At 69.6% G+C, this 46,892-nt stretch carries 37 protein-coding genes; 22 read left to right on the forward strand and 15 right to left on the reverse strand.

Features of this window, described 5'->3' with window-relative positions; genetic code table 11:
* Positions 1 to 120 precede the first annotated feature (120 nt).
* The gene (locus tag OXN85_10310; GenBank protein ID MCY3600346.1) at positions 121 to 330 is read left to right on the forward strand and encodes a hypothetical protein; all 210 of its coding nucleotides are present in this window, start codon (positions 121 to 123) and stop codon (positions 328 to 330) included.
* Positions 327 to 1,547, forward strand: coding sequence for a hypothetical protein (locus tag OXN85_10315; protein ID MCY3600347.1), 1,221 nt, complete (start codon positions 327 to 329; stop codon positions 1,545 to 1,547). The genes OXN85_10310 and OXN85_10315 overlap by 4 nt, the downstream gene beginning before the upstream one ends.
* 28 nt (positions 1,548 to 1,575) lie before the next feature.
* Here the strand turns inward: OXN85_10315 and OXN85_10320 are convergent, their stop codons facing one another.
* Positions 1,576 to 2,034, reverse strand: a complete 459-nt coding sequence (locus OXN85_10320; GenBank protein ID MCY3600348.1) for a DUF2569 family protein — start codon at positions 2,032 to 2,034, stop codon at positions 1,576 to 1,578.
* Entirely contained in the window at positions 2,034 to 3,347 is a 1,314-nt protein-coding gene (locus tag OXN85_10325) for an FAD-dependent oxidoreductase (protein ID MCY3600349.1), read from the reverse strand. The genes OXN85_10320 and OXN85_10325 overlap by 1 nt, the downstream gene beginning before the upstream one ends.
* A gap of 76 nt (positions 3,348 to 3,423) precedes the next feature.
* Here OXN85_10325 and OXN85_10330 point away from each other — a divergent pair, with 76 nt between their 5' ends.
* Complete coding sequence (locus OXN85_10330; GenBank protein MCY3600350.1) at positions 3,424 to 3,894, forward strand: DinB family protein; 471 nt, start codon at positions 3,424 to 3,426, stop codon at positions 3,892 to 3,894.
* 56 nt (positions 3,895 to 3,950) lie between these two features.
* Here OXN85_10330 and OXN85_10335 read toward each other — a convergent pair whose 3' ends face one another.
* The gene (locus tag OXN85_10335) at positions 3,951 to 4,169 is read right to left on the reverse strand and encodes a FeoA family protein (GenBank protein ID MCY3600351.1); all 219 of its coding nucleotides are present in this window, start codon (positions 4,167 to 4,169) and stop codon (positions 3,951 to 3,953) included.
* A 150-nt stretch (positions 4,170 to 4,319) separates the two neighbouring features.
* Here OXN85_10335 and OXN85_10340 point away from each other — a divergent pair, with 150 nt between their 5' ends.
* Positions 4,320 to 6,248 carry a ferrous iron transporter B gene (locus OXN85_10340; GenBank protein ID MCY3600352.1) on the forward strand — a complete coding sequence of 643 codons (1,929 nt, stop codon included), beginning with the start codon at positions 4,320 to 4,322 and terminating at the stop codon, positions 6,246 to 6,248.
* Between the two features lie 34 nt (positions 6,249 to 6,282).
* On the opposite strand, the gene OXN85_10345 is transcribed toward OXN85_10340, so the two are convergent.
* On the reverse strand, positions 6,283 to 6,726 hold the full coding sequence (locus OXN85_10345) for a hypothetical protein (protein ID MCY3600353.1): 444 nt from the start codon (positions 6,724 to 6,726) through the stop codon (positions 6,283 to 6,285).
* Positions 6,727 to 6,863: 137 nt separating this feature from the next.
* On the opposite strand from OXN85_10345, the gene surE reads away from it, so the two are divergent.
* The gene (gene surE / locus OXN85_10350; GenBank protein ID MCY3600354.1) at positions 6,864 to 7,799 is read left to right on the forward strand and encodes a 5'/3'-nucleotidase SurE; all 936 of its coding nucleotides are present in this window, start codon (positions 6,864 to 6,866) and stop codon (positions 7,797 to 7,799) included.
* Positions 7,800 to 7,829: 30 nt separating this feature from the next.
* Here the strand turns inward: surE and OXN85_10355 are convergent, their stop codons facing one another.
* Complete coding sequence (locus OXN85_10355; GenBank protein ID MCY3600355.1) at positions 7,830 to 8,873, reverse strand: deoxyhypusine synthase family protein; 1,044 nt, start codon at positions 8,871 to 8,873, stop codon at positions 7,830 to 7,832.
* 64 nt (positions 8,874 to 8,937) lie between these two features.
* On the reverse strand, positions 8,938 to 10,614 hold the full coding sequence (locus OXN85_10360; protein ID MCY3600356.1) for an amidase: 1,677 nt from the start codon (positions 10,612 to 10,614) through the stop codon (positions 8,938 to 8,940).
* A 194-nt stretch (positions 10,615 to 10,808) separates the two neighbouring features.
* Between OXN85_10360 and OXN85_10365 the strand changes: the two genes are divergently transcribed.
* From OXN85_10365 to OXN85_10375, 3 genes are read left to right on the forward strand one after another with little or no spacing between them, the layout of a single operon-like run.
* Positions 10,809 to 12,365: a serine hydrolase gene (locus OXN85_10365; protein MCY3600357.1), complete on the forward strand. Its 1,557-nt coding sequence runs from the start codon at positions 10,809 to 10,811 to the stop codon at positions 12,363 to 12,365.
* Positions 12,366 to 12,419: 54 nt separating this feature from the next.
* On the forward strand, positions 12,420 to 14,414 hold the full coding sequence (locus OXN85_10370) for a CocE/NonD family hydrolase (GenBank protein ID MCY3600358.1): 1,995 nt from the start codon (positions 12,420 to 12,422) through the stop codon (positions 14,412 to 14,414).
* A gap of 47 nt (positions 14,415 to 14,461) precedes the next feature.
* A complete protein-coding gene (locus OXN85_10375; protein MCY3600359.1) occupies positions 14,462 to 15,487 on the forward strand; it encodes a hypothetical protein in 1,026 nt (341 codons plus the stop codon).
* A 33-nt stretch (positions 15,488 to 15,520) separates the two neighbouring features.
* On the opposite strand, the gene dapB is transcribed toward OXN85_10375, so the two are convergent.
* The 3 genes from dapB to OXN85_10390 form a co-directional block, all read right to left on the reverse strand.
* The gene (gene dapB, locus OXN85_10380) at positions 15,521 to 16,297 is read right to left on the reverse strand and encodes a 4-hydroxy-tetrahydrodipicolinate reductase (protein MCY3600360.1); all 777 of its coding nucleotides are present in this window, start codon (positions 16,295 to 16,297) and stop codon (positions 15,521 to 15,523) included.
* Between the two features lie 64 nt (positions 16,298 to 16,361).
* Positions 16,362 to 16,772 carry a PIN domain-containing protein gene (locus OXN85_10385; protein ID MCY3600361.1) on the reverse strand — a complete coding sequence of 137 codons (411 nt, stop codon included), beginning with the start codon at positions 16,770 to 16,772 and terminating at the stop codon, positions 16,362 to 16,364.
* A 3-nt stretch (positions 16,773 to 16,775) separates the two neighbouring features.
* Positions 16,776 to 17,006: a ribbon-helix-helix domain-containing protein gene (locus OXN85_10390; protein ID MCY3600362.1), complete on the reverse strand. Its 231-nt coding sequence runs from the start codon at positions 17,004 to 17,006 to the stop codon at positions 16,776 to 16,778.
* Between the two features lie 150 nt (positions 17,007 to 17,156).
* On the opposite strand from OXN85_10390, the gene OXN85_10395 reads away from it, so the two are divergent.
* Positions 17,157 to 18,302, forward strand: coding sequence for an isoaspartyl peptidase/L-asparaginase (locus OXN85_10395; protein ID MCY3600363.1), 1,146 nt, complete (start codon positions 17,157 to 17,159; stop codon positions 18,300 to 18,302).
* Between the two features lie 38 nt (positions 18,303 to 18,340).
* Here OXN85_10395 and OXN85_10400 read toward each other — a convergent pair whose 3' ends face one another.
* Positions 18,341 to 19,309: an aldo/keto reductase gene (locus tag OXN85_10400; protein ID MCY3600364.1), complete on the reverse strand. Its 969-nt coding sequence runs from the start codon at positions 19,307 to 19,309 to the stop codon at positions 18,341 to 18,343.
* 108 nt (positions 19,310 to 19,417) lie between these two features.
* Between OXN85_10400 and OXN85_10405 the strand changes: the two genes are divergently transcribed.
* From OXN85_10405 to OXN85_10415, 3 genes are all read left to right on the forward strand, one after another.
* Positions 19,418 to 20,743, forward strand: a complete 1,326-nt coding sequence (locus OXN85_10405) for an aminotransferase class III-fold pyridoxal phosphate-dependent enzyme (GenBank protein MCY3600365.1) — start codon at positions 19,418 to 19,420, stop codon at positions 20,741 to 20,743.
* A 76-nt stretch (positions 20,744 to 20,819) separates the two neighbouring features.
* Complete coding sequence (locus tag OXN85_10410; protein MCY3600366.1) at positions 20,820 to 21,815, forward strand: carboxypeptidase regulatory-like domain-containing protein; 996 nt, start codon at positions 20,820 to 20,822, stop codon at positions 21,813 to 21,815.
* A 23-nt stretch (positions 21,816 to 21,838) separates the two neighbouring features.
* Positions 21,839 to 22,909: a carboxypeptidase-like regulatory domain-containing protein gene (locus OXN85_10415; protein ID MCY3600367.1), complete on the forward strand. Its 1,071-nt coding sequence runs from the start codon at positions 21,839 to 21,841 to the stop codon at positions 22,907 to 22,909.
* A gap of 36 nt (positions 22,910 to 22,945) precedes the next feature.
* Here OXN85_10415 and OXN85_10420 read toward each other — a convergent pair whose 3' ends face one another.
* From OXN85_10420 to OXN85_10430, 3 genes are read right to left on the reverse strand one after another with little or no spacing between them, the layout of a single operon-like run.
* Complete coding sequence (locus tag OXN85_10420; protein ID MCY3600368.1) at positions 22,946 to 24,007, reverse strand: peptidyl-alpha-hydroxyglycine alpha-amidating lyase family protein; 1,062 nt, start codon at positions 24,005 to 24,007, stop codon at positions 22,946 to 22,948.
* Positions 24,004 to 24,969 (reverse strand): acyl-CoA thioesterase II, encoded by a 966-nt coding sequence (tesB, locus tag OXN85_10425; GenBank protein MCY3600369.1) that lies wholly within the window; start codon positions 24,967 to 24,969, stop codon positions 24,004 to 24,006. The genes OXN85_10420 and tesB overlap by 4 nt, the downstream gene beginning before the upstream one ends.
* Entirely contained in the window at positions 24,966 to 26,717 is a 1,752-nt protein-coding gene (locus OXN85_10430; GenBank protein MCY3600370.1) for an amidase family protein, read from the reverse strand. The genes tesB and OXN85_10430 overlap by 4 nt, the downstream gene beginning before the upstream one ends.
* 111 nt (positions 26,718 to 26,828) lie before the next feature.
* On the opposite strand from OXN85_10430, the gene OXN85_10435 reads away from it, so the two are divergent.
* Positions 26,829 to 27,722: a creatininase family protein gene (locus OXN85_10435; protein ID MCY3600371.1), complete on the forward strand. Its 894-nt coding sequence runs from the start codon at positions 26,829 to 26,831 to the stop codon at positions 27,720 to 27,722.
* On the opposite strand, the gene OXN85_10440 is transcribed toward OXN85_10435, so the two are convergent.
* The gene (locus OXN85_10440) at positions 27,627 to 31,112 is read right to left on the reverse strand and encodes an amidohydrolase family protein (protein MCY3600372.1); all 3,486 of its coding nucleotides are present in this window, start codon (positions 31,110 to 31,112) and stop codon (positions 27,627 to 27,629) included. The genes OXN85_10435 and OXN85_10440 overlap by 96 nt on opposite strands.
* A gap of 26 nt (positions 31,113 to 31,138) precedes the next feature.
* The gene (locus OXN85_10445) at positions 31,139 to 31,975 is read right to left on the reverse strand and encodes a kinase/pyrophosphorylase (GenBank protein MCY3600373.1); all 837 of its coding nucleotides are present in this window, start codon (positions 31,973 to 31,975) and stop codon (positions 31,139 to 31,141) included.
* A gap of 77 nt (positions 31,976 to 32,052) precedes the next feature.
* Between OXN85_10445 and ppsA the strand changes: the two genes are divergently transcribed.
* The 9 genes from ppsA to OXN85_10490 form a co-directional block, all read left to right on the forward strand.
* Positions 32,053 to 34,455 (forward strand): phosphoenolpyruvate synthase, encoded by a 2,403-nt coding sequence (ppsA, locus tag OXN85_10450; GenBank protein ID MCY3600374.1) that lies wholly within the window; start codon positions 32,053 to 32,055, stop codon positions 34,453 to 34,455.
* Positions 34,452 to 35,975, forward strand: a complete 1,524-nt coding sequence (locus OXN85_10455) for an APC family permease (protein MCY3600375.1) — start codon at positions 34,452 to 34,454, stop codon at positions 35,973 to 35,975. The genes ppsA and OXN85_10455 overlap by 4 nt, the downstream gene beginning before the upstream one ends.
* A 43-nt stretch (positions 35,976 to 36,018) precedes the next feature.
* Positions 36,019 to 37,431, forward strand: a complete 1,413-nt coding sequence (locus OXN85_10460; GenBank protein MCY3600376.1) for an aldo/keto reductase — start codon at positions 36,019 to 36,021, stop codon at positions 37,429 to 37,431.
* A 218-nt stretch (positions 37,432 to 37,649) separates the two neighbouring features.
* A complete protein-coding gene (locus OXN85_10465) occupies positions 37,650 to 38,873 on the forward strand; it encodes an alpha-hydroxy acid oxidase (protein MCY3600377.1) in 1,224 nt (407 codons plus the stop codon).
* A 128-nt stretch (positions 38,874 to 39,001) separates the two neighbouring features.
* Positions 39,002 to 41,515 carry a DUF1592 domain-containing protein gene (locus OXN85_10470; protein MCY3600378.1) on the forward strand — a complete coding sequence of 838 codons (2,514 nt, stop codon included), beginning with the start codon at positions 39,002 to 39,004 and terminating at the stop codon, positions 41,513 to 41,515.
* A 47-nt stretch (positions 41,516 to 41,562) separates the two neighbouring features.
* On the forward strand, positions 41,563 to 42,999 hold the full coding sequence (locus OXN85_10475) for a DUF1552 domain-containing protein (GenBank protein ID MCY3600379.1): 1,437 nt from the start codon (positions 41,563 to 41,565) through the stop codon (positions 42,997 to 42,999).
* A 2-nt stretch (positions 43,000 to 43,001) separates the two neighbouring features.
* Complete coding sequence (locus OXN85_10480; GenBank protein MCY3600380.1) at positions 43,002 to 45,008, forward strand: ankyrin repeat domain-containing protein; 2,007 nt, start codon at positions 43,002 to 43,004, stop codon at positions 45,006 to 45,008.
* Positions 45,009 to 45,055: 47 nt separating this feature from the next.
* On the forward strand, positions 45,056 to 45,376 hold the full coding sequence (locus tag OXN85_10485) for a GYD domain-containing protein (protein ID MCY3600381.1): 321 nt from the start codon (positions 45,056 to 45,058) through the stop codon (positions 45,374 to 45,376).
* A 553-nt stretch (positions 45,377 to 45,929) separates the two neighbouring features.
* Positions 45,930 to 46,892, forward strand: a 963-nt coding sequence (locus tag OXN85_10490; protein MCY3600382.1) for an Ig-like domain-containing protein, incomplete at its 3' end; no start/stop codon positions are given.

Here is a 46,892-nt window from a genome sequence, read left to right on the forward strand (position 1 = left end):
GGACAGCTTCGGAAGGCGCTGGAAGCCCGCAGAAGGTCTCGCGGCTAGATCCGCAATCGGCGGGAGTCAAACGGCTGGAATCCGGCCGTCCAATCTCGTAAGTTCAACTTCCATGGGAAGATGCGAATTTACTTCCGTCCGCCGGACGGGCGCTACCTCGGCACGCTCGAGACCGGAACCGCCGCGCTCCCCGACATGCCGGACGCCTTCGGCCCGGACGGCCTCGTCGCCTTCGTCGACACGGACGAGTTCGACGTCCCCGTCATCACGGTGTGGCGGCTCCCACCCGCGATCCGCCTCGAGTCGGCGCGACCTCCCCCGGCTCCATGAAGGGAACCTTGGTGCTCGCGGCTGCGCTGGGCGCGGGCGGCCTATCGGCGCAGGAAGTCGTCGACTTGCCGGCGGAGGACATTCCGCTCTCAGCGGACCTCGAGTTGGAGTACCGGATCGGATCGGCCACCGCGACGGCCGAGTGGGAGCAGTTCGCAGCCATCCGAAACGTAGCTTTTGACGGCGCGGGCAACCTCTACGTGCTGGACGGGGCAGGGGTGGCGGGCGCTACGCATGTGGTTGTGGTGGATGCTGTCGGTCGATACGTGCGCGATTTTGGTCGCGGGGGCGGGGGTCCCGGCGAGTTCCGTGCCCCGACACAACTCGTCGTCTGGGAGGACGGGCGCGCGGTCGTCGAGGACATGATGCGCAGGGGATACCACATCTTCAGTCCCGACGGCGAGTTCGAAGACACGGTGCGGGAACCCGGCTCAGGGTTCGGCATCGCGAGTCGCCCGGGGCTTCGACCGGCACGAACGGATCTTCGATCGCTGATCGGCCGCAGCGAGCGTTCGATCGTGCGGATCGACATGTCGTCGGATGAACTGACGGAGCAGACGCTGGTGGAGGCCTGGGCCCCGCGTCAACGGGAGGAAAGTCGCGACCGTGAAGACAGGGCGATCGCGGACGTGATCGGCGAAGTGTGGGGGTTTGAGCCGGAGGTGCTGTTCGACGTGCTGCCCTCGGGCGCGATCGCGCTTTCCGACTCGTCGGGCTACGCCCTCAAACTCACCGATCCTTCCGGCACCGTATCGCGGATCCTGCGCCGACCCCTTCAGCCGCAGCCGGTGACGGACGAGATGAAACGGTCTGAGCGCGAGCACCTGCTCGAGATACGACGAAGCCGGAGGGACACATGGTTCGGGACGCCGACGCCGGAGATGATCGCGCTCGTGAACGAAGTTAAGACGGCTTGGCTGGCGGCCGCGGAGAACATGCGGTTCTTTCCGGAAGTGCCGCTTATCACGGCCGTGCGCGCGACCTGGGACGGTACGCTGTGGGTCCAGCGGAGCACGGAGTCGGGCTCGGACGAGCCGGGCTCGATCGACGTGATCGCGCCGAACGGGCGCTACGTGGGCACGCTCGCGCCGGGTACCGCGACGCTGCCCGACATGCCGGCCGCGTTCGGTCCGGACGGCCTCGTCGCTTTCATCGATACGGACGCGCTCGACGTCCCGGTCATCACCGTGAGACGGCTGCCGCCCGGGATCCGCTGAGAATCTCTCCCACCCCGGCGCGCGCTCCTCACCGCGAACCGAAGGTGTTCCGCACGCGGAGCGATCGCCGGAAGTAGGCCGTCCAGACTGTCGCCCACGCCAGCGACCCCACCACGATGGCCGCGAGGATCGCGATTGCGGCCACCCATTCCTCGGGGTTTCTCCTCTGCGCCGCCCCGTCGGTCTCGAGATTGAAGGGGACGGCGGCCGCGCGCAGCGTGATCACGAGGGCGACGACCCACAGCGCGACGACGTTCCACCTCGGGGCTCGCGGCGACTTCAGGAGGATGAGGGCGAGCGGGGACGCGAGGAGAAGGAAGATCGCGCCCAGCAGCCAGAGGGCATAGTCAAGAAACCATCCCGACAGGCCCGCCGAATGGACGAGCAGGAACGGGATGGAACCCAACAAGTAAACCAGGAGCCAACCTCCCACGCCGACCGGCGTGGTTCCGTCGATCGGGGTCTCCGTGTTTGGAGCTGGTCCCATCAGGGCGCCAGCCATTCCGGTGCACGAAGGGCGCCCGCGACGCGGTGCGACATCCGCCGCCGCGAGATCGCCACGGTCGTGCGGGCACGTTCCCCCGTCACGGTCGCGTCGATCTCCGAAGCCGCTCGGAGGCCCGACTGGAGGGCTCCCTGCATCCACCCCCGCTCCCCCGAAGCGTGCTCGCCAGCGAAGTGAATGGGGCCCTCGGGCGATGCCAGTTCCGGGTGCTCGGCGAACGGGGGATCGTTCCGGGTGTATGCGGCCCCGATCCAGGGCTGGTGCTCCCACGCGAAGTGGGTTCCGCGCTCCGCGACCTCGCGGGAGCCGGGGAACAGGCCATCAAAGCGATCGATGAAATCGGGTACGATGGCGCCGGGCTCCATCGCCGCGACCGCGCGCGCCATGTCTCCGTACATGTACGACATCAGGATTCCCCGAGGTCCCGGCTGATCCCAGGTCGGATGCCACATTTCGGAGAATCCCCCCAGGAACGACAACCCCCAGCCGTTCAAGCCGTCCCCCTCCCAATTCCGTTCCGCGTACTGGACGTAGACCCGAGTGACGTCCTGGTAGGAAGTGGCTTCGAAGGCCGCTCGCTTCGCCGCCGAGAGGATGGGGTCGAACACGATCCTGTCGATGACGGGGAGGGGGACGGTGCAGATAAGGTGGCCGCCCCTCAGTTCCCCCGCCGCGTCGCCGGTTCCGTACGAGGCCACGACCCCGGCCTCGTCCCGGACCACCCTCGTCACCGGCGAGCCGTACCGCACCCGGTCTCCGAGCGCTTCGGCAAAAGCCATCGGCAAGGCGTCGGTCCCCGGCGGAATCTTGAGCCACGTGTCCCACCCCCCACCGAGGAACACGCCCGGCGACTCCCGGTAGCGGTCTCCCCGCTCGGGAACGATGAGGTACTCACCGTCCTGCGGATAGAAGGGCGAGGTCTCGATCCCGAAGTGATCGAGGTAGCCGAGCGTTCGATCGTGGTCGGGCGGGATGCGGGCCGGGCCGGATTCGGCGATGAGTCCGTCGTCGAAGGGCTCGCGAAGTGTCTGTACCCGACCCCCCGCCGCGTTTCCTGCTTCCAGAACCCGGACATCGTGCCCCGCCCGGACCAACTCGTACGCGGCGACCAGCCCGGAGAGACCGGCGCCCACCACGATCACGTCGACCCGATCTTCGGGTGAGGGCGATGGCGGCACACCGACGACCGGACCCATGCCGTCGCCCGAGCAGCCGGTGCCCAGGGCGAGGGAGACCAGGGCGCCACTGCCGCGGGCGAGAAAGTCCCGGCGGCTGAGTGTTGTATGGTTGTTCACGCTTGACAACGCTCCGGCCGGGGCGCATGATCCGCAATCCGAATAAAAACCGAACATCAAGCCCCACGGAGCATCCATGTCCTACGCCGAAGGTCTGGCCGCACAGCTTTCCATGTCCAGGAGCCTGTTCAAGAAGACGCTGGAGACGTTCACGGAGGAGGATTCGGGTTTCGGGCCCAACCCTGACGTATTCACCGTGGCCGGCCACGTGGCGCACGCCGCCGGTACGGTCGACTGGTTCGTCGACGGCGCGTTCGGAGACGGCTGGAACATGGACTTCCAGGGACATCTCGAGGAGACGCGGGCCGTCACTTCACTGGCCGAGGCGGTCGCGTGGGTCGACCGGGCCTACGGCCGGGCGATCGAGGTCATCGGGTCCGCGTCGGACGACGATCTCCGCGCGCCCATCGAAGATCCGCAGATCATGGAGGGGCAGCCGCGAGGGGCGATCGTGAACGGCATCGTCGATCACACGGCGCACCACCGGGGCGCGCTCACGGTCTACGCGCGCCTGCTCGGCAAGGTGCCCGTGATGCCGTACGCGTAGCAGCCCGTTGCCCGCGTCAGCGCGGCGGGCGGGGCCTGTGAGGCCCTTTATACCTCTTATACCTCTACCTCGCGCACGAAGAGCTGCGCGGCGGATTCGCGGCGCAGGGCGAGGAGGGTGCCCTCGACGGAGATGATCGGGTCTCCCGCGGGGGAATTGCGAACGCGGCGCAGTCGGCAGCCCGGCAGGATGCCGCGCTCCAGGAGCGGCCCGACTTCGTCGCTCGGTGCGTCGATGCGCTCGAGTTCCACCGCCGTACGCAGCGGCACGTCCATCAGCGACGTCCGGGAACCGCGCGATCTTCCGTTCTTCACGCCGGGATTGCCCCTCACGTTGGTTTGACCCTCGGAGCGCAGCATACTAGCGTCTTCGTCAGTTGAGAACCAGTCTCAACTAACAATAATCGTTATCGGTAGTTTCCCATCATGCCCCCAGTCGCGACCCCGACGCGCGCGGACCGCGGAGCCGGTACGGACGCGCCCGTTTCCGGGCCGCCCGTCGTGGCCCTGATCGGTCCGCCCAACTCGGGCAAGACGACGCTCTTCAACCGACTGACCGGACTGCGGCAAAGGGTTGCGAACTATCCGGGCGTCACGGTCGAGAAACACGTTGGCCGGGCGCGCTTCGCCTCGGGGCTCGACCTGGACATCGTCGACCTGCCGGGGGTGAGCGGTTTCTCGGCCCGTTCCCCCGATGAGCGCGTCACGCGCGACGTGCTGGAAGGGCGGATCGGAGGGCTGCGCGAGCCCGAGGCCATCGTCCTCATCGTCGACGCGGTCCGGCTCGAGACGCAGCTCATGCTCGTGGGCCCGGTGCTCGAACGCGAACGCCCCACGCTCCTCGTCCTCAACATGGCGGATGAACTCGAGGCGGGGGACGGCACGCTGGACGACGAGGCGCTCGCCACCGCGTTCGGCGTGGAAGTAGTCCGGACCGACGCGCGCACGGGGCGGGGCGTCGAAGCGGTCGCCGACTTCCTGGACCGGGTGGCCCTGCGCTCGGCGACACCCACGGCCAGCGCGAAGTCGGGGTCGGGTTCCCCGGCCGGGCGAGCCGGGCTGCCGACGATGGACGCGCTCTCCCGCCGCCGCGAAGTGGTCCAGAACGCGCTCGCCGCCGCGAAGTATCGGTCGGCCGGCCCGCCGAAGCTGACGCAGCGTCTGGACGCCCTCTTCCTGCACCGGATCGCGGGCCCGGCCGTGTTCCTCGTCCTCGCCGCGCTCGTGTTCCAGGCCATCTTCACGTGGGCCACGCCGATCATGGACGGGGTCGAACTCGGCATCGCCTCCTCCGGCGAGTGGCTGGCGGCACGGCTTCCGGCGAGCTGGTTCCGGGACCTTCTCATCGACGGCGTGTGGGCGGGGGTCGGCTCCGTGCTCGTCTTTCTCCCCCAGATCCTCATCCTCTTCCTCTTCCTGGGACTCCTGGAGGACTCCGGTTACATGGCGCGTGCCGCGGTGATCGCCGACCGCACGATGCTGAGGGTCGGACTGCAGGGACGGGCGTTCCTGCCGCTGCTTTCGGCCTACGCGTGCGCGGTGCCGGCGATCCTCTCCTCGCGTACCGTGGAGGATGAGCGCGACCGGATGGCGACGATGTTCATCGCCCCGTTCATGACCTGCTCGGCGCGGCTGCCGGTCTATGCCCTCCTGATCGCGGCGTTCATCCCGGAACGTCCGCTCCTGGGGCCGTTCGTCGGGACGCGGGCGGCGACGATGCTCGGCCTCTACGCGCTGGGCCTCGTCGCGGCCATCGGCACCGCTTTCCTGCTCCGGCGCACGTTCCTGCGGGGGAAGCCCTCCGGCTTCGTGATGGAACTGCCTCCGTACCGGATTCCGGCGCTGCGGACGGTTGCCCTCCGCCTCCTCGACCGCAGCAAGATCTTCCTTCGGCGGGTGGGGAAGATCATCCTCGCCGTGACCGTCGTCCTCTGGGTCCTGGCACAGTTCCCCCGGGTCGACGGCGCCCCGCCACCGGTCGATGAGAGCGCGCTCGGACAGATGGGACAGGTGATCGAACCGGCCATCGAACCGCTCGGTTTCGACTGGAGGATCGGGGTCGGCCTCGTCTCCTCGCTCGCCGCGCGCGAGGTGATCGTCGGCACGCTCGGCACGATCTACGGCATCGAGGACGGCGACGAGACATCGCTCGAGCTGAGGGCGGCGCTGCAGCGGGACCTGGACTTCGGGGGGGCCATCGCCCTGCTCGTCTTCTTCGTGTTCGCGCTTCAGTGCATGTCGACGGTCGCCATGATGCGGAGGGAGACGGCGGGCTGGAAATGGCCGCTGGCCCAGTTCGGCTACATGCTCGCCCTGGCCTACGCCGGAGCCCTGGCCGCGAACCAGCTACTCTGAGGCCGCCGATCCGTCGGGTCGTCAGGCCGGGCCGCTAGGCCGGGTCGCCGAAGAACCGGGGATAGAGGAGGGCGTTGGCGAGCGCAACGACGGTGAAGACGATGAGCGCGTCGACCATGCTCCAGTAGTAGAAGGGCCGGATCCCCGCTACGTAGTGGTTCATGTAGACGGCGGCCAGCGCGCAGAAGAAGGCGGCCATCAGTAGATAGCTCTTCAGGCTGCGGACCCAGATCGAGCCCCGGAGCACCGGGTTCAGGAGGTGGAAGACGACCGCCGCCACGAACCACATCGCGTAGTTGTACCCCAGCGAGATCATGAAGTCGGTGGACGTGAAGTCCTGGTCGAACGCCTCGGGGAAGAGCGGCAGGGGCCGGTGCATGGGTTCCATGATCGTGAACCCCTCGATGAACCCGCCCACCGTGTAGCGGACGACGTTCAGCAGGACGACGAGCGCCGCCAGCTTCAGGACCGTCTTCATGTTGCTACTCTCCCGGCTCGCGCTCCGACCCGTCGGGCCGGCAGGCTGTGGGTTTCCCCGTATCCCATCGTGCGAGACTATCCATCCCGCAGTATCGGAACAACGGAACCGGGAACAGAAACAGAGAGGGATGGCCGATGTTCGCCAGAAACGCCGTAGTACCGCCTGGACCGGCCCGGGTCATCGTCGGCGCCGTCGCCGCGGTTGCCTGGTGCGGTACGCTCGCGTGCGGTGCGGAACCCGCCGGAGAAGCACCGGAAGCGCCGGGCGACACGTCTCCCTACCACATTCTCGTGACCAACGACGACGGGATCGACTCGCCCGGCATTCAGGCGCTCGCGGCGGCCCTGGGGGAGGTCGGAGAAGTGACGGTCGTGGCGCCCTGCAGCCAGCAGAGCGGGACGAGCATGAGCATCAGCCTTGACGAGGAGTTCCGCGTCCGGGCCACGCCGGCGGGGAACTGCGTCGACGCCACGCCGGCCAGCGCCGTCCGCCTCGCGGTCCGCGTGCTCGCGCCGGAATCCGGCTTCGATCTCGTCGTGAGCGGGATCAACATCGGCGCGAACGTCGGCGAGATCTCGCACATGTCCGGGACGGTGGGGGCCGCGATGATGGGGGCGTACCTGGGGATTCCGGCGGTGGCGGCCTCGCAGGACTCGGGCCCGGGCGAGTTCGAGCACGCCGCCGGCATCGTCGCCCGCTTCGTCGCGGAACTGCGGCGGCGGGGGCCGGAGATCGGCATCGTCTATTCGCTCAACTTCCCGGCCGCGACGGCGGCCGAGACGCGCGGCATCGCGGCCCGGCCCATGGGCGGCAGCTACTTCCGCATCGTCCACGAGGAGGTGACCGGGGATCCGGGCGAGGAGGTCGATGACGCCGAGGGAGGCCGCTGGTTCAGCGCGGTGTTCGGGCCTCCTGAGGCCATCCCGGCCGGGAGCGACACCGAGGCGTACAACGAGGGCCTCGTCACGATCACGCCGCTCCGCTTCGACTGGACCGACCACTCGACCGTCGAGGCTCTGGGAGGTTGGGACCTGGAAGCGCTCCTCGAGGACGGAGGAGACGGGACCTAGCATCCCGACAGTCGCGGGGCCGCGGCCGGTCTACCAGCCGAGGACGTAGCCGAACACGAGCGGGGCGACGATCGTCGCGTCGGACTCGATGACGAACTTCGGCGTGTCCACGTCCAGCTTGCCCCACGTGATCTTCTCGTTGGGGACGGCGCCGGAGTACGATCCATAGCTCGTCGTGGAGTCGCTGATCTGGCAGAAGTACGCCCAGTAGGGGCACCACCTGCGGAGGTCTTGGCGGATCATGGGGACGACGCAGATGGGGAAGTCGCCCGCGATCCCGCCGCCGATCTGGAACAGGCCGACGGGCTTCGCGTCGGAGTCGCCACTCGCGTCCACCCGCGCCCCCGCCGCATCCGCGTCGATTTCGGGCGCCTCCGCCAGGGTTCGGCCGGTGCTGGTGCGTACGTACCATTCGGCGAGCGCCGCCATGTACTCCGTGCCGCCGTGCACGGGCCCCGGTCGGCCCAGTCCGCCGCCGAGTTGTTCCGCGACGAGGACGTTGCCCAGCGTCGAGTCTTCCCAGCCCGGCACGAACAGGGGGAGATCGGCCTCCGCCGCCGCTACGAGCCAGGAATCGGCCGGATCGATCCGGTAGCGCTCCGCGAGGGTCCGGTCGCGGATCAGTCGGTAGAGGTACTCGTGCGGGAGCCGGCGCTCGCCCGCGGCGTCGGCCGCCCGCCACAGCTCGCGCAGCGGCGCCTCGACTGCGCGGAACGCCTCGGCCTCGGGGATGCAGGTATCGGTCACGCGATTCAGCCCGCGACGCTCGAGGTCCTTCTCCTGTTCGGCCGTGAGCGCGCGCCAGTCGGGGATGCGGACGTAACGGTCGTGCGCCACGAGGTTGAACAGGTCCTCCTCAAGGTTCGCCCCGGTGGCGCAGATCGCGTGCACCTTCCCGGCCCGGACCATCTCCGCCAGGGAGAGGCCGAGTTCGGCCGTGCTCATGGCGCCGGCCAGCGTCACCAGCATCTGTCCGCCCTCGTCGACCAGCTCGCGCCAGGCGCGGGCGGCCGCCCGCAGCGCCGCCGCGTTGAAGTGGCGGTAGTGACGTTCGATGAAGTCGGTGAGCGTCACGCGCTGCGCCCGGGGCCCGGGGTTCGGGTCGACGTCGGCCGCGTGCGGGTCGCCGCGGGGCCGCTCAGACGAGCAGCGTGGGCTGGAACGCGGGCGGCTGCCGGACATTCGTCGCCTGCTCGAAGGCGTAGGCGATCCGGATCAGCGTCGCCTCGCTCCACGCGCGGCCGCAGAGCGACATTCCGACCGGGAGCCCTCCGATGAAGCCCATGGGGACCGTCATGTTCGGGTAGGCCGCCATCGCCGGCGGCGTGGAGCAGCCCCCGCCGCCCCCGCCCGAGGCGTCGAGCGGATCCTGCACGGCGGGGATGCCCGCCGTGATTCCGACGAGCGCGTCGAGCCGATGTTCGTCCATGGCGCGGTCGATCCCCTCGTCGCGGGAGAGGCGGTGGCTCGCGGCCAGCGCGTCGAGATACCGCTGGTCGGTGAGCGGCCCGCGTTCCTGCGAGCGCACATGCAGCTCCTGCCCGTAGAGGGCGAGTTCGAGATCGTGGTTCGCCTCGTTGTACTCGATGAGTTCGGCCAGCGACTTGATCGGGGCGTCCGGGCCGAGCGAGGCGAGGTAGGCGTTGAGATCCGCCTTGAACTCGTGGTACAGCACCTCCATCTCGTACTCGTTGCCGAACCGGAGTTCCTCCGGGAGCGTGACGGGGTCGACGACGGTCGCGCCCTCCGCGCGCATGGCGTCGAGCGCCTCCTCGAACAGGCCATCGACGCGGCTGTCGAAGCCGGCGTACTCGCGCAGGACGCCGACGCGGGCGCCGTCGAGGCCGGCCGGGTCGAGCGCGCCCGTGTAGTCGGTCAAGAAGTTGCCCGCGCTCGCGGCGGTCAGCGGGTCGCGGGGGTCGACGCCGACCATGGTTCCGAGCATGATCGCGGCGTCGCGCACGGTGCGGGCCATGGGGCCGGTGCTGTCCTGGCTGTGGGCGATGGGGATGACCCCGCCCCGGCTGTGGAGGCCGATCGTGGGCTTGATGCCGACGAGGCAGTTGCGCGACGAAGGGCCGACGATCGAGCCGTCGGTCTCGGAGCCGATCGTCGCGACCGCAAGGTTGGCCGCGGCCGCCGACCCGGACCCGGAACTCGACCCGCCCGGCGTGCGGTCGAGCGCGTACGGGTTCTTGCAGAAGCCGCCCCGGCCGCCGTCCCACCCGCGGCCGCTCCAGCCCGAGGCCCCGAACTCGAACGACTTCCAGCCCGCCCACTCGCTCATGTTCGCCTTGCCGAGCAGGAGCGCTCCGGCCGCGCGCAGCCCCGCCGCCACGAACGAATCCCGCGGCGCGATGGACCCGAGGAGCGCCGTCGATCCGGCCGTCGTCGTCATCCCGTCCGCCGTATCGACGTTGTCCTTCAGCAGGAGCGGGATCCCGTGCAGCGGTCCCCTCGGCCCCGAGGCCTGGAACTCGCGGTCGAGTTCGTCGGCGATCTCAAGCGCGTCCGGATTCGTCTCGAGCACCGCGAACAGGCGCGGCCCCTGCCGGTTCAATGCCTCGATCCGCTCGAGGTACATCTCCGTGATCGATCGGCAGGTGTACTCGCCCGAGCGCATGCCCGCGTGGACGTCGTCGATCGTGATCTCTTCGAGCGCGAAGTCCGGGATGTTGGCCGCCGAGGTCTCATCCCCCGATCCTCCGAATCCGGAGCCGGGGTCGTCGTTCCGGGGCGCGCAGCCGCCGAGGGAGAGCAGGGCGCCGGCCGCCGCGCCGGCCTGCAGGAAAGTGCGCCGATCCATCTCGGACATGGTTCGTTCCTTCCGATCTCGGGGGTCCGCCGCGCCGCGGAAACGCCCGGCCCGGCTCCGCGATGGACGCATCATGGACGCCCCTTTGTCCAACGGTCAATGAGTCCGCCGGCCGCGGCCCCGCTTCGGCCCCATTGACGCCCGCCCGCGTCCCGCTCCACCGTCCGGGGTCACACTTCCGGAAGGAGATGAGGATGAGGGCCACCGTCACACGTCGCGGCTTCCTGCGGCTCGGCGTCCCGCTCGCCGTCGTGTCCCTCGGCGCGGCCGACGTGCGCGGTCAGACCGCCCCCGACTTCGCGTCCGTCCGTGACGAGATCCGGCGCGCGCTCGTGGCCTGGGACCAGCCCTCGATGGCCGTCGCCGTCGCACGGGGCGGCGAGGTCGTGTGGGAGGAGGGCTTCGGGTGGGCGGACCGGGAGCGGCGGGTTCCGGCCACGGAGCACACGATGTACTCGCTGGCCTCGATCTCGAAGCCGATCACGGCGACGGGGCTCATGATCCTCGTGGAACGGGGATTCATCGACCTCGACGCGCCCGCGAACGACTACCTCGGCCCCGCAAAGATCGACGGGCGGACCTGGGACGCTGACGGCGCCACGGTGCGGCGCGTGGCGAGCCACACCGCGGGACTCCCCCTCCACTACCAGTTCTTCTACGAGGACGAACCGTACCGGCGGCCGCACATGGACGAGACGATCCGACGCTACGCCAACCTCGTGACGGCGCCGGACGAACGCTGGAACTACTCGAACCTCGGCTACGGCATCCTCGACTACATCATCGAGCGCGCCTCGGGGCAGTCGTACCCCGATTTCATGCGCGACGAGGTGTTCCGGCCGCTGGGCCTCACGCGGACATCGGTCGGCATCGGTTTGGGACTCGAGGACTTCACGGCGACGCGGTACGCGACGGACCAGAGTCCGATCCCGTTCTACGACTTCGACCACCCCGGCGGCTCCGCCGTGTTCAGCAGCGCGCACGACCTCGTCCGCTTCGGGATGTTCCACCTCGGCCACGATCTCGACCATCAGCGGAGGATCATCTCCGACGCGGCGATCGAGCGCATGCGGGAACCGGGCGGAAGCAGCGGTCCCGCCGCCGAATACGGCATCGGCTGGTCGCTGCGCGAACTGCCGGGCGGTCTCCGTCTCCAGCGCCACGGCGGTGGGATGGGCGGCGTCCGCACCGAACTCGCGATCGCCCCGGAAGAGAACGCGGCCGTCGTCGTTCTCTCCAATTCCGCGACGCCCCTCACCGGCTATGTCTCGAACCTCCTCTGGCACACGCTGTTCCCGGACGCCGTGTCGAAGCCGACGCGGCCGGAGGTTCCGGACCCGCACCGGCTGGAGCGCGAGGGGATTCTCGAGGAGGCGGGAGACGGCACCGCTCCGCTGATCGACTTCGCGCCCATGCCGGAGCTCGCCGGGGAGTGGGTCGGCGAGGTGGACACGCACCTCGGGCCGCACCCGCTGGCGCTCGCGGTCGACGACGGGGGACGCGTCCACGTCCAACTCGGCGACGACCTGTGGACGCTGCTCAACAGCGCCCGCTTTGACGGCGAGTACCTGAGAGGCGGCTTCAGGGGCGACATCGGCACGGAGGACGCGAACCGCACCGATTACGTGCTTTCCGTCGAACTCAGGCTGCGAGGCGCCACGCTGAACGGCTCCGTGACGGCGATCACGCTCCCGAACGTGCGCCTGGGGAACGCCCTCACGCACTGGGCGGAACTTCGCCGCCGTCGCTAAGGCCCAAGCGGGTTGGGCCGCCCGCGAAACGACCCGCGAAAGATGGAGAATGACATGACGCGACCGGACCGGCTGGACCGTCGATTCAGGAGCCCGCCCTGGGCGGTGGTGCTTTTTGCGGTCGCGCCGTTCGCAGCGGGGTGCGGGGCGCCGGAAGACGCGACGGACGCGCCGCCACCGACCTCGGCCCAGACCGCCGCCGCCCCCACCGATGCCGAAGCCGTCGCCGCTGCACACCACGAGTATCTCGCGGCGAACTACGAGAAGTCCGAGTACATGGTCGAGATGCGGGACGGGATCGCACTGTACACGCTCGTCTACGAGCCGCTCGACCGCTCGCGCGAATATCCCATCCTCCTCTTTCGAACGCCCTATTCCATCGGTCCCTACGAGCCCGGCCAGTATCGGAACCCGCTCGGGCCGTCACGGGAGTTCGACCGCTCCGCGTACATCTTCGCCTTCCAGGACGTGCGCGGGCAGTTCAGGTCGGAGGGAGAGTTCGAGGTCATCCGCGCCCCCGCGCCGGAACCCCGCGGGCCCACCGATACCGACGAGATCACGGACAACTGGGACACAATCGAGTGGCTGCTCGCGAACGTCGACAACCACAACGGGCGCGTCGGACAGTGGGGGATCTCCTACCCCGGCTGGCAGACCGTGATGGGAATGGTGGACGCCCACCCGGCACTCGTGGCGTCGTCGCCCCAGGCCTCGCCATCGGACATGTTCATCGGCGACGACTGGCACCATAACGGGGCCTTCCGGATCATGTACGCCTTCTCGTGGCTGTCGGGGAACGCCCGCCGGCGCGACGGCCCCACGGACACGCGCGGGGCCCGCTTCGACTACGGCACGACCTCCGGCTACGACTTCTTCCTCAACGCCGGATCCGCCGCCACGGTGGACGAACTCTACTTCCACGGCGACGTGCCGGCGTGGCGCGACTTCATCGAGCACCCCAACTACGACGACTTCTGGCAGCGGCAGAACGCCCTCCGCTACCTGGACGACGTCCGCCCTGCGACGCTCAACGTGGCGGGCTGGTTCGACACCGAGGACTTCTACGGCCCGATGTCCATCTACCGAACCGTCGAGTCGGAGAACCCCGGGCTCGAGAACACGCTCGTCGTCGGTCCCTGGCTGCACGGCGGCTGGGCGCGCATGGACGGCGACTTCCTCGGCTGCATCGCCTTCGACACGAAGACCTCGCACCACTTCCAGCGCGAGTTCCAGTTCCCCTTCTTCGAATATCACCTGAAGGACGAGGGGACGTGGGACGCGACGGAGGCAAACGTCTTCCTCACGGGGACGAACGAGTGGCGCGCCTACGACTCCTGGCCGCCGGCCGACGTCACGCCGGTGAGCCTGTACCTGGGGCCGGACGGGACGCTGGCCTTCGAGCCGCCGACGCGGACCGCCGACTCGGCCGCGGACTCGCCAGCCGATACCTACGTGAGCGATCCGGCGAATCCGGTGCCGTTCTCCGCCGAGGAGCGCACGACGCTCGGCCACCTGTGGAAGGTGGAGGACCAGCGGTTCGCCTCGGAGCGCCCGGACGTCCTCGTCTACCAGTCCGAACCGCTGGAGGAGGACCTCACGATCGCGGGCCCGATCGGGGCCGAGATCTTCGTCTCCACGACGGGGACGGACTCGGACTGGATCGTGAAGCTGATCGACGTCTACCCCGACGGCGCGCCGCCGAGCGGCAACTGCGACGTCCCCATGGGCGGCTACCAGATGCACCTCGCGGGCGAGATCATGCGCGGCCGATTCCGGAACGACCTCGAGAACCCCGAACCGATGGTGCCGGGAGAGATTACGCGGATCGAGATCGACCTCCGGGACCGCTTCCACACCTTCAAGGCCGGGCACCGGCTCATGGTCCACGTCCAGAGTTCGTGGTTCCCCGCGTACGACCGGAACCCGCAGACCTTCGTGGACACGTACCGCGCCACGCCGGGGGATTACCAGGCCGCGACCCAGACCGTCTACCGCTCGGCGGAGCACCCCTCGCGTGTGATCCTCGGCGTCCTGCCGGAATCCCCGTGACCGGAAGACCCCAATCCCCGTAACCGGAAGACCCCCAGGAGGAAGGCATGGCACGAATGACTCTGCGAACCGCGACGACGCTGGCGGTTGCGCTCTCGGCCGGGATCGCTTGCGCGCCGGATAGCCGGAGCGACGAGGAAGTTGGCGGCTCCGACGAGGCTCTCCTCTTCCCGTTGCAGCCGCCGGACGGGCCGATGCCGGAGATCGGGCCGGCGCCCGCGGACTACACGCCGACGGCGGCGGGCTCTCCCTCCACCGACATCTGGATGGGGACGCTCGTCCGCGAAGGCGGCGCGGTGTCGATCCCCGACCTGGGACGGGCGACGGACCGCGACGCGTACGACAACCAGCCCAGCTTCCTGCTGGACGGTTCGGCGATCCTCCACACCGTGGCGCTGGACCGCAGGCAGACCGAGATCATGCGGCTCGCGGCGGCATCCGGGACCGAGCCCGGCGCCTCCGAGCGACTGACGCACACGGAGGAGGCGAGCGAGTTCTCGGCGCTGCAGATCCCGGGGCAGGACGCCTTCTCCGCGATCCACGAGATCCGCGGAAAACAGTACCTGTGGCGCTACGAACTCTCCGGCGAATCGATCGGGCCGATCTTCGCCACCGCCGAGCCTGTGGGATACCACGCGTGGGCCAATGAGCACGTCGTCGCGATGTTCATCCTCGGCAGTCCGCCCACGCTCCAGGTCGGGGACGCGCTGACGGGCGAGATCCGGATCGTGGCGGAGCGCCCCGGCCGCTCCATCCATCGCGTTCCGGGGACGGAGGCGATCTCCTTCGTGCGCAAGGTCTCGGACGAGGAGTGGTGGATCGAGCGCCTGGATCCGGCCGCCGGGACCAGCGAGCGGATCGTGCGCACGATCCCCGGTCGCGAGGACTACGCGTGGACGCCCGAGGGCGAGATCCTGATGGGAGATGGCGGTCGGCTTTTCGCCTGGTCGGAGGGCTCCGATTGGACGGAGATCGCCGACTTTTTGGACCTCGGCGTCGAGGGCATCACCCGCCTCGCCGTGAGCCCCGACGGCTCCCGGATCGCGATCGTCGCCAACCGCCCGGCAGGCTGAACACGTTCCCGCGGGAACGTCTCCGCCCGTCCTCTACCCAAAGAGCAGGCGGTCGAGTCCCTGCGTGAGGCCCACGCGTTCCGGCGCCAGCCGCGCAGCGAGCAGGGTGCCGGCCACGTAGGGTTCGGCGCTCGACCCCGCGTCGTGCCGGATCGAGAGCCGTTCTCCGGGGAGACCGAAGATGGATTCCACGGAGATGACGTAGCTCGGAAGCCGTAGCGAGTGGACCTGCGCGCCCCCGATCGTGGCCCCGCGCGCCTCCCGTGATCCCAGGGTGTCCTCGACCGGCCGCCCGAATTCGTTCGTTGCGACCGTCCCCAGGAATTCCGCGAGTTCCTGTGCGGTGCCGCTGGGGGCGTCGGGCTTTCCGGCCGACGCCATGTCGACGATCTCCCAGTGCGGCACGTGGAGCGCCGCGATCCCGGAGAAGTGCTTCAGCAGCGCGGCCGTGATCGAGAAGTTGCCCGCGGCGATCACGCCCACGCCCGCCGCGCGCGCGGCCTCGTTGATCTGCCCGTACTCCCGGCCGGTGAGCCCCGAGGTCCCGACGACCGCGGCCACGCCCGCCTCGATCGCGCACATGACGTTCGCGTACACGGCGCTCGGGTGCGTGTAGTCGATGTAGACGTCGGCCGGCTCGCGGAGCGCTTCCGCCACGCTGGCCGTGATCTGCACGGCCCCGACCGACTGTCCCGCCGTCCGCCGCGCCACGGCCCCGGTCAGTTCGAACTCGTCCGATTCGAGGATGGCGGCCACGACACTCTCGCCCGTCCACCCCGTCGCTCCTCCCACGCAGACCCGAATGCTCATCTTCGCTCCGTCCAGTGGCGGCTCTCCCGACGTTCCCGCGGGAACGCGCGGCGCCGATTGCGGCTCACGACCGGGGGAACACCTCCGCCCCGGTGAGGCCCAGGTGATGATCCGTCGCCCAGGCAATCCCGATCTCGTGTCGCTCCATCAGGGCAAGGCTGGACGCGTCCACGTACGTCAGGCGGGCCCCCCTGAGCCGGTCGAGGATCCGGCAGGTGTCACGGTGGAGCCGGGATGTTCCCTCGAGCACTGCGAGCCCGTCGAGGTTGTCCAGGAGGCGGCGGCAGGCACGGGCCTGTTCCTCGCCGTGGCGATGCAGGAACCAGGAATAGGCCTCCGACCAGACGAGCACCGAAGTGTGCCAGCGCGGCACGGGCCCGCCGAACAGCGCACGCGCCTGCGCGTGGTACTGGTCCCGCCGGTTGAGGGCCGCGATGAGGATGCCGGTGTCGAGAAACACCTTTCGTCCCTTCAAGGCTTACGGCGTCGCCCGCCCGTAGACCACCTCATCGACCGTGGCGCTGTCGCCCGGTTCCCCGTCGACCGTCCCGAGGTAGGCCATCCACGGCTGCTCGTCGGGCAGTCTTGAGAGCGTTGCGGCCAGACTTCTCCGGCAAAGTTCCGCGATTGAAATCCCCTCCCGCCGTGCGGCTTCCCTCACGCGCTCGTAGAGTTCGCGGTCTACCGAAATCTGCGTCCGAATCATCATGCGGCATCCACTCCCCAGTCTCCTGTTATCTCCATCTCTGATCATGATAACATGGGCTCACGTCCGCGGCCATTTGGACCATCGTATGTTGAGCGTAGCGCGAGCCCTCCGACCGAGGATTGAGAAGAGGATTGAGAAGGGGATGAGACCATGAGCATGGACCGTCGAGACTTCGTTCGAACTTCCGCCGCGGGCCTGGCCGCGGCCGCCACGCCCGCCGCTCTGGCCGCCGAGCGCCGCCCTTCCCGGGCCTCCGACGGCTTCGGGGCTCCCGCCGTCCACCGTTCGCGGGCCGCCCGCCCCATCGTCGTCTCCGACCTCAGCGGGATCCGCTTCACCAACGGCGGACCCGAAAGCTCGGTGGAACGCGCCTTCCGCGGCATCGTCGAGGGCGAGGACGTGCTCGACGCCCTCATGGCGGGTGTGAACATCCCGGAGAGCGACCCGACGGAGATGGGGATCGGCTACGGCGGGCTGCCCAACGCGGACGGCGTCGTCCAGCTCGATGCCTGCTGCATGCACGGACCCCGGCGCTGGGCCGGCGGCGTCGCGGCGCTCGAGGGCGTTCGTACGCCGTCGCTCGTCGCGAAGGCCGTGGCCGAACTCACCGACCACCACCTCCTCGTCGGGGCCGGCGCCCAGGCGTTCGCGCGCCAACTCGGGTTCGAGATCGAGGACGACCTCAACACGGAGGCGTCGCGCGCCCTGTGGCTCGAATGGCGTCGGCGGATCGATCCGGGCCACTGGCTCGACCCCCGCAAGCGGCTCGAAGCCGGGCTCTCGATGGTCGACGACGGCCTGATCCCCGCCCATTCCTTCTGGGGGACGACGAACTGCAACGCGGTGAACGCGGAAGGGGACATCTGCGGCGTCACGACGACGAGCGGCCTCTCGTGGAAGATCCCCGGGCGTACCGGCGACTCCCCGATCCTCGGCGCCGGCCTGTACGTGGACAACGACGTGGGCGCCGTCGGCTCGACGGGCCGGGGCGAAGCGAACCTGTACAACCTCTCGTCCTTCCTCGCCGTCGAGTTCATGCGCCAGGGGATGAGCCCGCTCGATGCCGGCATGGCCACCCTGGAGCGGATCCGGTCGAACACGGTGGAATCCAGACTCCTCAACGCGCGCGGCCTGCCGAGCTTCGACGTCCGCTTCTTCCTGCTCAACAAGCAGGGGGAGACGGCGGGCGTCGCCCTGTACGGCTCGGCGGAGACGCACTACGCCGTCTGCAGCGAGAACGGCGCCGAGGAGCGCCCGTTCGAGGGTCTGCTGGAGGGCTCGCCCCGCGACGCGTAACGGCGTCCCGGGGTAGTTCGCGCCGCCCTCGGGCTGTGCTAGCGGTTGTAGGCGGGCGTCGGTCCGCGCAGCCGCGCCCACACGCCGTCGCAGGCGGCGAGCACCTCGGCGTCGAGCGGGGGCGCGTCGAAGGCGTCGAGGTTTTCTTCGAGGTGCTCCATGCGCGAGGCGCCGACGATGATGCAGTCCGCGCCCTCCTGCGCCCGCAGCCAGCCCAGCGCGAGTTGCACCGGCGTCAGATCCGCCTCCCCGGCGATGGCCTCGACCTCGGCCACGGCGCGGAAGTACTCGTCGTGCCAGAAGCGGTCCAGGTACATGCGGTTGCCGTCGAAGCGCGTCCCCGGCAGCGGCGTTCCCGGCCTCTGCTTTCCGGTGAGGAGCCCGCCCGCGAGCGGATTGTAGACGACGTTCGAGATCCCGTAGCGACGCGTGAAGGCGAGGTATTCCTGCTCGATCCCGCGCGCCGCGAGGTTGTACATGGGTTGCGCGATCCACGGTTTCGCCCACCTCTCGCGCTCGCAGATGGAGAACACCTCGCACATCTGCCACGCGCTGTAGTTGGACGTCGCCGGATAGCGGATGAGCCCCTCGACCCGAAGCTCTTCCAGCGCGGCGAGACTCTCCTCGATGGGCGTCTCGTAGTCCGGCAGATGCAGGTAGTAGACGTCGAGATAGTCGGTGCCGAGCCGCCGCAGGGATTCGTCGATCCCGCGGCGGATCGCGTCGCGCGAGAGGCCGGTGTAATCGACGGGGTCGCCCATCGGATTGCACACCTTGCTCGCGAGGATGATCTCCCCGCGCCGGTCCCCGAGGACCTCTCCCAGGATCTCCTCCGACCGTCCCTGGTTGTAGACGTTCGCGGTGTCGAAGAAGTCGACGCCCCGTTCGAAGCACAGCTCCACCATCGCCGCCGCGGCTTCCACATCGGTCTGCGACCCGAACGTCATCGTGCCCATGCAGGCACGCGACACTTCGAGGTCGGTATGGGCGAGTTTTCGTCTCTCCACGTTCTTTCGTATCCTTCCCTAGCAGTCCGTGGCCGGGAACGCCCGCTCACCCGGGGCACACCGGGCGGCGCCGGCAACGTAGCAGAACCTCAGCGGGGGATGGAACCGATGACGACCGGCCCGGTCCGGACGCGGACGCTGGAGGAACTCGCGGCCGACGCTGCGGCCCGCTACGCGGCCGCGAATCCCCTGAGCCAGGCGAGCTTCGAGCGCTCGACGAACTACCTGCCGGGGGCGGACACACGAACGGTCAACCACTACGACCCGTTCCCCGTCACCATCGTCCGCGGCGAAGGCTCGCGGCTCCACGATCTCGACGGGCACGTCTACGTCGATTTCCTCAACGACTACACGGCCGGGCTCTACGGCCACTCGAACCCCGCCATCCGTGACGCCATCGCGGAGGCGGCGGGGAGGGGCCTGACGCTCGGCGGGCCGAGCCCGAACCAGCAGGAATTCGCCGAACTCATCTGCCGGCGCTTCCCGTCCGTCGAGCGCGTGCGCTTCACGAACTCGGGGACCGAGGCGAACCTCATGGCGGTCAGCCTCGCGCGCGCCGTGACCTACCGGGAGGGCGTGCTCGCGTTCGACGGCGCCTACCACGGCGGACCCCTGAACTTCACCGGCCCGGACCGGCGCCTCAACGTGCCGTTCCCGTGGACGGTTGCGGACTACAACGATGCCGAATCCGCGCGATCCCTCATCGCGGAACGGGCGACCGAACTTGCCTGCGTGCTCGTCGAGCCGATGCTTGCGGGCGGCGGGTGCATCCCCGGGACCCGGGTGTTTCTGAACGCGCTGCGCGATGCGACGCGCCGGGCGGGCGTCCTGCTGATCTTCGACGAGGTCCAGACCTCGCGGCTCGCTCCGGGCGGCCTGCAGGGGGCGCTCGACATCCACGCCGACCTCACGACCTTCGGCAAGTACCTCGGGGGCGGCGCCTCCTTCGGCGCCTTCGGGGGGCGGGCGGACCTGATGGATCGCTTCGATCCGCGCCGGGAGAACCATCTGAGCCACCCCGGCACGCACAACAACAACTCGCTGACCATGGCCGCGGGCCTCACGGGGCTGCGCGACGTGTTCACTCCCGACGCAGTGCGCCGGCTGACGGTGCGGGGAGACGCCCTGCGCGCCGCCCTCAACGGGGTCGCGGCGGCGAGGGACGCGCCCGTGCAGGTGACCGGCCGCGGTTCGATCATGACGGTCCACTTCCAGCGGAGGCCGATCCGCCGCCGCGCCGATGTCGCCCATACGCCGGTGGCGGCCCGCGACCTCTTCCAGCTCGAGATGCTGCTGGCCGGGTTCTACGTCGCCCGCCGGGGGTTCGTCACGGTCTCGCTCGCGCACGACGACGACGACTGCGACGCGCTGGTCGCGGCATTCGACGCCTTCCTCGGAAGGCACGCCGCCGCCATCGACGCGGCCCTTGAATGAACCCGGATAACGACTGCGGACAGGTATGGGTTACGACCTGAATTCGGGACGCCGACGGGCGATAGCGGCGTGGCTGGTGGTTCCATTGGCGGTCGGCGCCGGCTCCGTCGAGGCGCAGCAGGGAGAGGACTGCGGGGACGGGGCTCTGCTGAGTGTGTTCGTCACCGATGAGTCGGGGACCGTGCGCGCGCCAGGAGCAACGGTGGTCCTTCGTTGGACGGTCGCCGAGCGCACGCCGGTGCGCGGTTCCGCCGGAGCGGATGGGCGCTTCCAACTGTGCGTTACCGACGACTCGCGGGAGGCGACCCTCTGGGCCGAGTTCGGCGACGGATCGAGCGAACAGGCGGTCGTCGGGTTCGAGCCTGGAGCGACGACGGATGTCGAGTTGCGGATCCTGGCCGGCCCGGCGGGGACAGGACGGATCGTCGGCCAGGTGAATGATGGCGTAACGGAGGATGCCGTGACCGCGGCGGCCGTGACCATCTCCGAGAGGACGGCGGCCGTCGAGACGAATGGCCGGGGCCGGTTCGTCCTGAGCGGTCTACCCGTCGGGGCCCACGAACTGCGGGTTCGGCGCCCGGGCTACGCGCCGCTGCGCCACCGGGTGACGGTGCACCGCGGTCTCACGACGGAAATGGAGATCGGCCTCGTCCCGACTTCTGCGGAGATGGACCCGCAGGTGGCGACGGCCACGCGGCCGCGCCAGTTGGAGGTCACGGGCTTCTACGAACGCAAGCTGCGGGGCGAAATGCTCGGCGTCGGCACGTTCCTGACCGCGGACGACATCGAGCGCTGGAGGCCGAGCACCGTCGGCCGCTTTATCGAGGACCATATTCCGGAAATCCGCCAGCGGGGCGTGAAGCTGGTGAACACAACGGGGCTCATGGGCTGGAAGGGTTGTCCGGTGGCCACATATGTTGACGGCATCCCCCTGCGCATATCCGGCATCGGCGGAGTGGTGGTGCCGACCCAGATCGCCGGACTTGAGGTCTACACGGGACTGGCGGGCGTGCCGGCCGATTTCCGGGACGAACGCAACCGATGCGGCGCTGTCGTCGCCTGGACCAGGTAGTGTTTCTTCACGGGAGTCGGGACATGACCATCCGGACCGTTCGAGGGGCGGCAACCGTGGCGCCCATGGTTCTCGCGCAGTTGGCCGCGGCGGCCGGTTCTGCCGCGGGGCAGGAGGCGGCGGAGTGCGGCGAGCGGGCGTCGCTTCACGTCCTCGTCACGGAGGAATCCGGGGCCCTCAACCTGCCCGGGGCCACGGTCGTCCTGCGCTGGACCAGCGATCAGGTGCTCAGGCCTCTGCGCGACCCCGCCGGGCCGGACGGACGCTTCTCGGTCTGCGTTCCCGCCGATGTGTCCGCGGCGACGCTATGGGCGGAGTTCGGGGATGATTCGAGCGCGGAGGCGACGGTCGTCTTCGAACCCGGCACGCCGGTCGAAGTCCACCTGCGCGTCCTGTTCGGAGACACCGAACCGGGGAGAATCGTGGGCCGCGTGCTCGATGCGTCGACGGAGGATCCGGTGGCCACGGCCACGGTGTCGCTGGTCGGACGACCGGCCGAAGTCCAGAGCGACCGCCAGGGCCGGTTCGCCCTCACCGGCGTGCCCGGCGGGGAACACCTGCTCGAGGTCGAAAGGATCGGCTACGCTTCCCTCCGCTATCCGGTGACGGTGGTCCGCGGATTGAGCACGGAACTCCAGATCGGCCTTGTGCCCGCACCGGTGGAGATGGAACCGCTCGTCGTGACCGCCACTCGACCGCGACGGCTGGAGATCAACGGGTTCTACGACCGCAAGTACTTCGGCGAACTCATCGGCGGGGGCACGTACTTCACGGTGGAGGACATCGACCGCCGGCGTCCGCTCCGCGTCTCGCACATGCTCGCCGATGCGCCCGGCATCCGCCTTCGATGCCCCGGCTCCGGGTTCCGCGACTGCTGGGTTGAGAGTTCGAGAGCGGCCGGGGGATTCACGCCCGGGGGCTGCGAACTCAGCGCCTATCTCGATGGTTCTCCGATTCCGGTTCGAGAATTGGACTCGCTCGTGTTGCCCGTGGAGGTCGGCGGCATCGAAGTATACCAGGGGGCCGGCGAGTTGCCGCCGGAGTTCGGCGGATACAATGCGCGCTGCGGCGCCGTCGTGATCTGGACGAAGTAGCCGGGCCGCGGTCCCCCGCGTCGTCGGGGCGATCCGCTACCTCACCCGCACGTGCTTCTCGAGCATGCGGCGCCGCACGACACCGCCGTAGACGTTGCCCTCCGAATCCACGCCCACGGCTTCCGCCCCGCTGTGCTCAATCGTCGTGGACTCGATGTCCTCGATGAAGTACGAGACCGACCCGTCGCGGGCGCTCCCGACCCGGATCCCCTTCTTCCAGCCAGGGTTGTTTGGCCCCCAACTCTCGGAGTCCGCGACGTAGATCGTGTCGTCCTCGTCGATGAAAATCCCGCTCGGGCGGCTGAACTGCTTCCATTCCTCCAGGAACGTCCCGTCCTCGAGGAAGATCTGGATGCGGTTGTTCGCACGGTCCCCGATGAAGATTCGTCCCTGCGAATCCCGGGCGATGGCGTGCGGCGTGCTGAACTGGCCGGGCCCCGAGCCCGGTCCTCCCCATGCGTCGAGGAAGTCCCCTTCCGGACTGAAGCGCACGACGCGATCGTTGCCTTCGCCGTGACCTTCGATGACGAGGAAGTCGCCGCCGGGAAGGACGAGGACATCCGTCGGCTGGTTGAACACGTCGGGACCGAGACCCGCGACGCCGGCTTGCCCGAGCGTGAGCAGGAGTTCCCCGTCGGAGCTGAACTTGAACACCTGGTGCCCGAGTTCTCCGTTTCCGCGGGCATCCGTCGCCCAGACGTTCCCCTCGTGGTCGATGTGGAACCCGTGCGGATAGTTGAAGAGCCCCGCCCCCCAGGAATCGAGCGCCCGCCCGGACATGTCGTACTTGACGATCGGATCTTCGGGCCGGTCCGCGCAGCTGTTCTCGAAGCAGCGGTGCATGACGTAGAGATGGCCGTCGGGTCCCTGCTCGACGCCCGTGACCTGCCCCCACTGCACCGCGCCTGGGGGTAGCTCCGCCCAGGGTTCCAGGCGCTCATAGGGGTTGGGCAGCTCGTTGACGGGCTCAAGCTCCGGCGCCGCGTCGTCCGCGTTCGCGGCGCCGCCTTCGTCGCCGGAGCCGCCGCACGCCGCGGCGACCGCGCTGACCGCGACGAGGCAGAGAAGGATGCCGAGTTGTGTGGTTCGTCGTGTCATGTGTCATCTCCCTCATCGGTTGCGGGTCCTTCCGCCGGCGCAGGCTCCTCGGCCGCAGCGGGCCCTTCCGCCGGAGCGGGCCCGTCGGCAGGAGCGGGCCGGCCGCCGGTGCGGATCACCCCCTCCTGGGCGACCGAGGCTACCAGCGCCCCTTCCCGCGTGAAAAAACTCCCGCGCGTGAAGGCCCGCGCGCCGCTCGCGACCGTGCTCTCCGTCACGTACAGGAGCCAGTCGTCGACCCGGAAGGGACGGTGGAACCAGATCGCGTGGTCCAGCGAGGCGCCCATCAGGTCGCGGTCGAAGAACGTGCGCCCGTGCGGCACGAGGGCGGCGCGCAGGAGCCCGTAGTCCGAGGCGTAGGCGAGCACGGCCTGGTGGTCGAGCGGGTCATCGCCCAGCTCTCCCACCGTCCGGATCCAGGCGCGCCGGACGGGCCGGTCGGGTTTCGGCCGGAACGGGTCGAGCGGGGCGACGGGGCGGCGGTCGAGCGGCCGGTCCTGCGTGAGCAGGGAGCGGAGCGGCTCGGGGACGCGGCCGGCCTGCCGCCGTATGATGTCGATCTCGGACTCGAGCGCCTCCGGTGGCAGCACGTCCGGCATCGTCTCCTGGTGCTCGATGCCGTCCTCCGTCTTGTGGAAGGAGGCGGACATGTTGAAGATCGCGCGGCCGTGCTGGATCGCCGTCACGCGCCGCGTGGTGAAGCTCCGTCCGTCGCGCAGGCGGTCCACGAAGTAGACGACCGGGATCTCCAGATCGCCGGCCAGGATGAAGTATCCGTGCAGCGAGTGGGCGGAGCGGTCCTCGGTGTCGACGGTCCGGCGCGCCGCCACGAGCGACTGGGCGAGCACCTGTCCTCCGAAGATCCGGCCCGAGCCGATGTCCCGGTTCTGCCCGCGATAGATGTTCCGCTCGACCGGTTCGAGGTCGAACAGATCGACCAGGTCCCGCGCGGCGTAGGTCAAGGGAAGCGCTCCGGCGGCACGCGGCGCAGCGATGCCTGCTCAAACGCGTAGGCGAGTTCGATGAGCCGCGGCTCGCTGCACGCCGCGCCTGTGAACCCGATGCCGAACGGCGCGGGCCGGGCGTCGAAGCCCTCGGGAAAGGCCGGCGTCGGCGCGTTGGGCACGAAGCCGAAGGGCACGACGATGTGCGGGTACTGCGCCCGTGCCGCGAGCGCGGCCCCCCGGCTCCCCGGCGTGAAGATCGCGTCGAGGTCGTACTCGTCGAGCACCGCGTCGATCCCGCGCGCCTGGCTCAAAAGCGAGTCCTTCGCCATGTCCGCCGCGTTCCGGGCCCGGTCCGCCTCCACGTCCATCTCGTCGGAGATGTCGTAGCGCGACTGCTCGTACTTCATCGACCCGGCCGCCCGGTTCGCGAGGTTCCACTCCCGAAGCTCGGTCAGCGTCCCGACCGGCGCCGAGGGCCCGAGCGATGCGAGCCACGCGTCGAAATCGCGCTTCATCCCGTACTTGAAGTTGACGGAACATCCCGCGTCCGAGCCCTTCGCCTGGTGCCCGCCGATGCAGAGCGGCCACGTGTTGAAGTTCGCATCGGGGTCCGGATCGACGAAGCTGGGGATCTCGGCCGGGTCCACGACCACCGCGCCCGCCGCCTCGAGGACCGCGATGGCCTCGGCCATGAGCGCCGCCGCCTCGTCGCGGAGGCCGCCGACCGTCTCGCCTCCGACCTCCACCGGCTCGTAGTAGAAGGCCCGGGGGATCCCGATCCGAGCGCCCTCCAGCCCAGCCGCGTTCAGGAACGGCGTGTAGTCGCGGCCCGCCGGCGCCTCGCACCGCGCGGTGGCCGCATCGTTCGGGTCCGGCTCCGCCCCCTCCATCACCCCGAGCATGATCGCCGCGTCGGTCACTGTGCGGGCCATCGGCCCCGCCATGTCGTGGTCCAGCGTCACCGGCGCCACGCCCCAGCGGCTGACGCGCGCGATCGTCGGCCGGATGCCGACGAGCATGTTCGCGTTCGAGGGGCTGATGATCGACCCGCCCGTGTCCGTCCCCACGTTCGCGGACCAGAAGCTCGCCGCCGTCCCGATCCCCGAGCTGGAGCCGCCCGTGGTAAGCGCCGGACGCCCGTCGTTGCGGCCTTCCCGTGGGTCGCGGCGCGGGTCGTAGGGGTTGAGGCCGTAACCCGTGAGGGCGTTGTAGTTGCCCGGCATCTGGTTCGGCGGCCCCGCCATGAAGTTCGCGAACTCCGTGAGCCCCGCCTTGGCGATGATGATCGCGCCCGCCTCGCGCAGGTTCGTCGTCAGCGTGGCTTCGTACGGCGGGAAATACCCCTCGAAGGCGAGCGATCCGCCCGTCGTCGGGATGTGCGTCGTGTGGATGTTGTCCTTGAGCGCGACCGGGATGCCGTGCAGCGGCCCGCGCACGTTGCCCGCCGCCCGCTCCGCGTCGAGCGCCTCCGCCTCCGCGAGCGCGTTCGGGTTGACCGAGACCGCCGCGTTCAGCTGCCACTCGTAGCGCGCGATCCGCGCCAGGTGCTCCATGACGATCTGCCGCGACGTGACCCGCCCGCTCTCCATCGCCGCCCGCATCTCCGGAATCGTCGCTTCCACCACGTCGAACGGCTCGGCCTCGGACGCCGGCCCGCCGCACGCCACCGCAAGGACGGCCAGCAGGACGCTCACCGGCAGGACGCGTCCCGGCCGGACTCCGGCCCCCAGGGCGCGGGTGTGGGCGCTTGGCACTGACTTCATGGGATCCTCCGATTCCCGGGACTCTCACGCGGACCTCGAATCTCGCCCCGTCGTCGCCGTATAGTAAGGGATGATCCGCCGTCCGCCGCAGCCTCGACATGGGAGACCGCCGTGGCAAGCCAAGCCCCGCCTCGCACGCCGTCCTCGCGCCGCGCCCGCCAACTCGCCGCGTGCGCGCTGTTCGCCCTCGCCGTCGGCGGCGGGACTCCGGCCGTCGGCCAGGACCTCGACGCTCCGCGCCCGATCGACCGGCTCGACACGGTGTGGATCGAGGAGATGACGTGGATGGAGGTGCGCGACGCGCTCGCGGAGGGGATGACGACGGCGATCATCGGCACCGGGGGCATCGAACAGAACGGCCCCTACCTGGCCAGTGGCAAGCACAACTTCGTGCTGCGGGCCACGGCGGAGGCGATCGCGCGCGAACTTGGGAACGCGCTCGTCGCTCCCGTCATCAAGCTCGTCCCCGAGGGGAGCATCGATCCGCCGTCCGGGCACATGCGCTACCATGCCACGATCAGCGTCCGGCAGGAGACGTTCGAGGCCATGCTCACGGATGTCCTGGGCAGCCTCGCCGCGCATGGGTTCGAGAATCTCGTCCTCATCGGGGACAGCGGAGGCAACGTGAGCGGGATGGAGAACGTGGCCGCCGCCCTCAACGCGGCCTGGGCGGACCGGCCGGCCCGCGTCCATTTCATCCCGGAATACTATACGGAAGACATCTACAGTTGCGACTATCTGAAGGAGGAACTGGGGATATTCCAGCAGCCGGACGAGTGCGTGGCGACCCGCAACGAGTACCACGACGACTATCACTATTCATCCATAATGGCCACCGTCGATCCGAACACGATCCGCGCGGATCAGCGGCGGGACGCCGGCCTCCTCTCGATCAACGGCGTCGACCTCTCACCTCTGGAACTGACGGTGGAGAACGGACGGCGTCTCGTCGATTACCGCGCCGGGATCACCGCCCGCGCCATCCGCCGCTCGATCGCCCGGTGAGTCCCCCCGCGCGCGGTCCCAGTAGTCGGTGGGGCGGTCGTCGCTCATGAGGGCATCCTCGTCCACCCAGTAGTACTCGCCGAACGGTTTCGGGTCGGGCCACACCTCGTCGAGCGTGTCCGCGTCGTACACGATCCCGTCCTTGACCACGAGCCGGATGTCCGCCGTGTTCCGGATGTCGTCGAGCGGGTTCGAGTTGAGGACGATGAAGTCCGCCAGCTTGCCCTCGGCGAGCGACCCCGTCTCGTGCTCGAGACCCAGGAAGTGGGCCCCGTGGATCGTCCCGATCTCGATCCCGGTCATCTCGTCGGTCCCCGCCGCGGCCATCCAGACCTCGTAGTGGGAGCCGAGGCCGTGCAACTGGCCGTGCGAGCCGATCGCGCCCCAGCCGCCTTCCTCGATGATGTCGCCGAGGCCGCGCGCGATGAGGGGAAAGCTGTAGTCCGTCTCCGGGCGCATCATGCGGCGCCGGGTGGAGGGGATGAGCATCCGCCACGGTAGCCAGCGGCGCAGCTTCTCGTCCTTCCACACGTCGTCGGTCTGGTAGAAGTACTCCTCGTTCCAGGCGCTCGGACCGCCGACAATGAAGGTGGGGGAGTACACGGCGTCGGACTGGCCGAAGAACTTCGCGACGTCGCCGTACAGCGGCACGTAGCTGAGCGGGTGCTCCCAGCCGGTGTGGCCGTCCATGATCATGCCCATGTTGTACTCGATGTCGCCGCCCTCGGCGGTCACGCGCAGGCCGCGCACCCGCGCCGCGTCCGTGACCCACTGCCGCTGGTCGCGGCGCGGCTGCAGGTATTCCTTGATCATCACGGCGCCCCACGACGCGAGGCGCGCGACGTTCTGGTCCGCCAACTCGTAGCTCGAAATCTCGTTCTGGCGCGCCCCGTCGCCGGAGTAGACGGGGTCCCCTGTGCTGTAGGTGCGCGGGCCGATCATGGCGCCCGCCTCGATGAGTTCGGCCGCGGGAAAGACGTTCGACGACCACTGCGAGTTGTCGAGCGTCGTCGTGACCCCGTACGCCATGTAGATCGCGGACTCCCAGTTGCGCTGCGGGATCACGCCGACGTGGTCGCGGTGATGGTGCGCGTGCATGTCGATGAGGCCGGGCATGATCGTCGTGCCGGAGGCGTCGATCATGCGGTCCGCCCCTGCGGTGTCGCAGTCGCCGATGCAGGCGAGGCGGCCGTCCCGCACGAGGATGTCGCCGTTCGCGATGACCCGGTCGTCCTCGGCCGTGATGATGCGGGCGCCCGTGAAGGCGACGCTCCCCCCGGCGATGTGACGCGGCAGCTCGAGGCCGATCGGCGTCTCGACTGTCTCGCCGCTGTTCGGGTCGTGCGTGTAGTAGCGCGGGCCGCTCACGAACTCGAGCGTGTTCGCGTCGCGCCAGCGCGGATGGATGCCGCCCTCGAAGCTGACCTGCGTCACCGGGAGCTGACCGTTGCGCTTGGCGATGCGGACGATGTTCGACCCGGTCCCGCCGTACGGGAAAGGCATCCGGTACACGTTGTCGCCCTCCTGGAAGGCGAGCCACGCACCGTCCGGCGACACCGCCGCCTCGTCCGCGTCCGGCAGCTTGAAGTGGACCCGGCGGTCGCTCCCGTCGAGGCGGATGGAGGCGATCTCCGTCCCCGCGGGCTCGCCGTCGTCGGGCCCCAGCGCCTCGGGATAGAAGAGTCGTCCCTCCGGTCCGAACGACGCCTGCGCGACGGGCCGCCGCGGCATGAGCGGACGCCCGCCCGTGTAGGGACGCGCCACCTTGGTGATCAGCGAGGCGTCGCCGCCCGCGGCCGGCACGCGCACGAAGTCGAAGAACTGGTTGCTCGCCACCGTGCGGCCGTGGGTCGTGGCTCCCGATCCCCGCGTGACGACGATGTCCCGCCCGTCCGGGCTCCACGCGGTGTTGAGGTATTCCCCCGCCCGCGTCGTGAGCCGTCCGGGCTCGCCGCCGTCCGCCGGCACCCGCCACACGTGCCCCTGGTCGGCGTCCGCCCAGCTCGTGAATGCGATCGAGCGCCCGTCCGGCGACCACGCGGGCGCCATCTCGAACGGCTCGAAGGAGTCCGGCGTGAGCCGCCGCGGCGTGCCGTCCGGCAGATCCATGATCCACACCCGCCCCACGGCCTGGAAGGCGAGTCGGCTCCCGTCCGGCGATGAGGCGGTCCAGCGCGGGAACTTCACTTTGAACGTCTCGCCGAGCGCCATCTGCGGGCGCCCCGCCATCTCGGAGATCGTGCGTTGCACGCGGGCGGTGAAGGGGATCGTCGTCACGGCGCCGTCGAGATCGACGCGGCGGATCTTTCCGCCCGCCGAGACTACGATGGACCGCGAGTCCGAGGCCCAGGTGTACCCCGGCAGGTCGCGGGACACCTTCATCCCCTCCGCCATGTCCACCTCGATCGGGTCCATGAGGACGCGCTCCGCCCCCGTTTCCAGGTCGCGCAGCCAGAGCGCGGTGCGGGGGCCGAAGCGGTGCCCCTCGTGCGAGATCGTCCCATCCGGGATGCGACGCGCGAAGGCGAGCCAGCGCCCATCGGGAGACGGCTCCGGCGCGATCGCCCCGCCGCTCGAAGTCTGCCCCTGCTGCACCGTCACGCCCGATGTGATCTCGTCCACCCGCCCCGTCTCGAGGTTGAGGCGCCGGATCTGCTTGTGCCCCTGTGTCATGTCCAGCCGGCCGGACCCCAGCCCGGGAGGCGCGGCCCGGAAATGGAAGTAGAGCGACCCTCCGTCGGGCGAGAACGAGGGCCACTGGGCGCCGGAATGGTCCGAGCCCACGAGGTGCACGCCCTCGCCCCCGTCCCGGGAGTACATCCACAGCCCCGGCGCCGGGCCGCCCCCGCCGCGCCGCGTCGAGGTGCGCCGTACGACGATGAAGCGCCCGTCCGGACTCCACGCCGGCTCCCACGCGCGCAGCCCCTGGTCCTCGAATACGGGACGCGGGTTCGAGCCGTCCGCGTCCATCAGCCACAGGTTGCTCTGCCCCCCGCGGTCGGAGATGAAGGCGATCGTCGAACCGTCCGGCGACAGGGACGGGTGATAGTTGACGGCCACGCCCGTGTTCTGTGTGAGGACCTCCGCTTCGCCCCCCTCCACGGGAAGCCGGTAGATGTGCCCGAGCAGGTCGAACACGAGCCACCGGCCGCCCGGATCCAGGTCGATCGACATCCACGTTCCTTCGTCCGTCGTGAAATCGACCTCCCGCGTCTCGCCGAGGGGCGCGGTCACATCCCACGCCTGGGCCGCGTCACCTTCCTGCGGGAGCGCGGCGTGCCCGGGCGCGGCAAGCGCGAGACCGAGCAGCGTCAAGACACCGGCACGGGCCGGTCGGGCGCCGGGAGCGGGTCGGGCGGCGAGAGCCGAACCGTTGCGGGAATCACACATGGCGGGACCTCCGGTCGGGGAGTGAATCATGATGTCGTGCGCCGCTCGAGGCGGGTTGCGTCGAGGATCCGGCTGGCCAGTTCCTCGATCGAGCAGCGGGTCGCGTCGATGAAGGGGATGTCGAGGCGCTCGAACAGCGACTGCGCCTGGCGGATCTCGAAGCTCACCTGGCGGGGCGAGGCGTAGCGCCGGCCGATGCCGCGCGCGCTCCGCAACTCCCCGAGGCGCTGGGGCTCGATCGTGAGCCCGTAGATCTTGTCGCGGTGGTCGAGGAGAGGGGGTGGAATCCGCCGCTCCTCCAGATCGCTGCCCGTGAGAGGGTAGTTGGCGGCGAACACGCCGTACTGGAGCGCGAGGTACAGGCAGGTCGGGGTCTTGCCCGATCTCGACACGCCGACCAGCACGAGGTCGGCCCGGTCGTATCCCTGCGGGTTCGAGCCGTCGTCGTGAGACAGCGCGAAGTTCATCGCCTCGATGCGGCGGTCGTATTCCCGGTAGTTCTGGATGCCGTGGGATACGCCCATGGCGTGCTGCGACTTGTGGCCGAGTTCCTTCTCGAGCGGGCCGAGAAAGGAGTCGAAGAAGTCCAGGAAGAGGGCGTCGGTCTCCTCCACGATCTCCCGCACCGTGTCGCGCACGTCCTCCTTGACGAGGGTGCTGAAGACGATCGGCGGCGACCCCTGCACGCGGGCCGTCGTGTTGATGTTCCGGGCGGCGCGTTTCGCCTTGTCGACGGTGGAGACGAATGGTACGGTGATTTTCGTGAAGTCGAGGGCGTCAAACTGCGCGATCAGGCTGTGGCCGAGGGTCTCGGCCGTGACGCCCGAGTGGTCGGAGACGAAGAACACCGTTCGCTGGGTCATCGTACACTGATTCTCCGGCCTGCATCGGCCGGAGACAACCGCTCAGGGTCGCTGGGAGGCCGGGGTTGGGAGTCGCCGTGTCCGGGTACATCGCGCCATTCGAGTCTGTCGGACTCGCCGATCTCGAATCCGTCGGGGGGAAGAACGCGTCGCTCGGCGAGATGATCTCCCATCTCTCGGCCGCCGGCGTGGACGTGCCCGGCGGCTTCGCGATCACCGCCCGGGCGTATCGCGACTTCCTCTCGGGCGAACTCGGAGAACGCATCCACGCTTCGCTTGATGCGCTGGATGTCGAGGACCTGGGGGCGCTCGCCCGGGCGGGCCGCCAGATCCGGGGCTGGGTCGCCGATACGCCGCTTCCGCCGGAACTCGCCGCCCGGATCGGCACCGCCTACCGCGAACTCGGGGCCGGCGGAGACGGATCGGCCGGCAGCGCATCCGACGACGACATTTCCGTCGCGGTGCGCTCCTCGGCCACGGCCGAGGACCTCCCCGAGGCGTCCTTCGCCGGGCAGCAGGACACACTGCTCAACGTCCGCGGAGTGGACGCGGTGCTGCGGGCCGTCCACCACGTCTACGGCTCGCTGTTCAGCGACCGGGCGATCGCCTACCGGGTGCACCAGGGGTTCGCGCACCGCGACGTGGCGCTCTCCGTCGGCGTGCAGCGCATGGCCCGCGCGGACAGGGGCTCGAGCGGCGTGATGTTCACGCTGGATACCGAGTCCGGTTTCCGGGACGTCGTGTTCATCACGAGCGCGTACGGTCTCGGCGAAACGGTCGTGCAGGGGGGCGTGAACCCCGACGAGTTCTACGTCTACAAGCCCGCCCTGCGCGCCGGCCGCCATGCGATCCTCCGCCGGAACCTCGGAGGCAAGGCGATCAAGCTCGTCTACGCCGGATCGGGAGCGCCGGCCGGGGACGAGGCCGCGTCCGTCCGGACGGTCGATGTGCCGGAGGAGGATCGGCTCCGCTTCTCGCTGACGGACGACGAGGTGCACGAACTCGCCCGCCAGGCACTCCTCATCGAGGACCACTACGGCCGCCCCATGGACATCGAGTGGGCGCGGGACGGCCTCGACGGCGCGTTGCGCATCCTGCAGGCGCGTCCGGAGACCGTGCAGAGCCGCGCGGGGGGCGTGATCTCCCGCTTCACGCTCAAGGAGCGGGGCCGCGTGCTCACCGAGGGGCGCAGCATCGGCGGCCGGATCGGCGGCGGCCCGGCGCGCGTCATCGAGTCGGCCTCCGAGATCGCGCGCTTCCGGCGCGGCGACGTGCTCGTGACGGACATGACGGACCCGGACTGGGAACCGATGATGAAGCAGTCCGCCGCCATCGTCACGAACCGCGGCGGCCGCACCTGCCACGCGGCGATCATCGCGCGGGAACTCGGCATCCCCGCGGTCGTCGGCTGCGGCGACGCGACGGCGCAACTCGCGGAGGCCGGCGACGTGACGGTGTCCTGCGCCGAAGGCGACGCGGGCTACGTCTACGAGGGGCTGCTCGACTTCGAGGAGGGCGAGATCCGGCTCGGCGCCATGCCGGAGATCCCGCTCAAGATCATGCTCAACGTGGGGAACCCGGACCGCGCGTTCGATTTCGCCTCCATCCCGAACCGGGGCGTGGGTCTCGCCCGGCTCGAGTTCATCATCAACCGCATGATCGGCGTACATCCGCAGGCCCTGCTCGACTTCGATAGCCTGCCGGACGACCTTCAGGACGAGATCCGGTTCCAGCACGCCGGCTACGCGGATCCGGTCGAGTTCTACGTCGAGAAGCTGACCGAGGGGATCGCCACCATCGCCGCGGCCTTCGCCCCGGAGCCCGTCATCGTGCGCCTGTCCGACTTCAAGTCGAACGAATACGCGGATCTCATCGGCGGCCGCCGCTACGAGCCGCGCGAGGAGAACCCGATGCTCGGCTTCCGCGGCGCGTCCCGCTACGTGTCGGAGAGCTTTCGTCCCGCCTTCGAACTCGAATGCCGAGCGCTGCGGCGGGTTCGCCGGAGGATCGGGCTCGACAACGTGTGGGTGATGGTCCCCTTCGTCCGGACGGTGGCCGAGGCGCGGGCCGTCGTCGACCTCCTGGCGGAGAACGGCCTCGCCCGCGGGGAGGACGGGCTGCAGCTCATCATGATGTGCGAGCTTCCCTCGAACGCCCTGCTCGCGGACGAGTTCCTCGAACACTTCGACGGCATGTCGATCGGGTCGAACGACATGACGCAGCTCACCCTCGGCCTCGACCGCGACTCCGGGCTCATCGCCGACATCTTCGACGAGCGCGACGCCGCGGTGAAGGCGACGCTGTCGATGGCGATCCGCGCCTGCGCGAAGGCGGGCAAGTACATCGGGATCTGCGGGCAGGGACCGTCCGACCACCCCGATCTCGCGCGCTGGCTCGTGGAGGAGGGGATCGAGAGCATGTCCCTCAACCCGGACACGGCCGTCGAGACGTGGATGTTCCTCGCGGGGGAGGAAGTCTGAAGCCGGCGAACGGAGACGCAGCGGGCACGGCGGCCCCGGGGTCCGGCGGAACGGGGCTCGCGCGCCAACTCGGACTGTGGGGTCTGGCGGCGACAGGCATCTGCTCGATGCTGGGGGCGGGGATCAACGTGGTCCCCGTCATGATCCAGCGGAACGTGCCCGGGATCGCGGAGAACGTGCTCCCGGCGTTCGCCTTCGGCGCCCTGCCGGCCGTCCTCGCGGGGCTCGCCTACGCGATCCTCGCCTCCGCCATGCCGCGCGCCGGCGGCAGCTACGTCTTCGCGAGCCGGGCGCTCGGTCCGTACTGGGGCTTCGTGGCGAGTTTCTCGCAGTGGTTCGGCCTCTCCATCGTCATCGGGGTCGTCTCCTACCTCGTCGTCCCGTTCCTGAGAGACATCGCCGGCGCCCTCGGCATGGAGGGCGTGGCCGGCGCGCTCGACACGGGTCCGGTCCGGGTGGGGCTGGCGCTCGCGATGCTGTGGACGTTCGCGTGGGTTAACCTGCGCGGGCTCAGGGCCTACGAACGGACCGTGGTGCCGCTCATGGTCGTCATGTTCGCGCTCGGCGCGATCGTCATCGTGGCCGGATTCTCGTTCGACCAGGGCGACTTCGCGGCGGCGCTGCTCGCGCGGGAAGGCGTGGAGGTGCCCGCGGCCGCGCCGCCACCGCTCGACCCCGCCCGCTTCCTCGCCGCTTCCGGCCTCCTCTTCGCCAGCTTCGTCGGCTTCGACGCGATCGCGCAGGCGGGCGGCGAGGCGCGGAATCCGAACCGCGCGCTCCCCCTCGCGATCGGCCTCGCGGTCTTCATCGTGGGCGCCTACTACCTGCTGTTCACCGCCGCCGTTTATCACACGGTCCCGTGGGAGTTCGTGTGGGCGCGCGCGCAGGAACAGGACCTCACCGCCCCCGGACTCCTTGGCTACGTGCTCCCGCCGTGGTGGACGGTGCTCATCGTGGCGGGCGCCGCGATCGCCCTCATCAACGACCTGCCGGCGATGATCCTCTCCGTGTCGCGCCTCGTCTTCGCGTGGGCCGAGGACGGGATCTTCCCGTCGGGCCTCGCCCGGGTACACCCGACGCACCGCACGCCGCACGCCGCGATCGTCCTCTCGACCGCGCTGGCCTCCGTCGCGATCGTCGGCAGCGAATTCGCGGGTGACTTCTTCCTCGGCGTCGACATCATGGTCACGTCGATGCTCGTCAACTTCCTCCTCATGTGCGTCTCCGTGCTCATCCTCCCGCGGCGGAACCCCGGGATCGCCGCGAACTTCCGCGTGCTCCGCGGCCCGGTGGCGCGAACGTGCGTGTGCGTGGCGGGGATCGTGCTCCTGGCGACGTTCCTCGTGACCCACCTGCGGAAGGACCTCACGGCCGACGTCGCGGCGTGGTATTTCCACTCCACGCCGCTCTGGATCGGCGTCATGGCGCTGGGATCGCTCATCTACATCCGCAAGATGCGAACGCTGCGGGCCTCCGGGACGGACGTCGACCGCCTCTTCCGCGAGCTGCCTCCTGAGTAGGCCGGAGCGCCGGGAACTGGCTCCCGGCCTGGAGATCTCCCGGGTGCTGACCGGACTGTGGCAGGTGGCCGACCTGGAACGCGAGGGCCCCATCGAGGTCGAGGGCGCCGCGGCCGCCATGGACGCCTACGCCGCGGCCGGCTTCACGACGTTCGACATGGCGGACCACTACGGTTCGGCCGAGGAGATCGCCGGCGCGTGCGCGTCCAGGGCCCCGCATCGCGACGGAGACATGCAACTCCTCACCAAGTGGACGCCCGCGCCCGGTCCGCACACGCCGGCGACCGTGCGCGAAGCCATGGAGCGGTCGCTGCAGCGCCTGCGGGCGGACGCGATCGACCTCCTCCAGTTCCACGCCTGGCACTACGCGGATCCGAGCTGGCTGGACTGCCTGTTCGCCCTCCAGGAGTTAAAGGACGAAGGCCTGATCCGGCACCTCGGCCTCACGAACTTCGACGCCGTCCACCTCGACATGGTGTGCCACACCGGCATCGACGTGGTCTCGAACCAGGTCTCGTACTCTCTCCTCGACGGGCGCGCCGCCGGCGCGATGACGGAGGTCTGTCTCCGGCACGGGGTCCAGCTCCTCGCCTACGGAACGCTGGCGGGCGGCCTCCTGACCGGGCGCTGGTTCGACGTGGAGGACCCGGGGCCGGAGGGCGTGAAGACGTGGTCCGAGATGAAGTACCGCCGCTTCGTCGAGGCGGCGGGCGGCTGGGGCCGCCTTCAGGTGCTGCTCGCGGCGGTCCGGGCGGTGGCGATGAAGCATGGCGTGTCGATGGCGAACGTCGCGGCGCGCGCCATCCTCGACCGGCCCGCCGTGGCGGGGGTGATCATCGGCGCGCGGCTGGGGCGCCGCGAGCACATCGCCGACAACCTGCGCCTCTCGTCGCTGCAGCTCGACGCGGCGGACCGGAAAACGCTGGCGATGGCGAGCGGGTCGCTGGACCCCCTTCCGGGAGACTGCGGAGATGAGTACCGGCGGCCCCCCTACCTGACGGCTGCGGGCGACCTCAGCGATCACCTGGACGAACTTCCGCCGCCGTATCCCGTCCGGACCGGGACCGGCGGCCGGACGCGCGTGGACTCCGGCACGGTGTGGGAGGACCTCGCGGGCTACAGTCGGGCGGTGCGGACGGGCGACCGCATCGCGGTCTCCGGGACGACGGCCACGCACGGGGACCGCCTGGTCGGCGGGGACGACCCCACCTCGCAGACGCACTTTGTCATCGACAAGATCGAAGGGGCGATCGAAGCCCTGGGCGGACGCCTCGAGGACGTGGTTCGGACCCGGGTCTTCGTGCCGGAACTGGCGGACTGGGAGCCGGTGGCCCGCGCGCACGGCCAGCGATTCGGCGGCATCCGGCCCGCCAACACGCTGGTTCAGGCGGGTCTCATCGGGTCAGGATACCGGGTCGAGATCGAAGCCGAGGCCCGCGTGGGGAGGGAGCCGTGAAGAAGAGGCGACGACACATCCGCGGGATCGTCCGCGTGGCCCTGCTGTGGGCCCTCGCCGGAGCGTTCGTCGGGGCGGTCATCGAGATCCTCGCCGACACGCTGCCGGGGGGACTTCCCATGGCGTCCCTCGTCGACATTTGGCCGCCGGTGCTCGCGATCATCGGCTTTGCCGGCGGCACGCTCTTCGCCGCGGCGTTCGGGGTTTCGGAAGTCTCGATGCTGAAGACGCTGCGCTCCGTCGTCCGCTTCAGGAGGCTCGAACTGAACCCCGTCGCGCGCCGGCTCGGCCGCTGCGCGAGCGTCGAGGACCTGCGGGAGGTCGCCCGGCGCCGGCTCCCGCGCGGCGTGTTCGGCTACATCGACGGGGCGGCGGAGGATGAGCGCACCCAGGCGCGGAACTGCAACGCCTTCCACCGGCTGGAGTTCCGGCCCCGCGTCCTGCGGGATGTGACGAACGTGGATCCCGGTGTGGAGATCCTCGGCCGCCGCCACCCGCTGCCGCTCATCCTCGCCCCCACCGGGTTCAGCCGCATCGCGGATTCGGAGGGTGAACTCGCCGTGGCCCGGGCCGCGGCGCGCGCGGGGCTCACCTACAGCCTCTCGACCCTCGGCACCCGCTCGATCGAGGAGGTGGCCGCCGTCAGTTCCGGTCCCCGGTGGTTCCAGGTCTACGTGTGGAAGGACCGCGGCCTGGTCGCGGAACTCGTCGAGCGGGCCCGCGAGTCCGGCTACGAGGCGCTCCTGCTCACGGTCGATGTCGCGGTGCTCGGGCGGCGCGAGCGCGATGTCCGGCTTGGCTTCACGCTCCCCCCGCAGCTCGGCCTCGACACCTTCGTCGACGGGATCCGCAAACCCGGCTGGACGTGGGACTTCCTCACCTCCGAGCCGATCATCTTCTCGAGCGCCGTGAGCCGGGATGCGGCGGGCGGGGCGGGGGGCGTCGACGCCATGGGTCTCGCACAGTACGTGAACCAGCAGTTCGACCCGAAGCTGGCCTGGGATGATGTGGACTGGCTGCGCTCGATCTGGGATGGTCCCATCGTCATCAAGGGTATCCAGACGGTGGAAGACGCCGTCCTGGCGGCGGAGGCCGGCGTCGAGGGGATCGTGATCTCGAACCACGGCGGACGACAACTCGACGATGCGCCGCCGACGCTGGAGTTGCTGCAGCCGGTCGCGGATTCGGTCGGGGACCGGCTCGATGTCCTCATCGACGGCGGGGTCCGCCGCGGCAGCGACATCGCGAAGGCCGTCGCGCTCGGGGCGAAGGCCTGTCTGGCGGGCCGCGCCTACTTCTACGCGCTGGGAGCCGGCGGCGAGCGGGGCGTGGACCTCGTCCTCAAGTGGTTCGACGACGGATTCCGGCGCACGATGGCGCTCCTGGGCGCCCGGACCGTGGACGAGATCACTCCCGAATCGGTGCGCTGGCGAGACTCCTGAATGGGCTCCCGCCGCTTGCCACACAGCGGGTTCCGTGCTTAGCGTGTTATGCGGATACATCTTTTAATGCGCCGAGTGCGAACCGGTTCAAAAAAGCGGTTTCAATGCCCGGACAGGAAGCGTACAGAATGATGGCGATCCGCACGGTCGGCGCGGCCCTGGTGCTGGTTCTCGCGGTCCCCGCGAGCCTCTCCGCGCAGGAAGGCCGGGTCGCGTCCGCCGCGGCCGTGGAGGGAGCCGCCGGCCAGCCCGGCGTGGGTTCGGTCGCCGAGTTCGTCCACACGCCCGCCACCGCCCCGTCTCCGGCGACCGTCGCCCCCGTCACGGCGGGGCCGAACGACATCGTCCAGGGCGTCTGCACCAACTGCCACAACAGCCGCCGGTTCGCGGGCAACCTCGACCTCGAACCGTTCGATGTGGACGCCGCGGACGAAGAGGCCGAGACCGCCGAAAAGATGATCCGCAAGCTGCGCGCCGGCATGATGCCGCCGCCCGGCGTGCGCCGTCCACCGGAGGAGGAACTCCTCGAACTCGTCGAAACGCTCGAGGACATCGTCGACGACGCCGCGGCCCGGAACCCGAACCCCGGCGGCCGCACCTTCCAGCGGCTCAACCGCCCCGAGTACGAGCGGGCGATCCGGGACCTGCTGGGGCTCGAGGTCGACGCCGGGAAGTGGCTCCCCAACGACCAGATGAGCGCCAACTTCGACAATATCGCCGACGTGCAGGCGCTCTCGCCGACGCTTCTCGACGCCTACCTGAACGGGGCGGCCGAGATCAGCCGCATGGCGGTAGGCGACCGCAACGCGCCGCCCGTCAACACGACGTACAAGAACTCGCAGTACGTCTCGCAGCACCCGTGGGACCACGTGGAGGGGGCCCCGTTCGGGACGCGCGGCGGGATGGTCGTGGACCACACCTTCCCGGCCGACGGCGAGTACACCTTTGCGCTCGTCTTCACCTCCGGCGCGAACTCCCGCATGGAGGACATCGACATTTCGGTCGGCGGCGAGCGGGTCGCGCTCCTCCACTACACGCGGCGCGGCGGCGGCGCGGATGACCGCGGTTTCACGCCCGTCGAGACGGAACCGGTCTTCGTCCGCGCCGGCCAGCACCGCGTGTCCGCAGCCTTCATCCGGCGGCAGGAGGGGCCGTACGAGGACCTGATCCGGCCGCACGTGTGGTCCAACGCCGGCGGCGGTTCGGGCGGCGGCGGGGTCACGACGCTACCGCACCTGCAGGACCTCATCATCGGCGGACCGCACAATCCGACCGGCGTGTCGGAGTCGCCGGTCCGCCAGCGCATCTTCACGTGCCGTCCCACGTCGTCCGCCGAGGAGCGGCCCTGTGCCCGCGGCATCCTGACCGACCTCGCGCGCAGCGCCTACCGCCGCCCGCTCGAACCGAGCGAGGTCGACGGCCTGATGACGTTCTACGACATGGGCGTCGAACAAGGCGGGTTCGAAGTCGGCGTGCGCATGGCCCTCGAGGCGGTCCTCGCGAGCCCGTTCTTCGTCCTCCGGCTCGAGCGCGAGCCCGAAGGCGTGCGAAGCGGAGAGGCCTACGCGCTGGAGGACATCGACCTTGCCTCGCGGCTCTCATTCTTCCTCTGGGGCCTCCCGCCCGACGAGGAACTGCGCGGCGCGGCGGTCGAGGGACGGCTGTCCGATCCCGGCGAACTGGAGCGGCAGGCGCGCCGCATGCTCGCCGATCCCCGCTCCGAGGCGCTGAGTTCGCGCTTCGTGTCCCAGTGGCTGCGGCTGCAGGACCTGTACAAGGTCCGCCCGGACCCGAACTTCTTCCCGAACTTCGACGAGAATCTCGCGGACGCCATGAAGCGGGAGACCGAACTCCTCTTCCAGAGCCTCATCCGCGAGGACCGGAGCCTGCTCGACTTCTTCCGGGCGGACTACACGTTCGTGAACGAGCGGCTGGCCCATCACTACGGGTTCGAGAGCGTGGCCGGGCGCGACTTCCAGCGCGTGAGCTATCCCGCCGACGAGCGCGTGGGGATCCTCGGCCACGGCAGCGTCCTCGTCCTCACCTCGCTCGCGAACCGCACGTCTCCCGTGCTTCGCGGCAAGTGGGTCATGGAGGTGCTGCTCGGGACGCCGCCCCCGCCGCCCCCGCCGGGGGTGCCGGATCTGGATGAGACGGAAGAATCGATGGACGGGCGCCTGCTCACGACGCGCGAGCGAATGGAGATGCACCGGGCGAGTCCGGCGTGCCGGTCCTGCCACCGGTTCATGGATCCCATCGGCCTTGCGCTGGACAACTTCGACGTGACGGGGAAGTGGCGCCTGCGCGAGAACGGGCTGCCGCTGGACACCCGCGGCGACTTCTACGACGGAACGCCGGTCCAGACGCCGCCCGAACTCATTGACGCGCTCCTCAAGCGCCCGCTGCCGCTGCTCCGGAACTTCACGGAGAACCTGGCCGCGTACGCGCTCGGCCGCCGCGTCGAGTACTACGACCAGCCCTGGATCCGGTCGATTGTGGAGGACGCGGAAGAGGACGACTACAGACTTTCGTCGCTGATCATGGGCGTCGTGAACGGCGATGCCTTCAGGATGAAGCGGGCCATGCCCGCGACCGCGGTAGAAGAAGAGGTTTCCGAGGAGGTTTCCGAAGACCGCCGCTAGACGGCCCGTGCGGCCGCGCGGCGGTCCGACGTTCCGAGAGGGAGAACATGGAATTCATCACTGGACAGCACCTGCCTCGCAGGACCTTCATTCGGGGTGTCGGGGCCACGCTCGCCCTGCCGTTCCTCGACGCGATGGTTCCGGCGGGCCGTCTGTGGGGATCGACGAGCGCGAAGAGCCTGACGGAGGGGAAGGGGACCCGTCTCATCGCGATCGAGGAGGTGCACGGCCTCGCGGGGTGCAACCGCGAGCACGGTGCGACGAAGTTCCTCTTCGCGCCGGAAAAGGCCGGACGCGAGTTCGAGATCATCGATGAGAGCGCGCTCGTCTCGCTGCGGCCGTACCGCGAGCACCTGACGATCGTCAGCAACACGGACGTGCGGAACGCCGAGGCGTTCACGCCGCCCGAGATCGGGGGGGATCACTTCCGCTCGAGCGCGGTGTTCCTCACGCAGGCCCATCCGAAGCAGACGCAGGGGTCGGACATCTTCTGCGGGACCTCGATGGACCAGATCTACGCGCAGCGCTTCGGCCAGGAAACGCCGATGCCGTCGATGCAGTTCTGTATCGAGAACCTCGATCAGGCGGGCGGCTGCACGTACAACTACTCGTGCGCGTACACCGACTCGCTGAGTTGGGCATCGCCGACCGAACCGCTGCCCATGATCCGCGATCCGCGCGTCGCCTTCGACCTTCTGTTCGGCGCCGGCGGCACCGAGGCGGAGCGGGCGGCGCGGCGGGCCACGCGGCGCAGCATCCTCGACTGGATTTCGGGCGAGATCTCCTCCGTGCAGCGTACCCTCGGCGCTGAGGACGCGCGCCGCATGGACCAGTACCTGACGAACGTGCGCGAACTGGAGCGCCGGATTCAGATGGTCGAGGGGCGGAACTCGAGCGGCGAGGAGCGTGCCCTGCCCGAGGCGCCGGCCGGCGTTCCGGACTCGTTCACCGAGCACATGCAGATGCTGTTCGACATCCAGGTGCTCGCCCTCGAGACCGACATGACGCGCGTGATCTCGTTCAAGACGGGGCGCGACGCGCAGAACAGGGTCTTCCCCGACAGCGAGTCGGATCGGCCCTTCCACCCGGCCTCCCACCACGGGAACCGGGAGGAGGCGGTGCTGGAGTTCAACAAGATCAACCAGTTCCGCGTGGGGCAGCTTCCGTACCTCATCGACAAGCTCAAGAACACCATGCACGGCGAGGAGAGCCTGCTCGACCAGAGCGTGGTCCTGTGGGGTTCGCCGATGGCCGATGCGAACCTGCACAACCACCGGCGGGCGCCGCTCTTCCTGATCGGCCACGGGAACGGGATGCTGGAGGGCAACCTGCACATCAAGGCGCCGGACGGGACGCCGATGGCGAACGCCATGCTGTCCGTCCTGCACGGGCTCGGCGTCGACGACATGCACGAGTTCGGCGACAGCACCGGCCCGATGGCGCTCAACCAGGCCGACCCCGCCATGACGGACGCGGGGACCTGATCGTGCGGGCGGGCAGGCTCCGGCGCGCTTTCGCGGTCCTCTGCGCGGCTGTCCTCGTTTCGGCGGGGACGCCCCATTCGCCGCCCGATTCGCCCGTCGCCGACGCCGCCATGCGCGGCGAAGTCGAGACGGTGCGCGAACTCCTGCGGCAGGGGCTCGACGTCAACGCGGCGCAGGGAGACGGGATGACCGCCCTGCACTGGGCCGCCGACAGGGGCGACGCGGAACTCGCCGGCATGCTCATCTACGCCGGGGCCGATGTGGCGGCGGTCACGCGGATCGGGCAGTACACGCCGCTCCACCTCGCCGCGCGACGGGGCTCGGCGGCGATCCTCGGCGACCTGATCGCCGCGGGATCGGATGTGACGGCGCTGACTGCGAACAGCGGCGCCACGCCGCTTCACCTCGCCGCGGCGGCGGGAGACCCCGATGCGGTCGCCGTTCTGCTCGACGCGGGCGCGGATCCCGATGCGGTCGAGGCGGAGTGGGGCCAGACGCCCCTCACCTTTGCCGCCGCGGGCAACCGGGCCGATGCGATCCGCGCGCTGCTGGAGGGCGGGGCGGATCCCGACGTCACGTCGCTCGTCATCGACATCATCGAGCAGGAGAAGCTTGACCGACTGGCGCGCCAGCGTGAGACGGAGGTGCTCGCGGCCTTCACCGGGGAGGGGGACGAGGCGCGCACGCCGACGCCCGGCGAACTCCAGGCCGCCGTGCGCGCAGGGCGGGAGATCTATGCGGAGGGCCTTCCCGAAGAAGAGGAGGAGGAAGAAGAGAACGACAGCGACTTCAGTCGCCTCTTCCTGCCTCCGGTCGAGAAGATCGGCGGCCTGACACCGCTCCTGCACGCGGTTCGCCAGGGGTACGTGGAGTCGACCGTCGCCCTCCTCGACGGCGGTGCGGACATCGACCTCGTGAGCGCGGCGGACGGCACAAGTCCGCTCGTGATGGCCGCGATCAACGGCCAGTTCGATCTCGTGCTCATGCTCCTCGAGCGGGGCGCGGACCCGAACATCGCGGCCGATCTCAACGGAGTTTCGCCGCTGTGGGCCGTAGTCAACGCCCGCTGGCAGCCGCGCACGCGCTTCCCGCAACCGCAGGAGCGTCCGCTCCAGAGCGCGAACTACCTGGAAGTGGCGCGTTCGCTGCTCGATGCGGGCGCGGATCCCAACCATCGGATCACGCGGCATCCGTGGTACATGGTCTATACGGGCTGCGGCAACCGGAACTGCGGTCTCGTCGACACCAACGGTGCCACCGCTTTCTGGCGCGCCGCCTACGCGACGGACGTCGAGGCGATGAAGCTTCTCGTCGAGTACGGGGCCGACCCGAACATCCCGACCAAGGCGCCCCCCCGGCGCCAGCGTCTCTCCCCGGACGAGTTCCTGCGACAGCAGGCGCTGAACGCGCTGCGCGACTCCTCCTACGTCGAACTCCCGCCGGAGGAGCGGCTGAAGCTGCTCCAGGACATTCGGGACCAGTTGCCGGAGGAGGAGCAGGCGGAGTTCCCCGACAAGGACCTCGACAATCTCAAGGCGGACGTGAGGGCCAAGCTGATCGAGGCCGCCGAAGCGGCGGACCAGGCTCGGGCGAACGCGCCGGACGCCTCGGGGCTGCCGCCCGTGCCCCCGGGCGGGCCGGGCGTGATGCCGATCCACGCGGCCTCCGGCGTCGGCTACGGCGAGGGGTTCGCGGGCAACGCGCACCGCCACACGCCCGAAGGCTGGATACCTGCCGTGAAGTACCTCGTCGAGGAACTCGGTGCGGACGTGAACGCCCGCGACCACAATGGCTACACGGCGCTGCACAACGCGGCCTCGCGCGGCGACAACGAGATGATTCACTATCTCGTGGAAGTGGGGGGTGACGTCACGGTGGTCAGCCGGCGCGGCCAGACGACGGCCGACATGGCGAACGGCCCCGTGCAGCGCGTCTCGCCCTTCCCGGAGACCGTCGCGCTCCTCGAGAGCCTGGGCTCTCACAACAACAACAACTGCCTTACCTGCTGACCGACCGAAAACCACCCCAAACCATACAAAACCGGATACGGAGAACCATGGCCAAGTACATGTTCCGCACGAGCTACACGCAGTCCGGCCTCAAGGGCCTGATCGCCGAGGGCGGCACCGGACGCCGCGACGCGCTGCGCCAGACGGTCGAAAGCGCGGGCGGTACGCTCGAGGGCTTCTACTACGCCTTCGGCGACGACGATCTCCTTCTGATCGCCGATCTTCCCGACTCGACGGCCGCCACGACGCTCTCGCTCAACATCGCTGCCGCGGGGGCCCTAACCGTCTCCGTGACGGTGCTCATCGACCCCGAGACCGTCGACGAAGCCGTCGCCCGAGGCGTCTCCTACCGCCTCCCCGGAGCCTGACCCGCCTGCCGGGAGTCTGAGCAGATCCCGAACGTTGCGGTGACCCTTTTGGTCGATTGAGTTCCGGTTCCCGGGGGCGTCACGGTGCGCCTTCGCCACCGGGAATCTACTTGCGGCGGTAGCGCTAGAAGACCGGACGCTCCGTAGCCGGCGTTCTGTGGATCGACACGGTCACCGGCGGACCGCGGGCACCGGAGTTCCAGTACACCCCCCTGCGCCCCTTCCCGCGGGAGCACCCGTCGAGTTCACCGGCGACATCCTCGTCCTCATCCCGCCGCAGAGGACTGATCACGCGCACGAGCCCCGCGGCCCGGCCCGCCAGCATTGCGCGGGGCCGTTGGCGCGGTTGTTCGCGGCCGAATACGATACGAACGATCGCGAAGTCTCTCCATATTCTTTGGGGGGCGCACGCGCGCGAAACGCGGCAGTCTCGATTCTCCCGCACCTCTTTCGGGGAGGGTAGCGAGAGGTACACGAGCGCATGAGTAGATCGAGCGAAGGGAACTTTGGTCGGCGCATATCGTCGGCGAGCCTCGCGTTATTGCTGATTTGCGTGAGCTTCGCCTGGTACTGCGGGGGGTCGCCGGCCGGCCCGGACCCGACGCCGGAACCGCCGTCCCCGCAGCCTCCCGCCGATCCGCCGTCCGCCGCGACGGTGGAGGTGGTCCCGGGCCGCGTCGTCTTCGGGGCCCTGGGCGACACCGAAACTCTTGCGGCGACGGTCCGCAGCCGGGACGGGGCGGTCCTGCCAGACGCATCGGTGACCTGGTCGAGCAGCGATCCCACGGTTGCGAGCGTCGAGGCCGGCACGGTCACGGCGCTTTCGAACGGCGAAGCGTCAGTCACCGCCACGTCCGGCGCGGCGTCCGGCTCAGCCGCGGTGCGCGTCGAACAGGTCGCGGCGCGACTGAACGCGGTGCCACAGGACGTCTCGTTCGCGGCGGTCGGGGACACGGCGCGGTTGTCCGCCACCGTATACGATGCGAACGGTCGCGAGGTCGCCGGTGCGACCGTCGAGTGGAGTTCGAGCGACTCCGGCGTCGCAACGGTCTCCGACGGCGGGCTTGTGACCGCGGCGTCGAACGGGACGGCCGAGATCGTGGCGGCCTCCGGCACGGCAACGGACACGGTCGCCGTGAACGTGGACTCGACGGACCGGGGTATCCTCGCTGCCTTCTATCATGCCGCGGGTGGACCATCATGGCGTCACAGCGACAACTGGCTGACGGACGCGCCGCTGGCGGAATGGTACGGCGTGGAGACGGGAACGGATGACCGCGTGACCCGTCTCGAACTCAGGGAAAACGGCGCCGTCGGAACCCTCGCCCCGGAGCTCGGACGCCTCCGCTATCTCGAGACGTTGGACCTATACAGGAACAAGCTGACGGGCCGACTGCCGCCGGAACTCGGGAACGCAGTCCGCCTCCAGGAGATCGATCTGGGCCACAACCAGTTCCGCGGTCCCGTTCCGCCGGAACTTGGCCGACTGAAGAGTCTGCGCGCCCTGAACCTGGAG

This window comes from Candidatus Palauibacter australiensis, from assembly GCA_026705295.1.
GTDB lineage: Bacteria > Gemmatimonadota > Gemmatimonadetes > Palauibacterales > Palauibacteraceae > Palauibacter > Palauibacter australiensis.

Bases quoted from the DNA above. Each gene is read 5' to 3' on its own strand.
- OXN85_10310 (MCY3600346.1), top strand. From the start codon at position 121: ATGCGAATTTACTTCCGTCCGCCGGACGGGCGCTACCTCGGCACGCTC.
- OXN85_10315 (MCY3600347.1), top strand. From the start codon at position 327: ATGAAGGGAACCTTGGTGCTCGCGGCTGCGCTGGGCGCGGGCGGCCTA.
- OXN85_10320 (MCY3600348.1), bottom strand. From the start codon at position 2,034: ATGGGACCAGCTCCAAACACGGAGACCCCGATCGACGGAACCACGCCG.
- OXN85_10330 (MCY3600350.1), top strand. From the start codon at position 3,424: ATGTCCTACGCCGAAGGTCTGGCCGCACAGCTTTCCATGTCCAGGAGC.
- OXN85_10335 (MCY3600351.1), bottom strand. From the start codon at position 4,169: ATGGACGTGCCGCTGCGTACGGCGGTGGAACTCGAGCGCATCGACGCA.
- OXN85_10340 (MCY3600352.1), top strand. From the start codon at position 4,320: ATGCCCCCAGTCGCGACCCCGACGCGCGCGGACCGCGGAGCCGGTACG.
- OXN85_10345 (MCY3600353.1), bottom strand. From the start codon at position 6,726: ATGAAGACGGTCCTGAAGCTGGCGGCGCTCGTCGTCCTGCTGAACGTC.
- surE (MCY3600354.1), top strand. From the start codon at position 6,864: ATGTTCGCCAGAAACGCCGTAGTACCGCCTGGACCGGCCCGGGTCATC.
- OXN85_10360 (MCY3600356.1), bottom strand. From the start codon at position 10,614: ATGTCCGAGATGGATCGGCGCACTTTCCTGCAGGCCGGCGCGGCGGCC.
- OXN85_10365 (MCY3600357.1), top strand. From the start codon at position 10,809: ATGAGGGCCACCGTCACACGTCGCGGCTTCCTGCGGCTCGGCGTCCCG.
- OXN85_10370 (MCY3600358.1), top strand. From the start codon at position 12,420: ATGACGCGACCGGACCGGCTGGACCGTCGATTCAGGAGCCCGCCCTGG.
- OXN85_10375 (MCY3600359.1), top strand. From the start codon at position 14,462: ATGGCACGAATGACTCTGCGAACCGCGACGACGCTGGCGGTTGCGCTC.
- dapB (MCY3600360.1), bottom strand. From the start codon at position 16,297: ATGAGCATTCGGGTCTGCGTGGGAGGAGCGACGGGGTGGACGGGCGAG.
- OXN85_10390 (MCY3600362.1), bottom strand. From the start codon at position 17,006: ATGATGATTCGGACGCAGATTTCGGTAGACCGCGAACTCTACGAGCGC.
- OXN85_10395 (MCY3600363.1), top strand. From the start codon at position 17,157: ATGAGCATGGACCGTCGAGACTTCGTTCGAACTTCCGCCGCGGGCCTG.
- OXN85_10405 (MCY3600365.1), top strand. From the start codon at position 19,418: ATGACGACCGGCCCGGTCCGGACGCGGACGCTGGAGGAACTCGCGGCC.
- OXN85_10415 (MCY3600367.1), top strand. From the start codon at position 21,839: ATGACCATCCGGACCGTTCGAGGGGCGGCAACCGTGGCGCCCATGGTT.
- OXN85_10420 (MCY3600368.1), bottom strand. From the start codon at position 24,007: ATGACACGACGAACCACACAACTCGGCATCCTTCTCTGCCTCGTCGCG.
- OXN85_10430 (MCY3600370.1), bottom strand. From the start codon at position 26,717: ATGAAGTCAGTGCCAAGCGCCCACACCCGCGCCCTGGGGGCCGGAGTC.
- OXN85_10440 (MCY3600372.1), bottom strand. From the start codon at position 31,112: ATGTGTGATTCCCGCAACGGTTCGGCTCTCGCCGCCCGACCCGCTCCC.
- OXN85_10445 (MCY3600373.1), bottom strand. From the start codon at position 31,975: ATGACCCAGCGAACGGTGTTCTTCGTCTCCGACCACTCGGGCGTCACG.
- OXN85_10465 (MCY3600377.1), top strand. From the start codon at position 37,650: ATGCTGAAGACGCTGCGCTCCGTCGTCCGCTTCAGGAGGCTCGAACTG.
- OXN85_10470 (MCY3600378.1), top strand. From the start codon at position 39,002: ATGATGGCGATCCGCACGGTCGGCGCGGCCCTGGTGCTGGTTCTCGCG.
- OXN85_10475 (MCY3600379.1), top strand. From the start codon at position 41,563: ATGGAATTCATCACTGGACAGCACCTGCCTCGCAGGACCTTCATTCGG.
- OXN85_10485 (MCY3600381.1), top strand. From the start codon at position 45,056: ATGGCCAAGTACATGTTCCGCACGAGCTACACGCAGTCCGGCCTCAAG.